This is a genomic window from Janthinobacterium psychrotolerans, assembly GCF_001677885.1.
In the GTDB taxonomy this organism is placed as follows: domain Bacteria; phylum Pseudomonadota; class Gammaproteobacteria; order Burkholderiales; family Burkholderiaceae_D; genus Janthinobacterium; species Janthinobacterium psychrotolerans.
The window spans coordinates 342,710-399,037 of sequence record NZ_LOCQ01000062.1; the positions used below are offsets into that span (position 1 = coordinate 342,710).

At 64.6% G+C, this 56,328-nt stretch carries 54 protein-coding genes and 1 tRNA gene (2 of these 55 only partly in view); 40 read left to right on the top strand and 15 right to left on the bottom strand.

All coding sequences use genetic code 11. The annotated features are described in order from the left end of the window. From nhaA to ASR47_RS25545, 5 genes are all read left to right on the top strand, one after another. A protein-coding gene (nhaA, locus tag ASR47_RS25525; protein ID WP_065310591.1) for a Na+/H+ antiporter NhaA crosses the window boundary here: on the top strand, positions 1-367 show its final stretch. 845 nt of this gene lie to the left of the window's left edge; 367 of the gene's 1,212 nt are visible here — the last part of the coding sequence; its start codon lies beyond the left edge, outside the window; its stop codon occupies positions 365-367. Between the two features lie 127 nt (positions 368-494). Further along, entirely contained in the window at positions 495-2,483 is a 1,989-nt protein-coding gene (locus ASR47_RS25530; RefSeq protein WP_065310592.1) for a BCCT family transporter, read from the top strand. Between the two features lie 174 nt (positions 2,484-2,657). After that, complete coding sequence (locus ASR47_RS25535) at positions 2,658-3,062, top strand: GtrA family protein (protein ID WP_065310593.1); 405 nt, start codon at positions 2,658-2,660, stop codon at positions 3,060-3,062. Positions 3,063-3,104: 42 nt separating this feature from the next. Then, on the top strand, positions 3,105-4,406 hold the full coding sequence (locus tag ASR47_RS25540) for an NCS2 family permease (protein ID WP_065310594.1): 1,302 nt from the start codon (positions 3,105-3,107) through the stop codon (positions 4,404-4,406). A gap of 73 nt (positions 4,407-4,479) precedes the next feature. Beyond that, positions 4,480-4,555: transfer RNA gene (locus tag ASR47_RS25545), tRNA-Asn, on the top strand. A 51-nt stretch (positions 4,556-4,606) separates the two neighbouring features. Here ASR47_RS25545 and ASR47_RS25550 read toward each other — a convergent pair. Beyond that, positions 4,607-5,545, bottom strand: coding sequence for an alpha/beta fold hydrolase (locus ASR47_RS25550; RefSeq protein WP_245714468.1), 939 nt, complete (start codon positions 5,543-5,545; stop codon positions 4,607-4,609). Between the two features lie 120 nt (positions 5,546-5,665). Continuing rightward, positions 5,666-6,052, bottom strand: coding sequence for a hypothetical protein (locus tag ASR47_RS25555; protein WP_065310596.1), 387 nt, complete (start codon positions 6,050-6,052; stop codon positions 5,666-5,668). A gap of 236 nt (positions 6,053-6,288) precedes the next feature. On the opposite strand from ASR47_RS25555, the gene ASR47_RS25560 reads away from it, so the two are divergent. After that, on the top strand, positions 6,289-7,065 hold the full coding sequence (locus ASR47_RS25560; RefSeq protein ID WP_065310737.1) for an alpha/beta fold hydrolase: 777 nt from the start codon (positions 6,289-6,291) through the stop codon (positions 7,063-7,065). Between the two features lie 7 nt (positions 7,066-7,072). Here the strand turns inward: ASR47_RS25560 and ASR47_RS25565 are convergent, their stop codons facing one another. Further along, the gene (locus tag ASR47_RS25565) at positions 7,073-7,714 is read right to left on the bottom strand and encodes a hypothetical protein (RefSeq protein ID WP_065310597.1); all 642 of its coding nucleotides are present in this window, start codon (positions 7,712-7,714) and stop codon (positions 7,073-7,075) included. A 116-nt stretch (positions 7,715-7,830) separates the two neighbouring features. On the opposite strand from ASR47_RS25565, the gene ASR47_RS25570 reads away from it, so the two are divergent. The 4 genes from ASR47_RS25570 to ASR47_RS25585 all read left to right on the top strand — a co-directional run bounded on the left by ASR47_RS25570 (position 7,831) and on the right by ASR47_RS25585 (position 14,430). Next, positions 7,831-8,670, top strand: coding sequence for a M15 family metallopeptidase (locus tag ASR47_RS25570; protein ID WP_065310598.1), 840 nt, complete (start codon positions 7,831-7,833; stop codon positions 8,668-8,670). A gap of 217 nt (positions 8,671-8,887) precedes the next feature. Continuing rightward, positions 8,888-12,655, top strand: a complete 3,768-nt coding sequence (gene tssM, locus ASR47_RS25575; protein ID WP_171899037.1) for a type VI secretion system membrane subunit TssM — start codon at positions 8,888-8,890, stop codon at positions 12,653-12,655. After that, complete coding sequence (gene tagF / locus ASR47_RS25580) at positions 12,652-13,641, top strand: type VI secretion system-associated protein TagF (protein ID WP_065310599.1); 990 nt, start codon at positions 12,652-12,654, stop codon at positions 13,639-13,641. The genes tssM and tagF overlap by 4 nt, the downstream gene beginning before the upstream one ends. Before the next feature lie 9 nt (positions 13,642-13,650). Continuing rightward, a complete protein-coding gene (locus tag ASR47_RS25585) occupies positions 13,651-14,430 on the top strand; it encodes an OmpA family protein (protein ID WP_065310739.1) in 780 nt (259 codons plus the stop codon). On the opposite strand, the gene icmH is transcribed toward ASR47_RS25585, so the two are convergent. From icmH to tssJ, 3 genes are read right to left on the bottom strand one after another with little or no spacing between them, the layout of a single operon-like run. Then, positions 14,431-15,210, bottom strand: coding sequence for a type IVB secretion system protein IcmH/DotU (gene icmH, locus ASR47_RS25590; protein WP_065310600.1), 780 nt, complete (start codon positions 15,208-15,210; stop codon positions 14,431-14,433). Next, the gene (gene tssK, locus ASR47_RS25595; RefSeq protein ID WP_065310601.1) at positions 15,207-16,571 is read right to left on the bottom strand and encodes a type VI secretion system baseplate subunit TssK; all 1,365 of its coding nucleotides are present in this window, start codon (positions 16,569-16,571) and stop codon (positions 15,207-15,209) included. The genes icmH and tssK overlap by 4 nt, the downstream gene beginning before the upstream one ends. 54 nt (positions 16,572-16,625) lie before the next feature. Further along, positions 16,626-17,204 (bottom strand): type VI secretion system lipoprotein TssJ, encoded by a 579-nt coding sequence (gene tssJ, locus ASR47_RS25600; protein ID WP_065310602.1) that lies wholly within the window; start codon positions 17,202-17,204, stop codon positions 16,626-16,628. Here tssJ and ASR47_RS27260 point away from each other — a divergent pair. The 13 genes from ASR47_RS27260 (at position 17,203) to ASR47_RS25660 (ending at position 30,044) form a co-directional block, all read left to right on the top strand. Further along, complete coding sequence (locus ASR47_RS27260) at positions 17,203-17,448, top strand: hypothetical protein (protein ID WP_150127968.1); 246 nt, start codon at positions 17,203-17,205, stop codon at positions 17,446-17,448. The genes tssJ and ASR47_RS27260 overlap by 2 nt on opposite strands. A gap of 30 nt (positions 17,449-17,478) precedes the next feature. After that, the gene (locus tag ASR47_RS25605; protein WP_065310603.1) at positions 17,479-18,069 is read left to right on the top strand and encodes a tetratricopeptide repeat protein; all 591 of its coding nucleotides are present in this window, start codon (positions 17,479-17,481) and stop codon (positions 18,067-18,069) included. Positions 18,070-18,128: 59 nt separating this feature from the next. Further along, the gene (gene tssB, locus ASR47_RS25610; protein WP_065310604.1) at positions 18,129-18,638 is read left to right on the top strand and encodes a type VI secretion system contractile sheath small subunit; all 510 of its coding nucleotides are present in this window, start codon (positions 18,129-18,131) and stop codon (positions 18,636-18,638) included. Between the two features lies 1 nt (position 18,639). Continuing rightward, positions 18,640-20,130, top strand: a complete 1,491-nt coding sequence (tssC, locus tag ASR47_RS25615) for a type VI secretion system contractile sheath large subunit (protein ID WP_065310605.1) — start codon at positions 18,640-18,642, stop codon at positions 20,128-20,130. 36 nt (positions 20,131-20,166) lie between these two features. Beyond that, positions 20,167-20,658, top strand: coding sequence for an Hcp family type VI secretion system effector (locus tag ASR47_RS25620; protein WP_065310606.1), 492 nt, complete (start codon positions 20,167-20,169; stop codon positions 20,656-20,658). A gap of 72 nt (positions 20,659-20,730) precedes the next feature. Further along, the gene (gene tssE / locus ASR47_RS25625; protein WP_065310740.1) at positions 20,731-21,222 is read left to right on the top strand and encodes a type VI secretion system baseplate subunit TssE; all 492 of its coding nucleotides are present in this window, start codon (positions 20,731-20,733) and stop codon (positions 21,220-21,222) included. Beyond that, entirely contained in the window at positions 21,219-23,858 is a 2,640-nt protein-coding gene (gene tssH / locus ASR47_RS25630) for a type VI secretion system ATPase TssH (RefSeq protein ID WP_065310607.1), read from the top strand. The genes tssE and tssH overlap by 4 nt, the downstream gene beginning before the upstream one ends. Before the next feature lie 20 nt (positions 23,859-23,878). After that, positions 23,879-24,907, top strand: a complete 1,029-nt coding sequence (gene tssA / locus ASR47_RS25635; protein WP_065310608.1) for a type VI secretion system protein TssA — start codon at positions 23,879-23,881, stop codon at positions 24,905-24,907. 21 nt (positions 24,908-24,928) lie between these two features. Next, the gene (locus tag ASR47_RS25640; RefSeq protein WP_065310609.1) at positions 24,929-25,732 is read left to right on the top strand and encodes a substrate-binding periplasmic protein; all 804 of its coding nucleotides are present in this window, start codon (positions 24,929-24,931) and stop codon (positions 25,730-25,732) included. Between the two features lie 40 nt (positions 25,733-25,772). After that, positions 25,773-26,291 (top strand): lipocalin family protein, encoded by a 519-nt coding sequence (locus tag ASR47_RS25645; RefSeq protein ID WP_065310610.1) that lies wholly within the window; start codon positions 25,773-25,775, stop codon positions 26,289-26,291. Positions 26,292-26,416: 125 nt separating this feature from the next. After that, entirely contained in the window at positions 26,417-28,084 is a 1,668-nt protein-coding gene (locus ASR47_RS25650) for a methyl-accepting chemotaxis protein (protein WP_065310611.1), read from the top strand. A 55-nt stretch (positions 28,085-28,139) separates the two neighbouring features. Further along, entirely contained in the window at positions 28,140-28,787 is a 648-nt protein-coding gene (locus tag ASR47_RS25655; protein ID WP_065310612.1) for a tRNA-uridine aminocarboxypropyltransferase, read from the top strand. A 123-nt stretch (positions 28,788-28,910) separates the two neighbouring features. Further along, positions 28,911-30,044, top strand: a complete 1,134-nt coding sequence (locus tag ASR47_RS25660) for a PA0069 family radical SAM protein (protein WP_065310741.1) — start codon at positions 28,911-28,913, stop codon at positions 30,042-30,044. Here ASR47_RS25660 and ASR47_RS27650 read toward each other — a convergent pair. Then, positions 30,041-30,271, bottom strand: coding sequence for a hypothetical protein (locus tag ASR47_RS27650; RefSeq protein ID WP_065310613.1), 231 nt, complete (start codon positions 30,269-30,271; stop codon positions 30,041-30,043). The genes ASR47_RS25660 and ASR47_RS27650 overlap by 4 nt on opposite strands. Positions 30,272-30,440: 169 nt before the next feature. Here ASR47_RS27650 and ASR47_RS25670 point away from each other — a divergent pair, with 169 nt between their 5' ends. Beyond that, positions 30,441-35,435: a diguanylate cyclase domain-containing protein gene (locus tag ASR47_RS25670; protein WP_065310614.1), complete on the top strand. Its 4,995-nt coding sequence runs from the start codon at positions 30,441-30,443 to the stop codon at positions 35,433-35,435. 6 nt (positions 35,436-35,441) lie between these two features. Here ASR47_RS25670 and ASR47_RS25675 read toward each other — a convergent pair whose 3' ends face one another. Next, entirely contained in the window at positions 35,442-36,332 is an 891-nt protein-coding gene (locus ASR47_RS25675) for a LysR family transcriptional regulator (protein WP_065310615.1), read from the bottom strand. A gap of 143 nt (positions 36,333-36,475) precedes the next feature. Between ASR47_RS25675 and ASR47_RS25680 the strand changes: the two genes are divergently transcribed. Next, positions 36,476-37,360, top strand: coding sequence for an MBL fold metallo-hydrolase (locus ASR47_RS25680; protein ID WP_065310616.1), 885 nt, complete (start codon positions 36,476-36,478; stop codon positions 37,358-37,360). Continuing rightward, on the top strand, positions 37,348-38,064 hold the full coding sequence (locus tag ASR47_RS25685; RefSeq protein WP_082989171.1) for a DsbA family protein: 717 nt from the start codon (positions 37,348-37,350) through the stop codon (positions 38,062-38,064). Before ASR47_RS25680 ends, ASR47_RS25685 begins: the two co-directional genes overlap by 13 nt. An 18-nt stretch (positions 38,065-38,082) precedes the next feature. On the opposite strand, the gene ASR47_RS25690 is transcribed toward ASR47_RS25685, so the two are convergent. Together ASR47_RS25690 and ASR47_RS25695 are read right to left on the bottom strand one after the other, a co-directional pair. Continuing rightward, entirely contained in the window at positions 38,083-38,667 is a 585-nt protein-coding gene (locus ASR47_RS25690; protein ID WP_150127973.1) for a gamma-glutamylcyclotransferase, read from the bottom strand. A gap of 68 nt (positions 38,668-38,735) precedes the next feature. Then, complete coding sequence (locus ASR47_RS25695) at positions 38,736-39,668, bottom strand: LysR family transcriptional regulator (protein ID WP_065310618.1); 933 nt, start codon at positions 39,666-39,668, stop codon at positions 38,736-38,738. 93 nt (positions 39,669-39,761) lie between these two features. On the opposite strand from ASR47_RS25695, the gene ASR47_RS25700 reads away from it, so the two are divergent. Together ASR47_RS25700 and maiA are read left to right on the top strand one after the other, a co-directional pair. After that, complete coding sequence (locus ASR47_RS25700) at positions 39,762-40,784, top strand: fumarylacetoacetate hydrolase family protein (RefSeq protein ID WP_065310619.1); 1,023 nt, start codon at positions 39,762-39,764, stop codon at positions 40,782-40,784. Further along, complete coding sequence (gene maiA, locus ASR47_RS25705) at positions 40,784-41,431, top strand: maleylacetoacetate isomerase (protein ID WP_065310620.1); 648 nt, start codon at positions 40,784-40,786, stop codon at positions 41,429-41,431. The genes ASR47_RS25700 and maiA overlap by 1 nt, the downstream gene beginning before the upstream one ends. Before the next feature lies 1 nt (position 41,432). Here maiA and ASR47_RS25710 read toward each other — a convergent pair whose 3' ends face one another. Beyond that, positions 41,433-43,493 (bottom strand): TonB-dependent receptor, encoded by a 2,061-nt coding sequence (locus ASR47_RS25710; protein WP_065310621.1) that lies wholly within the window; start codon positions 43,491-43,493, stop codon positions 41,433-41,435. A gap of 249 nt (positions 43,494-43,742) precedes the next feature. Continuing rightward, a complete protein-coding gene (locus tag ASR47_RS25715) occupies positions 43,743-43,997 on the bottom strand; it encodes a hypothetical protein (protein WP_171899038.1) in 255 nt (84 codons plus the stop codon). A 126-nt stretch (positions 43,998-44,123) separates the two neighbouring features. Between ASR47_RS25715 and ASR47_RS25720 the strand changes: the two genes are divergently transcribed. The 12 genes from ASR47_RS25720 to ASR47_RS25780 all read left to right on the top strand — a co-directional run bounded on the left by ASR47_RS25720 (position 44,124) and on the right by ASR47_RS25780 (position 55,160). Then, on the top strand, positions 44,124-44,678 hold the full coding sequence (locus ASR47_RS25720; RefSeq protein ID WP_065310623.1) for a riboflavin biosynthesis intermediates N-glycosidase: 555 nt from the start codon (positions 44,124-44,126) through the stop codon (positions 44,676-44,678). 243 nt (positions 44,679-44,921) lie between these two features. Beyond that, a complete protein-coding gene (locus tag ASR47_RS27605) occupies positions 44,922-46,652 on the top strand; it encodes a hypothetical protein (protein ID WP_171899039.1) in 1,731 nt (576 codons plus the stop codon). A gap of 749 nt (positions 46,653-47,401) precedes the next feature. Further along, entirely contained in the window at positions 47,402-47,878 is a 477-nt protein-coding gene (gene iscR, locus ASR47_RS25735) for a Fe-S cluster assembly transcriptional regulator IscR (protein ID WP_065310626.1), read from the top strand. A 39-nt stretch (positions 47,879-47,917) separates the two neighbouring features. After that, positions 47,918-49,174, top strand: a complete 1,257-nt coding sequence (locus tag ASR47_RS25740) for an IscS subfamily cysteine desulfurase (protein WP_065310627.1) — start codon at positions 47,918-47,920, stop codon at positions 49,172-49,174. A 173-nt stretch (positions 49,175-49,347) separates the two neighbouring features. Continuing rightward, the gene (iscU, locus tag ASR47_RS25745) at positions 49,348-49,737 is read left to right on the top strand and encodes a Fe-S cluster assembly scaffold IscU (RefSeq protein ID WP_038493869.1); all 390 of its coding nucleotides are present in this window, start codon (positions 49,348-49,350) and stop codon (positions 49,735-49,737) included. Between the two features lie 55 nt (positions 49,738-49,792). After that, positions 49,793-50,113 carry an iron-sulfur cluster assembly protein IscA gene (iscA, locus tag ASR47_RS25750; RefSeq protein ID WP_010399774.1) on the top strand — a complete coding sequence of 107 codons (321 nt, stop codon included), beginning with the start codon at positions 49,793-49,795 and terminating at the stop codon, positions 50,111-50,113. A 67-nt stretch (positions 50,114-50,180) separates the two neighbouring features. Further along, a complete protein-coding gene (gene hscB, locus ASR47_RS25755) occupies positions 50,181-50,696 on the top strand; it encodes a Fe-S protein assembly co-chaperone HscB (protein WP_065310628.1) in 516 nt (171 codons plus the stop codon). Between the two features lie 83 nt (positions 50,697-50,779). Next, entirely contained in the window at positions 50,780-52,660 is a 1,881-nt protein-coding gene (gene hscA, locus ASR47_RS25760) for a Fe-S protein assembly chaperone HscA (protein ID WP_065310629.1), read from the top strand. 63 nt (positions 52,661-52,723) lie between these two features. Next, the gene (gene fdx, locus ASR47_RS25765) at positions 52,724-53,065 is read left to right on the top strand and encodes an ISC system 2Fe-2S type ferredoxin (RefSeq protein ID WP_034750070.1); all 342 of its coding nucleotides are present in this window, start codon (positions 52,724-52,726) and stop codon (positions 53,063-53,065) included. Then, a complete protein-coding gene (iscX, locus tag ASR47_RS25770; protein ID WP_065310630.1) occupies positions 53,066-53,260 on the top strand; it encodes a Fe-S cluster assembly protein IscX in 195 nt (64 codons plus the stop codon). It abuts the gene before it with no gap. Next, positions 53,247-54,176: a class I SAM-dependent methyltransferase gene (locus tag ASR47_RS25775; protein WP_065310631.1), complete on the top strand. Its 930-nt coding sequence runs from the start codon at positions 53,247-53,249 to the stop codon at positions 54,174-54,176. Before iscX ends, ASR47_RS25775 begins: the two co-directional genes overlap by 14 nt. 216 nt (positions 54,177-54,392) lie before the next feature. Continuing rightward, positions 54,393-55,160 carry an rRNA pseudouridine synthase gene (locus ASR47_RS25780; RefSeq protein WP_065310632.1) on the top strand — a complete coding sequence of 256 codons (768 nt, stop codon included), beginning with the start codon at positions 54,393-54,395 and terminating at the stop codon, positions 55,158-55,160. Here the strand turns inward: ASR47_RS25780 and ASR47_RS25785 are convergent. The 3 genes from ASR47_RS25785 to ASR47_RS25795 form a co-directional block, all read right to left on the bottom strand. Then, positions 55,157-55,579 (bottom strand): group III truncated hemoglobin, encoded by a 423-nt coding sequence (locus ASR47_RS25785; RefSeq protein ID WP_065310633.1) that lies wholly within the window; start codon positions 55,577-55,579, stop codon positions 55,157-55,159. The two genes, ASR47_RS25780 and ASR47_RS25785, sit on opposite strands and share 4 nt — an antisense overlap. A gap of 69 nt (positions 55,580-55,648) precedes the next feature. Further along, a complete protein-coding gene (locus ASR47_RS25790; protein WP_065310634.1) occupies positions 55,649-56,179 on the bottom strand; it encodes an RDD family protein in 531 nt (176 codons plus the stop codon). Beyond that, positions 56,169-56,328 carry the 3' portion of a DUF3106 domain-containing protein gene (locus ASR47_RS25795; protein WP_065310635.1) on the bottom strand. The gene runs 512 nt beyond the window's last position, so 160 of the gene's 672 nt are visible here — the last part of the coding sequence; its start codon lies off the right edge, out of view; its stop codon occupies positions 56,169-56,171. The genes ASR47_RS25790 and ASR47_RS25795 overlap by 11 nt, the downstream gene beginning before the upstream one ends.

Consider the following 56,328-nt stretch of genomic DNA (forward strand, 5'->3'; position numbering starts at 1 on the left):
GGAGCTGCTGACCAGCAACAGTCTGGGCATCCTGCTGGGCCTGGGCATCGGCAAGCCGGTGGGCATCTTGGTGTTCACGTTCGCCGCGGTGGCGCTCGGCGCCTGCCGCCTGCCGCTGGACCTGGCCTGGCGCCATGTGCTGGGCGCGGGCCTGCTCGGAGGCATCGGCTTCACCATGTCGATCTTTATCACCAATCTTGCCTTCGTGGGCCAGGCCGAGGTGATCAATGCGGCCAAGATGGCGATCCTGCTCGCTTCGCTAGTCGCCGGCCTGGCCGGGTTTTTCTGGCTCAAGTTCCTCGGCGCGCCGCTGGCCTCCGATCCCGATCCGGAGACCATGGATTTCGACGACGACAAGGTGCATTGAGCGGGTGTTGCCAGGCCGTCCCTACAGTGCAGTGGCTGCGGGCCGGGCAATGATAATATCGCTTCGGCAACAAACAGCAGGCAGCGACCTGACTCCACCCGCCACATCTTGAAGGAAGGCCGAACCGATGACTGATCAACAGCCCACGCCAGGCGAGGGCGGCAAGCCGCGCGCCAGGATGCAAGTCAATCCGCCGGTATTTTTTATCTCGGCCGCCCTGATCCTGGCCTTCGTGCTGTTCGGCGCCGTGTTTCCGCAGCAGGCCGGCAGCGTGTTCGATGCGCTGCAGGCCAGGATCGTGCACGATTTCGGCTGGTTCTATATCCTGGCCGTCGCCCTGTTCCTGATCTTCGTGCTGTTCCTGATGTTCAGCCGTTACGGCGACGTCAGGCTCGGTCCCGACGACAGCGAGCCCGAATACAGCTATCTGTCCTGGTTCTCCATGCTGTTCAGCGCGGGCATGGGCATCGGCCTGCTGTTCTTTGGCGTGGCCGAGCCGATCCAGCATTATGCGAAGCCGCCGGTGGGCGAGGGCAGCACCATCGAAGCGGCGCGCCAGGCCATGATCCTCACCTTTTTCCACTGGGGCGTGCATGCCTGGGCCATCTATATCGTGGTCGGCCTGGCGCTGGCCTATTTCGCTTTCCGGCGCGGCCTGCCGCTGACCTTGCGATCAAGCCTGTTTCCGCTGATCGGCAACCGCATCTATGGTCCCATCGGCCACGCCATCGATATCTTCGCGGTGCTGGGCACCATGTTCGGTGTCGCCACCTCGCTGGGCTTTGGCGTGCTGCAAGTCAATGCCGGCTTTTCCCACCTGTTCGGCCTGCCCGTCAACACCACGGTGCAGGTGATCCTGATCGCCATCATTACCGGCATGGCCACGCTGTCGGCCGGCACCGGGCTCGACAAAGGCGTGAAACGCCTGTCCGAACTGAACATCATCCTGGCGATCGCGCTGCTGATCTTCGTGCTGTGTGCGGGCTCGACCGTCTTCCTGCTGCAGGCCTATGTGCAAAATATCGGCGCCTACCTGGGCGCGGTGGTGCAGCGTACCTTCCGCATGTACGCCTATGAACCGAATGCGTGGCTGGGCGAGTGGACCTTGTTCTACTGGGGCTGGTGGATCTCGTGGTCGCCTTTCGTCGGCATGTTTATCGCGCGCATTTCGCGCGGGCGCACCATCCGCGAATTCATTACCGGCGTGCTGCTGGTGCCGGTGCTGTTTACCTTCCTGTGGATGACCGTGTTCGGCAATACGGCCATTTCGCTCGATCTGAGCGGTGCCGCGCCCATCGTGCAAAGCGTGGCCAACAATATGCCGGTGGCCTTGTTCGAGGTACTTGAACAACTGCCCTTGTCGGTGGTCGCCTCGGGCCTCGCCACCTTGCTGGTGATTACGTTTTTCGTCACCTCGGCCGATTCCGGCGCCCTCGTGATCGACATGATCACCTCCGGCGCGGTGCCCAATCCACCGGTCTGGCAGCGTATCTTCTGGGCCATCTGCGCCGGTGTGGTGGCGGCCGTGCTGCTGCTGGCGGGCGGGCTGAAGGCGCTGCAGACCGCCGCGCTGGCCAGCGCGCTGCCGTTTGCCGTGGTGATGCTGTTTATCTGTTACGGCCTGCTGCGCGCCTTGCAGACGGAAAACAAGGGACAGGCGATGGATCTGTCGCTGACGGCCGGTATGCCATCCCTGGAGGAGGGGCTGAGCTGGCAGCAGCGCCTGGCCAGCATTACCGGCTTCTACGACAGGCAGGAGATTACGGCCTTCCTCGGCGGCACGGTACAGCCCGCGCTGGAAGCGATCGCCGCGCAAATGCGCGAAAACGGCCTGGTGCCGGAATTGACGCAAGGCGAAGAGCGCCTCGAACTACAGGTACCGCACGGCGACCGTGGCACTTTCCGTTATACGGTGCGCGCGCGCAGCTACCGCTCGCCCAGTTTTGCCTGGGCCGAATCGCGCAATGCGTCGCCTGAAAACCGCCACTACCGCGCCATGGCCTCCAGCTCCGAAGGCGAGCAGCAGCAGGATGTAACGGGCTACACGAACGAGCAGCTGATCAACGACCTGTTGAACCAGTACGCCCGCTTTCGCCACATGCGCAGGCTTGCCTGATCGCAAACCCTTTTGCGCAGGCGGGAAGCCAGTGCGGGAAGAATTGAGCACTTGATTTTGAATCTTTACCGCAACTTGCAGTAAAATGCGGGATGAAAAATGGTTACGAGCAATCGTAGCCATTTTTTGTTCTTGCCTGCCCGGCCGCTCATCTTGCTCCAAGTGAAATCAACCATGCCGCATTCCCTGCATCACCAGTTCCTGCGCTTTGCCGCCGTCGGCGCTTCCGGCACCGTTGTCCAGTATGTCGTGCTGTGGGCCGGCGTCAGCTGTTTCGGCACCGGCGCCGCCGCCGCCGCGTCGGGACTCGGTTATATCCTCGGCTCGGTGGTCAACTATGTGCTCAATTACTTTTTCACCTTCAAGAGCGTCAAGGCGCATGGCGAAGCGGCCACCAAATACTTTACGTTGCTGGCCGTGGGCTGGTGCATCAACACCAGCCTGATGTGGTTTCTGGTGCAACACCAGGGCTGGCATGTCTGGCTGGCGCAGCTGCTGGCCACCGGCCTGGGCTTGCTGTGGAATTTTGCAGGCAGCCGCTGGTGGGCCTTCAAGCCGGCCGATGCGGCGGCCAAATAAACGATCGTCTTTGCGCGACAAAAACAAGACAAGGGGTTACTCATGCAGTTCCTGGAACGCTATTTCAAACTGAAGGACAACGGCACCAATGTGCGCACCGAGCTGCTGGCCGGCCTGACCACATTCTTGACGATGGCCTATATTATCTTCGTCAACCCCAGCATCCTCGGCGACGCCGGCATGCCCAAGGACGCTGTCTTCGTCGCCACCTGCCTGGCCGCCGCCATCGGCACCCTGGTCATGGGCCTGTACGCCAACTACCCGATCGCGCTGGCGCCGGGCATGGGCCTGAATGCGTACTTCTCGTACACGGTGGTCAAGGGCATGGGCATGAGCTGGGAAGTGGCGCTGGGCGCCGTCTTCATTTCGGGCTGCCTGTTCATCCTGGTGAGCCTGTTCAAGATACGCGAGCTGATCATCAACAGCATTCCGCCGGCGCTGCGCACGGCCATCACGGTCGGCATCGGCCTGTTCCTGGCGATCATTTCCCTGAAAAGCGCCGGCGTGGTGGTATCGAATCCCGCCACCATCATCGCGCTGGGCGATTTGCACCAGCCGGCGCCTATCCTGGCCATCATCGGCTTTTTCATTATCGTCGCGCTGGACCGGCTGAAAGTGCCGGGCGCCATCCTGGTCGGCATCCTGGTGATCACGGTGTCGAGCTTTTTCTTTGGCGGCAACCAGTTCAACGGCATCGTGTCGGCGCCGCCGGCGCTGGAACCGACGCTGTTCAAGCTCGACATCATGGGCGCCTTGTCGGTCGGCATCGTCAACGTGGTGCTGGTGTTTTTCCTGGTTGAACTGTTCGACGCGACCGGCACCCTGATGGGCGTGGCCAACCGCGCCGGCCTGCTGAAAGACGGCAAGATGGCGCGCATGAACAAGGCCTTGCTGGCCGACAGCACGGCAATCGCCGCCGGCGCCTGCCTCGGTACATCGAGCACCACCGCCTTTGTCGAAAGCGCGGCCGGCGTGCAGGCCGGCGGCCGCACGGGCCTGACGGCCGTCGCCGTGGCGCTGCTGTTCCTGGGCAGCCTGTTCTTTGCGCCACTGGCCCACACCGTGCCGCCCTACGCCACCGCGCCCGCGCTGCTGTATGTGGCCTGCCTGATGCTGCGCGAACTGACCTATATCGACTGGGACGACAGCACCGAAAGCATCCCGGCGGCGATCACCGCGCTGATGATGCCATTCACCTATTCGGTCGCCAGCGGCGTGGCCTTCGGTTTTATCACCTATGCGGTATTGAAACTGCTGACCGGCAGGGGCAGGCAGGTATCGGTGGTGGCCTACATCATCGCCGCCATCTTCCTGTTCAAGTTCATTTACCTGGGCGCGGAATAAGGACGTGATTTTCGAGGCCGTGCAGATTGCTTCTGGACACAGGAAAAATCGGCGTATATAATACGGCCTCACTTCCCTGATAGCTCAGTTGGTAGAGCGACGGACTGTTAATCCGCAGGTCCCTGGTTCGAGTCCAGGTCGGGGAGCCAGAACAAGCAGCAAAACAAAAAGCCCAAGCTTCACAGCTTGGGCTTTTTGCTTTACAGGGTGCTGATGATGTCCTGCTGTAGTTTTTCGGGTTCGTCTTTATGAATCTGATGGCCGGAGCGCTCGAACAGGAACAGGTTTTTCTTCGGCGCCTGCAGTTCATGGAAATAGGCTCCGGTAATGCTGGCCGAGGTCTGGATATCGTTTTTGCCGACGAAAAAGTAGACCGGGCAATCCGCTTGCCGCAAGCTGTCGCGCAGGTCGATCGTCATCACCCTGGTCCACACCGGTGACCAGGTTTTTGTCCATTCAAAAAACATCTTCCTGAAATCGTCGCTGGTCGCGTATTCCATGCCGTCCTTGTAGAACAGCCATTTTCTGATGTAAAACAGGTCCTCGTCGCTGCCGAACGTTGTATCGACCCTGGCCAGTTCGCCGCTGGCGACCGGGTTGTCCTTAAAATGGTTTTTCAAGGTGGCGAGCAATTCGCGTTCGCTGGCCAGCTGGCTGACGACCGGGTTGACGGCGAAATAGGCGTGCAGCAGTTCCGGGTGCTGTTTGACCACGTGAAACCCCAGCACATTGCCCCAGGAACTGCCCAGCAAATAGATTTTCTGCTGCTTGAATTCTTTTCGCAGCAGGTTGACCACTTGCAGCGTGTCGTCCTGCATCTGCTCCACCGATGGCGGCACCGGCGAAGGATTGAGCTGCAAGGTCTTTCCGGCGTCCCGTTGATCCCATTGCACGATCGTAAACCTGGTTTTCAGCAGTCCGGTAAATGCATCCGCATTTTTGATCATCGAGCTGCCTGGCCCGCCTGATAAAAACAGCAGCACGGGTTTGCTGGTGTCGTCGGTTTTGATGTCGATGAACTGTTTGATGCCGCCGATCTCGGGTGTGAGCGATTTTTCCATGGGAGCGGCTTGCGCCTGGCAGGCGGCAAACGGCATCAGGGCCGACACGAACAATGCGGTGAGGTATTTTCTTGTCATGAGGTCGAGTCTAGCACCTGGCCTATTGGAAATATACGCGGATTGTTTCACGCATCAACAGCGGATAAAAAAGGCCACGTGCTGCCACGTGGCCCTGTCGCTGCTGCGCCTGTCCTGGCATCAAGGATCGATCAGCACGTCGAAGCGGATATTGAGCGGACTGTTCCAGGAAATGTCGACCCAGGCGCGGAAGCCGCCGTCATACGGAGCGATGTTGTAGACCGCCATGCGGGCCGCGCCGATAAAGCGCTCCTGGGCGTTGGCGCCGTATTCGCTGATGTTCATGAAAACACGCGAATTGGCGCGCACGCTGGGCTGGGTGAAATTGACGTTCTGGTGCACGCCGTTGGCGCGCCAGATGTAGTAGGTGGTGAACGATGCGGCGTTCAGTTCGGCGGATGCATCGTCGGCGCGCGCTTGCTGGCCGGTCGGTTGCCCTTCCTGCGGCATGTCCGTGATGTCCGGCTGCAGATTGCTGCCGGTAATTGCTTGGTCCTGGACTTCCATGATTGTCTCCTGGTGGTTGAAATGGACTCCGAGCCAGTCTGTGTGCGATTGGCGAGTTCATTCTAGGCGTGCGCCGCCAGGGCGGGGCGGGGTGGCGGCGGTAAAGCATGAGCACGTTTGCGTTGAGACAAACCTGTCGCAGATGCATTTTCCTGCCCGCTATTGTTGCGCCGATGGCGGGCGTGGCGCGCGCCGTGGCACAATGCGTTCATTCCGTTTCGCCCAAGCGCCTGCCCATGCCGATATTGACACTCAGTCCCCGCCGCGAACTGTATTACGAACTGATAGCGGGCGACCCGGCGCGGCCGGTGCTGGTCTTCCTGCATGAGGGCCTGGGCTCCTGCGCCATGTGGAAGGATTTCCCCGCGCAGCTATGCCAGGCCACCGGCTGCCGCGGCCTGCTGTACGACCGGCTCGGCTATGGCCTGTCGTCGCCATTGACGGCGCCGCGCCGCCTGCATTATGTGCACGATTACGCGCTGTACGAGTTGCCGCAGGTGCTGGCGCGGCTGATACCGCAGCAGGACCATATCGTGATCGGCCACTCCGATGGCGGCAGCATCGCGCTGATTTACGCCTCGCAGCAACCGGCGCGCCTGCGCGGCATCATCACCGAGGCGGCCCATGTCTTTGTCGAAGCGGTGACCCTGGCCGGCATCCGCACCGCCGATGCGGCCTTTGATGCGGGCAAATTGCGGGCGCTGGAGAAATACCATGGCGACAAGACGCAGACGATCTTCAAGGCCTGGGCCGACACCTGGCTCAGTCAGGGATTCCAGTTCTGGAATATCGAATACCTGCTGCCGTCGATCGCCTGCCCGGCGCTGGTGATGCAGGGTAGCGCCGATCAGTACGGCACGCAGGCCCAGGTCGACGCCATCGTCGCGCAGACGCTGCGCGCTGTGCCGGCGATGATCGAGCAATGCGGCCATACGCCGCACCAGGAGCAGCCGCAGGCGGTGCTCGAGCTGATGCGGGTCTTTCTCGAAGGCCGCATCGCCGAGTCAGGCTGAAGCCGGCTCAATGGCAGGCCGGGTCGCTGTCCCAGCGGCCGGCGCAGATGCGCGCGCGGCACAGCATGCCCTCGATCAATCCCAGCTGCCGGCAGCGCTGCAGCAGGGTTGATGTTTGCGCTGCCTCGCTGCGCAGCACCACGTCGCGCGCTGGCTCCGCACGCTGTCCATGGGCGACGATGGCCGCCAGCAAGGTCACGTCGCTGTCGCCGGCCGGTGTGCCTTGCCTGGGCCTGGCGGCCGCGGCACGTGCCGGCGCCGGCCGGCCTGAGGCTTGTGCTTGCGGCCTGGCCGGCAGCGGTGCCGCGGCCCGGGGCGTGGGTGCGGCGGCATGCGGCTCGTTGATGATGGTGGCGGCCGCCGGCGCCGGGGCTGCGGCAGGGACGGGCAGTGTGCTGGGCCGCAAGGGCGCCGGCGCGGCCAGCATGGCGGCATATGCCACCCATGTCAGCAGCAGCACCGTCATTGCCAGCAGCGCGCCGACGATGGCCAGCCAGCCGGGGCGCCAGCGCGGCGCCGGCAGCGGGGCGGACCACGGTGTGGCGCCATGTTCCAGCTGCGACAGGATGCGGTTGCCGTCGGCCATGCCGGCCCGGGCCAGCAGATCGGGGCCGCCCTTGCGGCCGCCCTGGTTGGTGCTTGTCGCCAAAATAGTACCTCCGGATTCGATTTCATTTCATCTGGTTTGATCTATGCCGCACCCGGCCGGCGCGCCCGCGCCTACGATTTGGCGATACCTGCTGGCAACCCCTGACGGAGTGTCCGATGCTGATCGCCCTGATCCTGATGTATTTTCTGCTCGCTTCGTTTGCCTGCTGGCTGCTGCTGTTTCCCTCGGGCCGCGCCATGCTGGTGCAGGCCGTGGTCAACCTGGGCTGGCGCATGCATGGCCGCGCCCGCAGGCTGAACCACGGTGGCGGCGCGCGGTGGCGGCAGTTGCAAAACCGCAGCGGTTACGGCCTGGCGCAGGGCTGGCAACGGCTGCTGCGCCATCGCTGGCTCTCGCTCGGTGGCGCGCTGCTGATCGCCGTGCCGCCGCTGCTGGCCTGGCTGGCCAGCGACCGCATCGCCTTGCGCGGCTATGCCGACCGGCAATATGTGATCAACGACCAGGTCAGCGACTTGCTCAAGGGAGAACAGCTGGCGCCGCCGCCGGCCTTGCCGCCGCTGGTATTTACCACCGCCGAGGTGACGCAGCTGCGGCCGCTGCTGGGCGGCGCCAGCCGCAACTGGCGGTTGCTGGACCAGGATTTTGCGCAGCGGTTGCTGCTGGTGTTCAAGATCATGAGGGACATGCACGGCTACGACATGGTGCTGCTGGAAGGCTACCGCAGTCCGGCGCGGCAAGACCAGCTGGCCGCCGCCGGGCCGGGCGTGAGCAACGCCAAGGCGTTTCAAAGCTATCACCAGTACGGCCTGGCCGCCGATTGCGCTTTCATGCATGAGGGCAGACTCATCATTTCGGAAAAAAATGCCTGGGCCATGCGCGGCTACCGTTTGTATGGCGTGACGGCCGAATCGGTGGGCCTGCATTGGGGCGGGCGCTGGACCATGATGGACTTCGGCCATGCGGAACTGCGCCAGCGCGGCGTACTGGGGAACTGATTGCCAGGGCCTGCGCGCCAGCCATTCTAGACCGGCGCCACGGGCGATTTTTCTCAGGCGAACTCTTGCTTGCGCGGCGTCAAGCATGGCGGCACACGGTTTGGCCCGGGTTGTGATAGTTGTCGAATGTCAACAAAGCACGGCTTTTTTACTGTCAGCATGGCTCGGTTCGCCCTTGCGGCGGCATCCGTCTAGTCGGACTCAACCAGGACCCATCATGCTGCGACGAATCTGGAATTTCCTCACCGATAGCCACCACCTGACCATTGTCGGCTTCGTGGCGCTGGCGGCCTTGCTGTACCTGGGCGCCGAAGTGCTGGAGCTGGCGCTGGTCTGGGCGCTGGCCGTGCTGCTGCTGGCCTTTGTGCTCTGGCTCACGCTGTGGCTGCTGCGCAGGCGCCGTGCGCGGCGCGATGCGCAGGCGCTGGGCCAGGCCATCCTCAACCAGGCCGAAATCGCCGCCGCCAATGCGGCGCAAACTTCTGCGCCCCGCGATGGCGAACTCGATGCCGTGCGCACGGGTTTGCTGGCCGCCATCGAGACTATCAAGACCTCCAGACTGGGCCGCAAGTCGGGCGCCGCTGCCCTGTATGAACTGCCGTGGTACATGATTATCGGCAACCCCGCCGCCGGCAAGAGCAGCGCAATTTTACATTCCGGCCTGCAGTTTCCCTTTGCCGACGGCAAGGTGGTGCAGGGCGTGGGCGGCACCCGCAATTGCGACTGGTTCTTTACCACCGACGGCATCGTGCTCGATACGGCCGGGCGCTATTCTGTGCTCGACGAGCATCGCGGCGAGTGGTTCGGCTTTCTCGACCTGCTGAAAAAATACCGGCGCAAGGCGCCCATCAACGGCATCATCATCGCGGTCAGCATTGCCGAACTGGGCGGCGACCCCGATGCCGGCATGCAGCTGGCGCGCAGCCTGCGCAAACGCGTGCAGGATGTGATCGAGCGCCTGGAAGTATTCGCGCCGCTGTATATCGTGTTTACCAAGGCCGACCTGATCGCCGGCTTTGCCGAGTTCTTTATGGATGCCGAACGCAGCGAACGCGAACGGGCCTGGGGCGCCACCATGCCCTACCAGCGCAAGCTGCCGACGGCGCAGCTGCTGGCGTTTTTTGACCAGAGTTTCGACGAATTGCAGGCCGGCCTGACGGAACTGAGCCTGGCCAATATGGCGCACCGCCAGCGCAAGACCATGCCACCCGGAGTGTTCACGTTTCCGCTCGAATTTGCCGCCATCAAGCCGTCCTTGCGCGCCTTTATCGCCACCCTGTTCGAGGAAAACCCGTTCCAGTTCCAGCCCGTGTTTCGCGGTTTTTACCTGACCAGCGCGCTGCAGGAAGGCGTGCCTGTCAGCGCTTCGTCGCAGCAGGTGGCGCGCCGTTTTGATCTCACCTATACGCCGGCGCCGGCGGCCGCCGGCATGCGCCAGCATGGCTACTTTTTGCTCGACCTGTTTCGCAAGGTGATCTTTGCCGACAAATACCTGGTCTCCAACTACGCCAGCCGGCACCGGCTGCGTTTCAAGTACGCGGTGTTTTTCAGCGCCACGGTACTGCTGGGCGCCTGCCTGGGCGGCTGGAGCTGGTCCTACCTGGGCAACCGCCAACTGGTGGCCAATGTCGAGGCGGACATGAACAAGGTGCTGCGCCTGCAGGATCAGCGGCTCGATCTGCAATCGCGCCTGGAAGCGCTGGAGATCCTGCAGGATCGCATCGAGCAGTTTGAAGCCTACCGCACGCAACGCCCATGGTCTTTGCGCATGGGCTTGTACCAGGGCGGGCTGCTGGAGAGAAAACTGCGCGAAGAGTATTTCGCCGGCGCCCGCCACGTCATGCTCGAGCCCGTGACGGCCGGCCTGGAAGGCCTGCTGGCCGAGATGAACGCCAACGCCGCGCAGCTGCAGCCGGCTTCGCGCACGCCGCCGGCACCGCTGGCCGCGCCTGGCGGCCAGCCCTACCAGGCGGCCAGCGCCATCAATGTGGAAGACGCGTACAACGCGCTGAAAACCTATCTGATGCTGGCCGATAAAAGCCATGCCGAGAGCAGCCACCTGAACGACCAGATGGCGCGCTACTGGCGCGGCTGGCTGGAGCACAACCGTGGCGCCATGCCGCGCGAGCAGATGATACGCAGCGCCGAGCGCCTGCTGACGTTTTACCTGGCGCAGGCGGACGACCCGTCGTGGCCGCGCATCGAACAGAAGCTGGCGCTGGTCGACCAGTCACGTGAAAACTTGCGCCGCGTGGTGCGCGGCATGCCGGCGCGCGAACGCGTGTATGCCGATGTCAAGGCGCGCGCCGCGACCCGTTTTCCCGGCGTGACAGTGGCGCGCATCGCCGGCGAACAGGACCAGGGCCTGCTGCTGGGCAGCCATGCCGTTTCCGGTGCCTACACGCGCCAGGCCTGGGAACAATTCGTCGCAGGCGCTTTTCGCGAGGCCGCCAACCGCGAGTTGCAAAGTGCCGACTGGGTGCTGAAAAGCGGCTCTACCGACGACCTGACGCTGGAGGGCAGCCCCGAGCAGATCGAGAAAAACCTGGTCGAACTGTACAAGGCCGATTACGCGCGCGAATGGCAAAAATTCGTGCAGGGCGTGGCGGTGGCCGACCTGAAAGGGTTTGACGGCGCCGTGCAGGCGATGAACCGGCTGGGCGACCCGCAATCGTCGCCGCTCGCCAGGCTCCTGACCACGATCTACGAGCAAACCTCATGGGACAATCCGGCCCTGCGGAACGCCCAGCTGCGCCAGGCCGAGCGCGGCATCGTCGCCTGGTTGAAGGACACCTTCCTGCGCCGCGCGCCGTCGCAGATACCGTCCAATCCGGGCCTGAACGCGCAGATCGATCCGGCCCGGCTCGATAAACCCATGGGGCAGATCGGGCGCGAGTTCGCCGGCGTCGGCAAGCTGGTGGCGGCCAGAGAAAAGGACGCCTCGCTGATGCGCAATTATTTGGAAGCGCTGTCGAAATTGCGCAGCCGCCTGAACCAGTTGAAGAACCAGGGCGACGCCGGCCCCGGCGCCAGGCAGTTCATGCAGCAGACACTGGAAGGCAGCGGCTCGGAACTGGCCGACACCCTGAAACTGGTCGACGAGCAAATGCTGACCGGCATGAGCGACACGCAAAAGCAGGCGATCCGGCCGATCCTGGTGCGCCCGTTGATGCAGACCTTTGCCGTGATCGTGGCGCCGGCCGAACGGGAAGTGAACAAGACCTGGTCGGCGCAGGTGTACGAACCGTTCCAGCGCTCGCTGGCGAACAAATACCCGTTTGCGCCGACCGCCCGCATCGAGGCCAGCCATCTGGAAATCGGCCAGTTTTTCGGCCCCGAAGGCCTGGTGGCCAAGTTTGTCACGACCGCCATGGGGCCGCTGGTGGTGCGGCGCGGCGACGTGCTGGCGCCGCGCACCTGGGCCGGCATGGGCATCAGCCTGTCGCCGCAGATGGTGGCGCGTTTTCCCGGCTGGATCGCGCCGCTGGGCGCCGGCGGCGCGGCGGCCACGTCGAGCGCGGCGCAGACCATCTTCCAGGTCCTGCCCTCGCCGGCGCCCGGCACCCTGGAATACACGCTGGAGATCGACGGCCAGCAGCTACGCTACCGCAATACGCCGGCCCAGTGGACCAATATGGTCCATCCTGGCCAAGGCACGCCGGGCGCGCGGATCACGGCCCTTACCTTTGACGGGCGCACGGTGGAACTGTTCAACGAGCCGGGCCAGTACGGTCTGAAACGCCTGATCGACTCTGCCGCCAAGAAGCGCAAGGATGGCGGCGTGTTCGAGTTGCGCTGGGCGCGCGGCGAGGTGGCCGTGGCGGTCGACCTGAAAATCACCAGCAGCCCCGAAACCTCGGGCGCCGCGGCGGGAGCCACGGCGGCGGTGCAGGAGCAGGGCTTTCGCGGCATGCAGCTGCCCGAGACGATCGTCGGTGCAGGGACCGCCGCACCGCCGGTGGCCGTGGCGGGAGCGGCGCCATGACGGCCACGCCGCAGGCCGTGCGCCTGGGCTACTTTGGCAAGCTGCCGGCGCGCGGCGACTTCGTCAAGGCCAGCGACAACCACGCCTTGGTGCAGTTGCTCGACGACTGGCTGGCGCAGGTGATGAGCGCGCTGACGATGGCGCCGCGCTGGAAGCTCAATTACGATGCGCTCGCGCCGCTGCGCTTTGCCTTTGTCGGCACGCGCAGCCGGCGCGCCATCGCCGGGCGCCTGGAGGCCAGCTGCGACGTATCGCAGCGCCGCTTTCCCTTCATGGCCATGAGCGCGATCGAGGTGCCGGACGCCGGCGCCTTTGTCGGCTGCAGCCCTTTGGTGCTGTCTGCCTTGTGGCAGCGCCTCGACGCGCTGTGCGCGGGCCTGCTGTCGCCGGCCGATCCGGCGCCGGCGCTGCTGGCGCTGGCCGGCGAGGTGGTGCGCGTCGACCCGGGCGATCCTGGCCACGCGGCGCGGTTTTCCGCCTTCCTGCAGGCGCGCACGCTGCGGTCGCTGCAGGCGCTGCTCGCGTCGCCGACCTTTCCCGTCACCGTGCGCGAATTGCTGCTGGGACTGGGCATGCTGCTGCAGCCGCTGCGCCACAGCGGCCAGGGCCAGAGCCTGCGGCTGGAAAAAAACCTGGTGCTGCCGCTGCCGCTCGATGCCGGCCAGCGCGAGCTGGTGGCCTGTTTCTGGCTGCAGCTGATCCTGCCTTTCCTGCAGCCGCTGGACGTCGAACTGGCGCTGTTCTTTGCCTGTCTGGGCGAGGCGCCGGTGCTGCTGGTCGGCTTTTGCGGCGCCGATCCGCATGCGCTGCGCGCGCTGATCGACCCGCAGGCGGCGTGCGAACGGCTGATCGTGCTCGACCAGCTGGACTGGGTCGACGATGGCCTGGCGCAGCAGCCGGCGCTGCGCCATTTGTCCGCCTGCCTGCAGCAGGACCAGCTGTCGCTGCGCACGGCCTGCGCGATGTTTAACGATACCTTTGCTTGAAGGATGGTGATGAAACCATTGACCTTGTTCCTGCTGCTGGCGGCACTGTTCAACGTTCAGGCGCAAACCCAGGCGCCGGCGCCAGCGTCGCCGCAACCGGGCCAGATCCTGGTGACCGGCACCGTTGCCGACGAAGCATCGAAGGCGGCCGTGCTGGCGCGCCTGCGCGAACTGTATGGCTTTGACCGCGTGGTCGACCAGATGGCGGTGGGCGCGGTGGCGGTGCCGGCCAACTGGAACGCCCATGTGCAAAAACTGCTGGCGCCCAATCTGAAACTGATCACGCGCGGCCAGCTGACCATTGATGGCAGCAGCGTCAATCTGCGCGGCGAAGTGGCCAACGAAGCGCAGCGCCAGCAGATCGCCAGCGAGATCGCCACCAGTCTCAATCCCACCTACACCGTCCACAACGGCTTGCGCGTGGCCGCCGCCGAGCAGAACGTGCTGGACGCGGCGCTCGACAAGCGCACCATCGAATTTGACAGCGGCCAGGCCAGCATTACAGCGCACGGCCTGGCCATCCTCGACGAGATGGCGGCCGCCATGCACCAGCTCAAGGGCCGCAAGGTGGAGGTGATCGGGCATACGGACAATACCGGCCTGCGCGCCAGCAATGTGTCGCTGAGCCAGGCGCGCGCCGACGCCGTGCGCAATTACCTGGCCGGCAAGGGCATCGCGCCCGACACCGTGCTGACCTCGGGCCAGGGCCCGGACCGCCCGGTGGCCAGCAATGCGACGGTCGATGGCCGGGCCAGGAACCGGCGCATCGAGTTTCGCATCGCGCAGTAACTACGGTAGCGTGATGGTCAGGTGCGCGGGGCGTGGCGCCAGCTTGACCAGGTCGGCGTAGGCGGCCAGCGTGGCGTGCGTATTGCGCGTCAGGTGGGCGCGCAAGCCCAGGTAGGCGCACAGCGCCAGCAGCGCGAAAATGCTGCTCAAGGCCCACAGCGGCACGTCGCTGCGGCGCTTGTTGACCACCTGGTCGGGGCGCTCGGCGCGCGGCGCGAAGCCACGGCTCTTGCCCTTGATATGGGCGATCTCTTCGCCGAGGCGGGCCGTCAGGTAGCTGAGCTTTTCGCCGCCGTCGATCGCATATTTGCCCTGGAAACCCATCAGCAAACACATATGAAACACCTGCAGCGCCTGCACCCGCATGGCGCCCTTGCCGCGCAGCGCGTCGAGGCGGTCAAAAAAGTGCTCGCCGGCCAGCTGGTCGCCAAAGATCAGCAGCTGCAGCGGCCGGCGTTCCCAGGGCTTGCGGATCTCGAACGGCGAAGCGAGGATGATCTCGTCGACGGCGGCGCAGAACGCGTACTTGGCCGCGTCGATATCGCCGTCATCGGCGCGCATCTTTTTCGCTTCGCGCGTGTAATCGGCCAAAAAGGTGTTGATGCGCTCCATGAAGCCGTCCTCGTCGCCGGGGCAGCCGCCGTTTTTGATCAAAAACAGCATGTAGAAGCCTTCATGCATCAGGTCGAGCAGGGCGCTGCCGGCGTTGGCGGCGGAGTCGGAGCCGGAGCCGCGTCCCAGCAACGAGGGCGCCGAGCGGCGTTCGATGAGCTGGCTCATGCCGTCACCGCGATCAGTTCGAGCTGCAGTTCGCGTATGCCGGCCGGCACATAGACGCAAATCGATTGCGCCTTGAGCATGTGTTGGTACAGCGCGCCACGGTTATCGAGCGCAAAGTAGTACGTGTCGGGCCGCACGGGGATCGCCGCCGGCACTTGCGGCGCATGCGACAGTTTCACGCCCGGCATGGCCGACAGCACGCATTTTTCCACATCGTCGGGCGCGCCCACTTTCACGCGCAGCGGCACGATGTCGACCAGCTCGATGGCCGGCATGGCGGCGCGGATCGCCAGGTACAAGGTGGTGTGCTGGTCGACCTTGCCCGAATCGAGCTTGCCCAGATAGTAGGACGGCTTGTCTTCCGCCAGGGCGATGGAGAAATACTTCGACGAGATGACGGTGTCGAGCAGTTCGCGGATGATGGCGTCGATGGCGGCAAAGCAGGCGGCCGGCCGCGCATGGTCGTAGGCGGGCAGGCTGGCCAGGGTGTGCTGGCGCGCGTAGCTGAGCAGGCCGCCGGCCAGCGACAGCAGCGCTTCGTACAAGCGTTCCGGGTGCAGCGCCGGGTGGCGCACATAGTGCATCAGGGCGGCGGCGGCCGTGCTGGCCGTATGCAGCAGCCAGAACGAGGACACGTCGCCCGAGCGGAACTCGATCACGTTGCGGCTCGGTTCGCGGTGGTGGCCATGCAGCGCCGCCACCTTGGCCTGCAAGGCGTCGAGCAGGTGTTCGAGCAGCTCCTGCAGGCGCGGCGCGCCGGCGATCGACAGGCTGGGCGCCATGAACGAGGGCAGCGGCTCGAAGCCGCCCGTCACGGTGCGGCGCAGCGCGATCAGCGGCAGGCAGTCATACGAGCCGCGCGCTTCGCTGTCGGGGATCAGGCGCACGCTCGTTTTCAGGTAGGCTACGTCGGCCACGCTGGCGCCTGTGTACAGGTCGGGCGTGGCGCGCATCGCGTGCGCAAAGCGCGTGGCGGGCGGCGTGCCGGCGCTGGCCTGCGCCGTATAGTTCAGGCCATCGAGGTCCAGCACCGGCAGCGCGGCGTAATACGTCACTTCCTGCAGCGCGGCCGGCAAGGCGGCCAGGTCGATCGGCGGCGGCAGGCTGTCGGCGCTGCTGCCGTCGCCGCTTGCATCGAACACTAAGCCGTCGCGGAAAATCGCCGACAGCGCCTGCAGGCGCAGGGTGCCGGTTTTCAGCGCATCGAGATCCCATGCCATGTACGCCACGCCCCAGGCATACGGGTGCAGTGCGCTGGCGGTCTGGTGCAGCCGGCTTTCATGATATTGATCCTGGCGCTGGAAGTGCTGCGGCCGCAAGAACAGGCCCTCTCCCCACAGGACTTTCGCTGCCATGGCCATGCCGTTCTCCTTGTGTCGGTGGTGTGGTTTTGATGCGCTTGTTGTCATTGCCTGTCATTGCTGGCAGCGCGCGCCGGCGATGCCGGCCTGCGCGCCGACGCTCAATGCGCAGGCATGCAGGCCGACGGTGATGCCTTCGCGCTCGGCCTCAACGGCCGCAAAGGTGGCGCGCCAGCGCTGCGCGGCGGGTGCGCGAAACAGCGCCACCACGCCGATAAAGGCCGCGTCGCGGCCGACCTTTTCCTCGATCTCGTAGCGCTGGCCCGGCACCAGCAGCACTTCCTGCACTTCCAGCAGGTCGGCGCCCAGCAGCGCTTTTTCCCGGGCCGCATCGAGAAAACTGTCGTATGGCGCCTGCTCGAAGGCGGCGCTCTGGCGCAGCTTGTAGATGCGCGCCACCAGCGCCAGTGGCCGGCCCTCGGCATCGGTATTGAGGCGCTGGCCCGCGTGCAGGCGGATGCGGACATTGCGCGGCGGCTTCTGCGCTTCCGGCACCTCGGGTGCCGGCTTGGCAAGGCCGGCCATCTGCAGCGCCGCATTGGCCAGGCCGCCGATGGCACCACCGGCGCAGCCGGCCAGCGACAGCAGCAACAGCGTGCAGGCGGCGCGGCGCAGCGGCAGGGAAGGGCACATGGCTGGCCTCTCAAAAAGTAAACGTACGGAAATAGAGTGCTGCCGCTATTTAAACGCATGGTGCAACTGGCCGTTTGCGCTGGCACAAACCCCATACCTGAGCGTTCAATTGCCTGCGCCAGATCAGGGTTTGGTGACGCTGATCGCACGGCTGAGCGGAACTTATTCTTTGCTGATCAAGCTCAAGCTGGCAAAAAATAGCGCGATCAATATGGCCTCCATTGGCGTCGCCCATCTTTCCTAGCGGCAGCGTCATTTACGTGAAGGAAACAAGATGACGTCACGCACGTATCTGCCCCGCCCGGCCTGCCTGGCCGGCGCCCTCCTGCTGGCCGCCTGCACCACCGCGCCGCCTCCCGCACCGACGCCGGCGCCTAAGCCGACCCTGACCCAGGTGCTGTCCGACGCCGATGCGGCCGCGCGCGCCGGCCAGTACGACCAGGCCTATGCCTTGCTGGAAAAAGGCGGCAGCGCCTACCCGGCCGACAAGGCGCCATGGCTGCAGATGGCGCAGATGAAATTCGATCGCGGCCAATATGGCGACGCCATCGGCCATGCGCTCGAAGCGCTCGAACGCGACCCCGATGACAAGGTCGCCAACAGCATCGTCGCCGTCAGCGGCCTGCGCCTGTCGGGCAAGGCGCTGGCCGATTTGTCGCGGCAAAACAATCTGAATGGCTCGCTGCGCTCGGAAGCGCAGGAACTGGCCAAGCTGCTGCGCGCCAGCATCGGCGAGGAGGTGCTGGTGCCGCCAGCCAGGCGTCCGGCCGCCGGTGGCAGGCGCGCGGCGGCATCGTCCGCACCGGCGCCGGCAGCCGCACCGGCTGTAAAAGGCGGTGCTGATCCGTTCAGCGGCTTGAAGTAGGCAGCATCCCTATCGGGCGCCATGGCGGCGCCCGCCATCGACTTTGCGAAGGAAATCCCATGGCCAAGCCTGACAGTGTCCAGAAGCGCCTGCAGCAGGTGCGCGCGCCGCGCGTGCAGATGACGTATGACGTGGAGATCGGCGACACGATAGAAAACAAGGAGCTGCCCTTCGTGGTCGGCGTGCTGGGCGACTTCGGCGGCGACTCCGAAGTCGAGAAGCGGCGCCTGAAGGACCGCAAGTTCGTCGGCATCGACATGGACAACTTCGACGAGGTGCTGGGCAGCGTCGAGCCGGTGGCGCGCTTCCAGGTGCCCAACCGCCTGAGCGACGAAGGCGGCACCTTTCAGGTCGACCTGCGCTTTCGCGCCATGAGCGATTTTCGCCCCGAGTCGGTGGTGCGGCAGGTCGAGCCGCTGCGCCGCCTGCTTGAAGCGCGCACCAAGCTGGCCGACCTGCGCAACAAACTGGCCGGCAACGACAAGCTGGAAGATCTGCTGACGGAAGTGCTGAACAACACCGACAGCCTGGCCGCTCTGCAACCGCAACGCGCGATCAAGGAGGATTGAGATGAATGCACAGGCAGAAATCCAGGCCTCGCCCGCTTTTGCGGCGGCGGCATCGACCGACCTGCTCGACCAGATCGTCGAACAGAGCCGGGTCGCCAAGTCCGACGCCGAACATGCGCGCGCGCGCGACCTGATCGCCGAACTGGTGGGCCAGGTGCTCGATGGCACGGTGCTGATGTCCTCCAGCCTGTCGGCCACCCTGGACGCGCGCGTGGCGCAGATCGATCAGTTGATCTCGGCCCAGCTGAGCGAAGTGATGCACACGCCGGCCTTCCAGCAGCTCGAGCAGAGCTGGACCGGCCTGCACTACCTGGTCGGCAATTCCGAGACCGGCACGCGGCTGCAGATCCGCATGTTCAACGCCACCAAGCGCGAACTGGTCAAGGACTTCCAGTCGGCGCTGGAGTTCGATCAGAGCAGCATGTTCAAGAAGATCTACGAAGAGGAATTCGGCACCTTCGGCGGCGCGCCGTTCGCCGCGCTGCTGGGCGACTACGCCATTTCGCGCCAGCCCGAAGACATGTATTTCATCGAGCAGATGTCGCATATCGCCGCCGCCGCGCACGCACCGTTCATCGCCTCGGCCGCGCCGGAACTGTTTGGCCTGGAAACCTATGGCGACCTGGGCAAGCCGCGCGACCTGGCCAAGGTGTTCGACACCATCGAATACGCCAAATGGAAGGCCTTTCGCGAGTCCGAAGATGCGCGTTACGTGGGCCTGACCCTGCCGCGCTTCCTGGGCCGGCTGCCGTTCAATCCGGTCGACGGTACCACCGTCGAAGGCTTCAACTTTGTCGAGGAAGTCGACGGCAGCGACCATCAAAAATACCTGTGGTGCAACGCCGCCTATGCGTTTGGCAGCAAGCTCACGCGCGCCTTTTCCGACTACGGCTGGTGCGCCGCGATCCGTGGCGTGGAAGGCGGCGGCCTGGTCGACGATTTGCCGACCCACACCTTCAAGACGGACGAAGGCGATGTGGCGCTGAAATGCCCGGCCGAAGTGGCCATTACCGACCGGCGCGAAAAGGAATTGTCGGACCTTGGTTTCATCTCGCTGGTGCACTGCAAGAATACGGCCTATGCGGCCTTCTTCGGCGCCCAGTCGACGCAGAAGAGCCGCAAGTACAACAGCGAGGCGGCCAACGCCAACGCGCTGCTGTCGTCGCAGCTGCAGTACATCTTTGCCGTCTCGCGCATCGCCCACTACATGAAGGCCATGATGCGCGACAAGATCGGCAGCTTTTCGGCCGCCTCGAATGTCGAGGATTTCCTGAACCGCTGGCTGATGACCTATGTGCTGCTCGACGATAACGCCAGCCAGGAACAGAAGGCTCAGTTTCCGCTGCGCGAAGCGTCGGTGCAGGTGCACGAAGTGCCGGGACGGCCCGGCGTGTACCGCGCCGTGTCGTTTTTGCGGCCTCATTTCCAGCTCGACGAGCTGTCCGTTTCGCTCCGACTGGTCGCGGAGTTGCCGAAGTCGACCAATTCCTGATTCATCCGATTTTTTGTTCAACCAGAGGAGCACACCATGGCAATCGATGTATATCTGCAGATAGACGGTATCAAGGGCGAATCGACCGATGACAAGCACAAGGACTGGATCGAGTGCAAATCGGTCAGCTGGAGCGTGGAGCAGCCCAAGTCAGCCACCGCCTCGACCGGCGGCGGCCACACGGCAGAACGCTGCGAGCACAAGGACATCGTCATCTCCAAGCTGGCCGACCTGTCCTCGCCGGTGCTGCTGCAGACCTGCTCGGCCGGCAAGACGATCCCGAAAGCGCGCTTCGAATTCATGCGCGCCGATGGCCAGGGCGAGCGCGTCAAGTATTTTGAAATCGAGATCGAGAACGTGCTGATCGGCGCCGTCACGCCCAACGTGGAAGAAGGCGACATCCTCGGCGAACACGTGGGCTTCAAGTTCTCGAAAGTGAAGTGGAAATACACGCAGCAAAAGGTGACGGGCGGCGCCGGCGGCAATACCTCGGGCGGCTGGGACCTGGCGGCCAACCGCGTGGTGTGATGGCGCGGCGTTAGCTTCCGGCAGCAGCGCGGCAGGCAGATGTCTGCCGCGTTCTTTTTCAACGAGGTTGTGATGCCATCTCCATTGAATCCAGCAGCCGGCTTCGTGCCGGGCCTGTTCGACCGCCTGATGGGCGAGGGCGCCGCCGGCGGCAATCTGGCGCGATTGTCGATCGAGCAGTTGAAGGATGCGGTGGCGCGCGACCTCGAAGAGCTGCTCAACACGCGCGTGGCCCTGCCGGCCGGTGCGCTCGACGGCTTTCCCGAATGCGCCGCCTCCATCGTCAACTATGGCCTGATCGACTTTGCCGGCATGTGTTTGTCCAGCAGCGACGACCGCGCCCGCATCTGCGCCGCATTGAAAGCGGCCATCGAGCGCCACGAACCGCGCCTGCGCCATGTGCGCGCGCGCCTGGAGCGCGAAGCTGGCGCCATCAACCGCGTCAGCTTTGTCATCAGCGCCACCCTGGCCGTGGCGCACGCCAGTGAACCCGTCAATTTCGACGCCGTGCTGCAGCCGTCATCGCTGCGCTATTCGATCAACCGCAAGGGAGCCGCCGCATGAGCAACAACCTCAAGACCCTGATCGCCAAACTCAACGACACGGCGCGCACGGCCGCCACGCGCGCCGCCAGTATCTGCATGGGGCTGGGCCAGTACGAAGTCGATATCGAACACCTGTTTCTGGCGCTGCTGGAGCAGGAACGCAGCGATGTCGCGGTGGCCGCGCGCCGCAGCGATATCAGCCTCACGGCGCTGGAAGCGGACCTGCGCCGCGAGATCGGCAACTTCAGGACCGGCAGCGCGCGCACGCCCGTGTTCTCGCGCCACTTGCCGCTGCTGTTCGAGCATGCCTGGCTGATCGCGTCCCTTGGCACGGCGCAGCCGGCGGCCATCCGCAGCCGGCACCTGCTGCTGGCATTGCTGACGGAGCCGGAACTGTCGCAGCTGGCCTATCGCGGCTCGACCCTGTTTGCACGCTTCAGCGTCGAGCAGCTGAAACACCATCCCGACAAACTGACGGCCGGCTCGCAGGAAGAGGCCGCCACGATAGCGCAAGCCGACGCGGCGCCAGGCGACGCCGTCGCCAGCCTGGCCAGCCAGACGCCGGCGCTGGACCAGTTCACCACCGACCTGACGCAGCTGGCGCGCGATGGCAAGCTCGATCCGGTGATCGGGCGCGAAAACGAGATCCGCCAGGCGGTCGATATTTTGCTGCGCCGGCGCCAGAACAACCCCATCCTCACCGGCGAAGCGGGTGTCGGCAAGACCGCCGTGGTCGAAGGCCTGGCCTTGCGCATCGCCGCCGGCGACGTGCCCGAGGTGTTGCAGGGCGCGCGCATCCACGCGCTCGACATGGGCCTGCTGCAGGCCGGTGCCAGCGTCAAGGGCGAGTTCGAAAGCCGGCTCAAAAACGTCATCGACGAAGTGGGCAAGAGCGTCCATCCCGTGATCCTGTTCATCGACGAAGCGCACACCATGATCGGCGCCGGCGGCCAGGCCGGCCAGAACGATGCGGCCAATCTGCTGAAACCGGCCCTGGCGCGCGGCGCCCTGCGCACCATCGCCGCCACCACCTGGAGTGAATACAAAAAGTATTTTGAAAAGGATGCGGCGCTGGCGCGGCGTTTTCAGGTCGTCAAAGTGGAGGAGCCGAGCGAAGAAATCGCCTGCGCCATGCTGCGCGCGATGGCGCCGCTGATGGAGCGCCATTTCCATATCCGCGTGCGCGACGAAGCGATTGTCGACGCGGTGCGCCTGTCGCACCGCTATATCAGCGGGCGGCAGCTGCCCGACAAGGCCGTCAGCGTGCTCGATACGGCCTGCGCCCAGGTGGCGCTGGGGCAAAGCGCGACGCCGGCGCAGCTGGACAACGCCAGCCGGCAGCTCGAGCGCATCGGCGCTGAAATCGCCGCGCTGCAGCGCGAAGAGATCGGCGGCGAGCCGCCGGACCGGGCATCGACTGCGCGATTGCGCCAGCTGCGGGGCGAAGCCGAGCACGGCCAGCAAACCATCGCCGCGCTGGCGCAGCGCTGGCAGGCGGAAAAGTCGCTGGTGGCACAGATTGGCGAACTGCGCGCCGGCCTGCACAGGGAGCGGGCCGGCGCGGCGGGTGCGGCGGCTTTGCTGGCGTTGAAAACAGAACTGGCGGCGCTGCAGGGCGAAGCGCCATTGGCGCCACTGGAAGTCGATGCGCAGGTGGTGGCCGGCATTGTCGCCGGCTGGACCGGCATCCCGCTGGGCAAAATGGTCAAGGACGAGATCCGCACCGTCCTGACCCTGGACGCGGCCCTTGGCGGGCGTGTGCTGGGCCAGCCGCATGTGGTCCAGGCGGTGGCGCAGCGGGTGCGCACGGCGCGCGCCAGCCTGGACGACCCGGACAAGCCGCAGGCCGTGTTTTTGTTTACCGGCCCGTCCGGCACCGGCAAGACCGAAACGGCGCTGGCGCTGGCCGACCTGCTGTACGGCGGCGAGCGCAAACTCATTACCATCAACATGAGCGAATACCAGGAAGCGCACAGCGTGGCCGGCCTGAAAGGCTCGCCCCCGGGCTATGTCGGCTATGGCGAGGGCGGCGTGCTGACCGAGGCCGTGCGGCGCCAGCCGTACAGCGTGGTGCTGCTCGACGAGGCCGAAAAAGCCCATCCCGACGTGCTCGAACTGTTTTTCCAGGTGTTCGACAAGGGCGTGCTCGACGATGCGGAAGGGCGCGAAATCGATTTTCGCAACACCATCATCATCGCCACCTCGAATATGGCTTCCGGCGCCATGATGGCGGCTTGCCTGAACCAGCCGCCGGACAGCCTGCCCACTCCCGAGGCTTTGGCAGAGCTGGTGCGCCCGCAACTGATGAAGCACTTCAAACCGGCCTTCCTGGGGCGCCTGAAGGTGCTGCCGTTCTACCCCCTGAGTGACGACGTGCTGGCCGAGATCGTCAAGCTGAAACTGGCGCGCATCGGCGAGCGCATCGCGCGCAACCACCAGGCCCGTTTCAGCCATGACGATGCGCTGGTCGAGGCGGTACTGGCGCGCTGCACCGAAGTCGATTCGGGCGCACGCAATGTCGACCAGATCCTCAATGGCAGCGTGCTGCCCGAGATCGCCGTGGCGGTGCTGGCGCGCATGGCCGGGGCGCTGCCGCTGTCGAGCATTCACGTGGGCGCCAACGCCCAGGGCCAGTTCAGCTACACCATCCATTAACGCTTTCAAGGGAGCGCACCATGTTCAACCTCGACCAACTGCTGCAGCCGGTCAGCCAGATCAGGCCCTGCGGCGAGGACATCACTTTCAGCCAGGAGCTCGATGCCGTCGCCCGCGCGCGCCAGCACGACGACCCCAGCCTCGACCAGGGCGAATGGGTGGTGGCCTTGAAAGAAGCCGACTGGCCGTTTGTCGCCACCCGCTGCGAGCAGTTGATCACCTCGCACAGCAAGGACTTGCGGGTGGCCGTCTGGCTGGCCGAGGCGCACGCCAGGACGCGCCATTTTCGTGGCCTTGGCGACGGCTTTGCGCTGCTGGCGGGCCTGTGCGAACGCTACTGGGATGGCCTGTATCCGCCGATCGAAGACGGCGACCCGGAGCAGCGCATCGGCAACCTGTTCTGGCTGCTCACGCGCACGCCGCAACTGGTGCGCGAAGTGCCGCTGACCGATGGCGCCGACGGCAGGTTCTCCTTGCAGGACTTCGATGCGGCGCGCCAGCGCGCGGCGGCCAGTGCGCAGGCGCCGGACCAGGGCTGGGGCGAGGTGCGCCAGGAAGAGGGCGCGACCCTGGCGCAGATGGAAGCGGCGCGGCAGAAAAACCCGCGCCCGTTCAGCGACGCGCTGCTGGCCGATGCGCAGTATTGCATGCAGTCGCTGCTGGCGCTGGAGCGCTGCGTCGACGCGCGCTTCGGCCTCGATGGCCCGAGCTTTCGCGCCGCCCGCGAAGCGCTGGAAAACGCCATCCACTTCATTGCCCCGATGCCGCTGGGCGCGGAACTGGTGGCGGCGCTGCCCGGTGCGCCGCCCGCCAGCGGCGCAGGCAATGTCGGCGCCATTGTGCAGCGCCAGCAGGCGCTGGCACAGCTGCGCCAGGTGGCCGATTTTTTCCGCCGCACCGAGCCGCACAGCCCGGTGGCGTATCTGGCCGACAAGGCCGCCAGCTGGGGCGAGATGCCGCTGCACCTGTGGCTGCGCGCCGTCGTCAAGGACCAGGGCACGCTGGCCCGGCTCGACGAGATGCTCGGTAGCGACGCGGCGCAGGGCTGAGCTCCGTGCTACCCTTGCCGCATGATAAAAACGATCTTGCCGCCTGCGGCGCTTTGCCTGTTCCTTGCCAGCGTTGCGGTGCGGGCCGCGCCGCCGCAGCCATTGACCATCTATGGCGATGATGGCTATCCGCCGTATTCCTATGTCGAAGACGGCCAGATGAAGGGCATTTATACGGACATCCTGCGCGAAGCGCTGCGCGCCATGCCGCAGTACCAGGTGCGCCTGCTGCCGGTGCCGTGGAAGCGCGGCGTGCTGATGATGCAGGCCGGCGACGCCTTCGCGCTGTATCCGCCCTATAAACTGGCCGGCGAACGGCCGACGGTCACCTACTCGATACCGCTGCTGACCGAGCATGTGGTGGTGTTCTGCAACCAGGACGTGGCGGCGCGGCGCCCGCTTGCCAGCTGGCCGCTGGACTATCGCGGCCTGCGCATTGGCCTCAATGCCGGTTTCCTGGTGGGCGACGAGGCCTATCATGCGGCCGTCAAGTCGGGCGCGCTGGTGGTCGATGCGGTCAAGGGCACGCGCAGCAATCTGCTCAAGCTGATGCGTGGGCGGATCGATTGCTATATCAATGACCGGCTGTCGGTGCAATCGGAACTGCAGCGCCTGCACGGCGAGGGGCAGCTGGTGCCGTCGATGCTGGCCGTGCGTGAAACGGCGCAGCTGGCCAGCCAGCAGGGCTACCTCGGTTACGGCCCGGCGCTGCCAGCGACAGCACCTTACCGCGCCGACTTTATCGCCCGCTTCAATGCGGTGATCGCGCAGATGCAGCGCAGCGGCGCCATCGCCCGCATTGTCGAACGCGCCGTGCCGCACTGACACGCTACAATCGCCACCAACTATTTCCCTGGAGCTCACCATGAAAAATCTGCTGTTGCCGCTGATGCTGGCCGCGCTGCTGACCGGCTGCGTCGGCCGTCCCGACAATATCGTGCCCGTGACCAATTTCAACACCACCAAATACCTGGGCAAATGGTATGAAATCGCCCGTCTCGACCACTCCTTCGAACGCGGCCTGAGCCATGTGACGGCCGACTACAGCCTGCGCCAGGATGGCGGCCTGAAGGTCGTCAACCGTGGCTACAAGGATGCGGACGCCGTCTGGAAAGAATCCGAAGGCAAGGCCTACTTTGTCGACAAGCCGGACGAGGGCTTTCTGAAGGTGTCGTTTTTCGGCCCTTTCTATGGTTCCTACATCGTTTTCGACCTCGATCAGCAGGACTACAGCTATTCGATGATCAGTGGTCCCGACAAGTCGTATTTCTGGCTGCTGTCGCGCACGCCCACCATGGATCCGGCCCTGCAGAAGCGTTTGATCGACAAGGCGCAAGGACTCGGTTTCGATACCTCGAAGCTGATTGTCGTCAACCAGAACTGACGTTATTTCACGTTGTTGCTTTTTTGAATGTTGTTCCTTGCAATGCCTATCTGATTCGCTCACAATCGGGATCAGCGCGCGACGCGCCTGCGACTGCGCGGCAACTTTTCAGATAGGACTGCATCATGAAAAACCTCAAGATCGGCGTACGTCTCGGTGGAGGTTTTGCCGCGGTACTGGTACTGCTCACCACGCTTACCGTGGTGGGCATCGTGCAGATGCAAAATGCCAGCCGCGAAACCGAGGACCTGGTTCACGTCAAGGTGCGCAACGAGCGCCTGATCGCCGAATGGGCCAAGGTGATCGAAGTCAATGCGGCGCGCACGGCGGCCGCCTGGAAGGTCAGCGACCCCGAACACCAAAAACAATTCGAAAAAGAAATGGCGGTCTCGTCCGCGCGCGCCACGGAAATCCAGGACGCCATCGGCAAAAGCCAGCTGAGTGACCAGGAAAAAGCGCTGTACCAGGACGTACTGGCCACGCGCAAGGCGTATACGGAAGTGCGCAGGAATGTGTTCAAGGCCAAGAATGCGGGCGACCTGGAACTGGGCAAGCGTCTGTACGAAGGCGACATGGCCGCCAGGCGCGATATCTACCTGGCCTCGCTCGACAAGCTGGCCAAGCTGGAAGCGCAGCTGCTCGACGTGACCGCAGGCGAGCTGCGCGCCGGCTACGAAAACGGCCGCCTGCTGCTCATTTCGCTGGGCCTGGCCGCCATCGCGCTGGGCATTGCCTGCGCCTACTGGATCACGCGCTCGATCACGCGGCCCATCACGCGCGCCGTGGCAGTGGCGCAAGCGGTCTCGACTGGTGACCTGACCAGCCGGATCGTGGTCGACAGTACGGATGAAACGGGGCAGCTGATGCAGGCCCTGAAAGAAATGAACGACAAACTGGTCAGCATCGTCGGCCAGGTGCGCACCAGCACCGATGCCATCGGCACCGCGTCGAGCGAAATTGCGGCGGGCAACCTCGACCTGTCTTCGCGCACCGAGCAGCAGGCCAGCTCGCTCGAAGAGACGGCCTCGTCAATGGAAGAGCTGACCTCGACCGTCAAACGCAATGCCGACAATGCGCGCAGCGCCAACCAGCTGGCCATCGACGCCTCGCAGATCGCCAGCCGTGGCGGCGTGGTGGTGTCGGAAGTGGTCAGCACCATGGGTTCGATCAACGAGTCCTCGCGCAAGATTGTCGACATTATCAGCGTGATCGATGCGATCGCTTTCCAGACCAATATCCTGGCCCTGAATGCGGCCGTCGAAGCGGCGCGCGCGGGCGAGCAGGGCAGGGGCTTTGCCGTGGTCGCCAGCGAGGTGCGCGGCCTGGCCCAGCGCTCCAGCCAGGCCGCAAAAGAAATCAAGGGCCTGATCGACGACTCCGTGCAAAAGGTCGAAGCCGGCTCGCAGCTGGTGGACAAGGCCGGCCGCACCATGGACGAGATCGTGCAGAGCATCAGCCATGTGACACAGATCATGAACCAGATTACCGACGCCAGCGAACAGCAGCGTTCCGGCATCGAACAGGTCAACCAGGCCATCGGCCAGATGGATCAAGTCACCCAGCAAAACGCGGCGCTGGTCGAAGAAGCGGCGGCCGCCGCCGAATCGATGCAGGAGCAGGCCACGCGCCTGACCGACGTGGTGGGCCTGTTCAAGCTCGACGCCAGCCAGGTGACGCGCGCGGTTGCCGCCGCGCCCGTGACGACGCGCCGTCCGCAGGCTGTGGCCGTGGCCGCAGCAGGCAAGCCACGCAAGGCGGTGGCGGCAACTGGCAGCGACTGGGAAGAGTTTTAGGCGTAAGCGCGGTGGGGCGCTACAATCGCGTTCCTGATGCACAGATGCCCCGTCCATGACTTCCCAGCCTGATCTTGTTTCTGCCCGCCGCGATCGCTGCGCCGATTGCCTGCGGGCGCAGTCCGCCTGTATCTGCCAGTGGGTGCGGCCGCTACCCCACAGCGTGGAGATATTGCTGCTCCAGCATCCGCTGGAAGTGTACAACGCCAAGGGCAGTGCGCGCTTGCTGCACCTGAGCCTGCCAAACAGCCGGCTGGTCACGGGCGAAGCGTTTGCCGTTGCAGAGCTCGACGCGCTGCTGGCCGGCAAACACAACCTGCTGCTGTATCCGGACACGCCCGGCGACCGCTCGCTGGGCATCGCGCCGCCGCCATCGCTTGATGAGACCATGCTGCCGGACGTGGGCGGCTTGCGGCTGGTGGTGCTGGACGCCACCTGGCGCAAGAGCCGCAAGATGCTGTACCTCAATCCCGCCCTGCAGCGCCTGCCGCGCTTGCCGCTGCGCGACACGCCGCCGTCGCACTACCTGATTCGCAAGGCGCATGCGCCCGACCAGCTGTCGACCCTGGAAGCGACCTGCTACGCGCTGATGCAGCTTGAAGATGAGGCCGCCCGTTTTGCACCCATGATCACCGCATTTGACGGCTTTGTCGCTCAGCAGTTGAGCTATATCACCGCATTTGATGCAAAAAACCTGAAATAAGCGCGGCATCCCCCTTGATCTTGCTGTGACAGCGGCATAGTATACTGTACGTATATACAGTTGATGGGGCCGTTCATGAAAGCAATCTTCCCGGAGCATGACGACAGTTTTGCCGGCCAGGTGATGCTGCCGCCGCAATCGCTCAAGGCACGCAAGGGCCGTGGCGCCGTCTCCAACCTGCAGGGCCGCTACGAAATACAAGGGCGCGCAGGCTTCGATGACGGCTGGAGCTTGCCCCCGGACGATGCCGACGAGGCCGCCGCGCCGTGGAAAACCCAGGTCAGCGACGAGCAGGCGCGCACCATCCTGTCGCGCAACACCTCGCCCGACCTGCCGTTCGGTGTCTCGCTCAACCCGTATCGCGGTTGCGAGCACGGCTGCATCTACTGCTTTGCGCGCCCCACCCACAGCTACCTGGGCCTGTCGCCGGGATTCGATTTTGAAAGCCGCATCTTCGCCAAGGTCAACGCGCCCGAACTGCTGCGCCGCGAGCTGGCCAAGGCCTCGTACGTGCCCGAGCCGATCGCGCTGGGCGTCAACACCGATGCCTACCAGCCCTGCGAGCGCGAGCGCCAGCTGACGCGCCGCGTGCTCGAAGTGCTGCACGAATGCGACCATCCGGTGGGGCTGATCACCAAGTCCTCGCTGATCGAGCGCGATATCGACCTGCTCGCGCCGATGGCGGCGCGCCGTCTGGCGTCGGTGGCGATCACTCTCACCACCCTCGACCCGGCCATTTCGCGCACCCTGGAGCCGCGCGCGGCCGCCCCGGCGCGGCGCTTGCGCACCATCCGCACCTTGACCGACGCCGGCATTCCGGTCGGCGTCAGCATCGCGCCCATCATCCCGTTCGTGACGGAACCGGAGATCGAACAGTTATTGGAAGCGGTGCGCGACGCCGGCGCCATCAACGCCCATTACGTGGTGCTGCGCCTGCCGTGGGAAGTCAACCCCCTGTTCCAGCAGTGGCTCGAAGCCCATTTCCCGGAACGCGCCCAGCGCGTGATGAACCGCGTGCGCGAAATGCGCGGCGGCAAGGACTACGACAGCAGTTTTGGCGCGCGCATGCATGGCGAAGGCGTGTGGGCCGACCTGATACGCCAGCGTTTTGAAAAAGCCGTGCACCGCCTGGGCCTGCACGGCAAGGGCGGGCGCTTCAAGCAGCTCGACGGCAGCCAGTTCCGCCGCCCGCTGGTAGTGCCGGCTACGGGGTTCAAGGGCAAGGCTGGCAATGCGGGGCAGCTCGATCTGTTTTAGCTGGCATCAATGGCCGGGCGCCTGCCCTGGCCGCACAGCCCGGTCGCCAAAGGTTTTTCGCCAGTCCCTGGGGCTGACCTGGAAACGCTACTTGCAGTGCGGGCGCAGCAAGGCGGAGTCTGGAAGCCGGCCAGGCCGGGGATGCGCTCGATCGACAAGGAGGTTGTTTCCAGCAGCTCGCGCGTGCGCTGCTGCCGTTCGTTGACGAGCCAGTGGACCAGGGTCATGCCGCGCCGCCAGGCCGGCGTGCATCGCGGAGCTGCTTATACATGAGCACCAACACTTACTGCTGATATAATACCTACAATGACGTAATATAACGATACTATAACGATACTTAGCGACACTCAGCTCTGCTGGTGCTTCCGCCATCATTCCGCACCGCAAGCCCAGCCCATGCGCTCCCTTTTCGACTACGAGATCATCGAACAGCTCCATAGCGGACCCCGTTCACTGGTCTGCCGCGCCAGCACGCCTGATGGCACGGCGCTGATCGTCAAGATTCCCAACCAGCCATTTCCCTCGTTCCAGCAACTGGCCAGCTTCAAGCGCGGGTATGCCTGCGCGCGCCTGTGCCGCCACCCCGGCGTCGTGCATCCGCTGGCGCTGGAACTGCATGGCGGGCGCTGGACCATGCTCCAGGAAGACAGCGGCGCCCTGTCGCTGGACCGGGTGCTGCGCGCACGGCTGGCAGACCGCCAGGCATGGTCGCAACCGGCGCTGGCGCTGGACGATTTGTTCGACATCGCGCTGCAATTGTGCGCGGCGCTCGAGGCGGTCCATCTGCAGGGCCTGATCCACAAGGATATCAATCCCTCGAACTTGTTGTGGCATGGCGAACGGCGGCAGCTGCAGCTGATTGATTTCGGCATCGCCAGCGAACTGGCGTCGCCAGACCCTGGCGGCGCCGGCGCTCAGCAGCTGGAAGGCACGCTGCGCTACATGGCGCCGGAACAGACCGGGCGCATGAACCGCCGCGTCGATCACCGCGCCGATTTCTACGCGCTGGGCGCCACCTTGTACGAGCTATTAACCGGCCAGGCGCCGTTCGAGGCGCGCGACGAGATGGAACTCGTGCACTGCCATATTGCGCGCAGCCCGGACTGGTCGCATCCGGCGCTGGCCAGGCTGCCCGGCCAGCTGCTGCCCATCATCCAGCGCCTGCTGGAAAAAAATCCGGAGCAGCGCTACCAGAGCCTGCAGGGCCTGCGCAACGACCTGGCGGCGTGCCGCGCGCCGCTGGCGGCGCAGCCGCATCAGTTGTCGTTTCACGACAGCCGCTTCCTGGTGCCGGCCACCTTGCTTGGACGCGACGCTGCCGTCGCCAGCCTGCTGGCGGCGCTCGGGCGCAGTGACGCGGGCGCGTGCGAGCTGCTGCTGGTGGCGGGCAGCTCGGGGATCGGCAAGTCGGCGCTGGTCAATGAAGTGCGTACGCCCGTGATGGCCCGACGCGGCTTTTTTGTGTCCGGCAAGCTGGACCTGCTGCAGCGCGAGGTACCGTATGCGGCGCTGGTGCGGGCTTTCCAGGCGCTGGTGCACCACTTGCTGGGGCAGCCTGACGACACGCTGCGGCAGTGGGCCGGCAAGCTGCGCGATGCGCTCGGCGGCGGCATGGGGGCGATGGTCGAACTGATCCCCGAATTGTCCCTGATCGTAGGCGCCACCGAGGCGCTGCCGGCGGCCACGCCGTCACAGGCGCAGTTGCGCCTGGACCGCCTGTTTCCCGGCTTTGTCGACGTCTTCGCCTCCGCAGGGCGGCCGCTGGTGCTGTTTCTCGACGACCTGCAATGGGCCGATGCGGCCACCTTGAGGATGATCGAGCTGCTGCTGGTGGCCTGCGACAAAAGCCGCCTGCTGATCATCGGCGCCTACCGCGACAATGAGGTGGGCGCGGCGCACCCCTTGATCGCGCTGCGCGACAAGCTGCTGGGGCGTGGCGCGCGCGTGTCGACGCTGGCCCTGTGCGCCCTGAGCGAGCCGCAGGTGGCGCAGCTGGTGGCGGCCACCGTGCGCGTGGCGGCGCCGGGCTGCGCCGCGCTGGCCCGCATGTGCTACCAGAAGACGGCCGGCAATCCGTTTTTCCTCAGGCAGTTCCTCGCCACCCTCAACGATGACGGCCATTTGCGCTACCGGGCGGACGGCGACTGCTGGGACTGGGACCTGCCGGCGATCAAGCAGGCCAGGTATACCGACAACGTGGTCGACGCCCTGCTCGATAAGATCCGCCGCCTGCCCGGGCAGACGCAGCAGCTGCTGCCGCTGGCCGCGTCCAGCGGCAACCGCTTCACGCTCGGCACGCTGGCGCTGGCCGTCGATCGCGCGCCCGGCCAAGTGCGGCAAGACCTGGCGCCGGCGCTCGTTGCCGGCCTGGTGCTGCCTTCGGCCGGTGCTGGCGAGGGCGTCGACCGCTACCGGTTTCTGCACGACCGGGTGCAGCAGGCCGCGTATCTGGCCGTCGATGCCGGCGCGCGCGCGGCCAACCACCTGCTGCTGGGCCGCTTGCTGCTGGCGCACACCAGCGACGAGCAGCGCGACGGCAAATTGTTCGACATCGTCGAGCAGCTCAACGCGGGCCGCGCACTGATCGGCGACGCACGGGAAAGAGTGCAACTGGCCGCACTGAACCTGCAGGCGGGCGAGAAGGCCCGGCGCTGCGCCGCCTTCCAGGCCACGCTGGAGCATATGCGCACGGGACTCGAACTGCTGCCGGCGCAGGCCGGGCACGGCGAGTCTGGCCTGTGGCTCGAACTGCAGCTGGGGGCGGCCGAAGCGAGCTACCTGTGTGGCCAGTTCGATGCCGCCGAAGCGATCTACGCCCTGGTGCGCGAACGCGCCCTGGCGCCGTTGCAGCAGGTGCGCTGCTTCGCCATCCAGGCGCACCAGTATCAATTGCAGGGCCGCCTGCTCGAAGCCATCGCCGTGCAGCGCGAAGCACTGGCGCTGCTGGGCATGGCCATTCCGCACGAGGTGGCGCACATGAAGGCGCGCTTCGACGAGATACACTGTGATATCGGGCAGCTGCCTGGCGCCCGTGCGCCCGAGGCCTTGCTGGCGGCCGGCGACATGCCGGACCCGGTTGACGTGGCCGCGATGCAGATGATGCATGGCCTGTGGATGGCCAGCTACTACGCCGGGCAACAGGATCTCAGCGCGCTGATGGTGGTGTCGATGACGCGGCTGTCGATGCGGCGGGGCAGCAGCGATTTCAGCGCCGTTGCCTACGTCGGCTACGCCATGATGATTGCGCTGTACCAGGGCGATGCGGTGCGCGGCCACGATTTTGGCGCCATGGCGCTGCTGCTGGCCAGGCGCCGCGCCAATCTGCAGGCGCGCACGCAAACCGGCCTGATATTCGCCGCGATGGCCAGCCACTGGACGCAGCCGCTGCGCCATTCCGACGCCCTGTATGAGGAAGCGCTGGGCTGGGCGCTGGAAATCGGCGACTTCGTCCAGGTCGGCGTGGTGGCGGCCGTGCGCGCCACCGAGCGGCTGATCCTGGGCGACTACCTGCCGCACTTGCTGCTCGATATCGAGCAGCACCTGGCGCTGATGCGCGCCAACGGCCAGCAGGCGATGGCCGATTGCTGCGTCGCCGGTGCCTTGGCGCCGATCAGGTGTTTGATGGGGCTGACAGCGCGCAGCGACAGTTACGACGATGCACTCTTCAGCGAGGCCGGTTTTCTCGAGCAATACGGTCACTCCCGGCTGTATCGTGCCTATTTTTTGCAAGGGAAAATCCGCAACGCCTACCTGTTCGACAGCGCCGACGCCGAGCCGCTGGCGGCGCAGCTCACGCGCGTTACCGGCATCATGCGCGGCCAGGCCAAGGTGGTCGAGTCCAGCTTCTACGCCGCGCTGATCTGGCTGCGCGCCTTGCGGCGCGATCGCGCACGCCCTGACGCGGCCGATCTGCTCGCACGGGTCGAAGCGCTGCAAGACAGCCTCGCCGCCTGGGCCAGCCAGGGTTCCGACACCAGCGCGGCCAGGCATCTGCTGGTGCAGGCCGAGATGGCGCGCTACCGCAACGAGCTGCAGATCGCCACGCGCAGCTATCAGCAGGCGATCGCCGCCGCCGGCCTGGCCGGCCAGGTGAACATGCAGGCGCTGGGCAATGAGCTGTGCGGCGAATGCTGGATCGAGCACGAGCATCCGCGCGTGGCCGCCGTGTTCATGATCGACGCCATCGCCCATTACGAACAGTGGGGTGCGCACGGCAAGGTAGCGCAGCTGCGCGCGATCCATGCCGTGCCCATGTCCAGGATACGGGCGCATGCCGGCGCCAGCGTGCATGCCGGCGCCGCGCTCGACATGGTGTCGCTGCTGAAAGCGGCCACCACTTTGTCAAACGAAGTCGGCCTGGGCAATGTGCTGACACGCCTGATCGCCATCGTCTGCGAAAACGCCGGCGCCCAGGTGGCGCGCCTGCTGCTGCTGTCCGATGGCGCTTACCGTGTCGAGGCCGAGATCGACGGCGACGCCATCACCGTGCTGCAATCGCGCCAGCTGGACCTCGATGCCGCCAGCGACCCGCAGTTCCCGCTGTCGCTGCTGCGCTACGTGATGCGCACCGGCGTCGAAGTGATCGAAGACGGCGTCACGGGCGCGTCGCGCTTTGCCGCCGACCCGTATGTGCGGCAGCGCGCACGCGCCATCATGTGCCTGCCGATCCGGCATGGCGGCCAGATCGACGGCATTTTGTACTTCGAGAACCGGCTGGCCGATGCTTCGTTTACGCACGAACGCGTGACGTTCCTGCGCATGCTGGGCGCGCAGGCGATGATCTCGATCGCCAGCGCCCGGCTGCATGACAGCCTCGAACGGCGCGTTGCCGAACGTACCGAACAGCTGGAGGCCGCCAACCGCCAGCTGGCGACCCTGTCGATCACCGATGGCCTGACAGGCCTGGCGAACCGTCGCCATTTCGACGATGTGCTGCGCAGCGAACATGCGCGGTCGACGCGCGCCGGCCAGCCGCTGTCGGTGATCATGCTCGATGTCGATTACTTCAAGCGCTACAACGACCGCTACGGCCACCAGGCCGGCGACACTTGCCTGGTCAAGGTGGCGCAGGCGCTGTTGAAATGCATGCGGCGCGCCAGCGACCTGACTGCCCGTTACGGTGGCGAAGAGTTTTCGATCGTGCTGCCCGATACCGGCGTGGCGGAGGCGCGCCAGATCGGCGACGCATTGCGCGCCACGATCGAAGCGCTCGGCATGGTCCATGCCGGTGCGGACGCCGGACAGGTCACGATCAGCGTCGGCATCGCCGTGCAGCCGGCGCTTGGCGCCTTTGATGCCGACGCGCTGCTGCGCCTGGCCGATGCCGCGCTGTACCGCGCCAAGGATGCCGGACGCAACTGCGTGGTGGTGGAGACACTGGCGCCGGGCTGAGCGCCGTCAGGTCTCGTGCGCCGCAAACCACTCGGCCAGGAAAGCGAGCATGGTGCAGCTGATTGCCCTCGGGTGGGCGCGCGACATATAGATGGCGTGGATGCCCATCGCGTGGGGCCGGTAGCCGGGCAGCAGGGCCACCAGCTGGCCGCTGGCGATCAGCGGCGCGGCGGAAAACACCGGCTGCAGCGCAATGCCGGCGCCTTCGACCGCCGCCTGCAGCAGCACCACCGATTCGTTGGCGCTCAGGCTGCCGCTGACCGGTACGCTGACGCTCTCGCCCGCGTGCTCGAAGTGCCACAGGCTCTTGCCGAAATACGTATAAGTGAGGCAATCGTGCGTGGCCAGGTCGGTGGCCTGGCGCGGCGTGCCGTGCTGCTCCAGGTAAGCAGGCGAGGCGCACACCACCGAATGGCAGGTGCCCAGCGGACGCGCAATCACGCCGGGGTCGAGCTGGTTGGTGATGCGGATCGCCAGGTCGATTCTTTCTTCGACCAGGTTGACGGCGCGGTTGTCGATGCGCAGGTCGACCGCCGCCTGCCGGTGGCGTTTCAGGTAGGCGGCAATCGCCGCCGCCAGGGTCGCCTGGGCCAGCGACTGCGAGCAGGCGATGCGCAGCATGCCGCTCGGCTCCTCGTCGCCGGTGTCGCCCACGCTGGGCATCTGGTCGGCCAGCGACAGCAGTTCCTGGCAGCGCAGCAGGGTGATGTCGCCGGCGGCCGTCAGGTTGATGCGGCGCGTGGTGCGGTGAAACAGGCGCGCGCCGGACCAGGTTTCCATCTCGGCCAGGTAGCGCGTGACCATGGCGCGCGACATGTCGAGCAGTTCGGCGGCGCCACTCAGGCTGCCACATTCGGCAATGGTCACGAAGACCTTGGCGGCAACGATGCGGTCCATGCGGGCGCGTCCTTTCAAGATATTACTTGCGCGATTGGCGCAACAATCCATTGCATTCTAAGCGATTTATCGAACAGGCTGCAGCGTCTACCATGCAGTTGTCGCCCGCTGTCCGGGCATCGATCTCAACCAAGGAAACCACCATGCACCGCCGCCACCTGATCGCCACCCTGTTCGCCGTTGGCCTGTCCACCTTGCTGCCGGCCGCGCACGCCGCCGCGCCACTGCAGCTGCAAGTCTACAATCCTGGCGAGAAAGCCATTTTCCCTGTCAGCTCGGTGATCGTCAGCGGCGAACGCGACGCCATCCTGGTCGACGCCCAGTTCCAGCACCACGATGCGCTGGCGCTGGTCAGGCAGATCAAGGACAGCGGCAAGACCCTGCGCACCGTGTACATCAGCCACAGCGACCCCGATTACTACTTCGGCCTCGACGTGATCCACGCCGCTTTTCCATCGGCAAAAATCGTCGCCACGCCGCAGACGGTGGCGGCCATCAAGGCCAACATGAACGGCAAGCTGGCCTACTGGGCGCCGCTCATGAAAGACAATGCGCCGCGCGCGCTGGTGCTGCCGCAGGTGCTGCACGCCGACCACCTGAGCCTCGAAGGCAAGCGCATCGAGATCAAGGGCCTGAAAGGCGCCAGCCCCGAGCGCAGCTATCTGTGGATACCCTCGCTGAAAACCGTGGCCGGCGGCGTGGTCGTCAGCAGTGGCCTGCATGTCTGGGTGGCCGACACGCAAACGCCGCAGTCGCGCGCCAACTGGCTCGCTACGCTCGACGAGATCGCCGCACTGCGTCCGCAAGCCATCGTGCCGGGCCATTTTCTCGGCGCGGCGCCGGCCGGCATGGCGGCGCTCGACTACACGCGCAACTACCTGCAGGCGTTCGAGAAGGCGGCGGCTGCCGCCAAGGACTCGGCCGCCCTGATCAAGGCCATGCAGGAGAAATTTCCGCAGGCGCGCGAAAACGCGTCGCTGGAGCTGAGTGCGAAAGTGATCAAGGGAGAAATGACGTGGCCACAGTAAGCACGCCCGTGCTGCATTATGTGCATGACCCGCTGTGCGGCTGGTGCTACGGCGCCGCGCCCTTGCTGGGCGCCGCGCAGGCGGTCGAGGGCCTGGCCATCGTGCTGCACGGTGGCGGCATGATGAGCGGCGCCAACCGCCAGAGTGTCAACGACAAGCTGCGCCGCCACGTGATGGCGCATGACCTGCGCATCGCCCAGGCCACCGGCCAGCCGTTCGGCCAGGCGTATGTCGACGGCTTGCTGCGCGATGCCGGCGCCGTGTTCGATTCGACGCCGCCGACCACCGCCATCCTGGCGGCGCAGGAAATCGCCGGCCTGGGCCTGGACATGCTGCATCTGATCCAGCAGGCCCATTATGTGCTGGGCCAGCGCGTGGCCGATGCGGGCGTGCTGGCGGCGCTGGCGCAGCAGCTGGGACTCGATGCCGGCCGGTTTGCCGAGTCATTCGGCAGCCTGGCCGGTGCCGCCACCGAACAGCACATCGCACACAGCCGCGCCCTGCTGGCACGTGTGGGTGGACAAGGCTTCCCCACGCTGGCCATCGAGCACGCCGACGGCCGCATGGTGCCGGTCGAGCTGGGCAACTGGCTGGGCCGTACCGAAGAGTGGCGCGACTACCTGCGCCGGCAGCTGTCGACGCAAGCGCAGGTGAACGCGGCGCACGGCGCGCCGGTTTGCGGCCTGGATGGCTGCATAGTGTAAGCGGCGCCCACGCTGATCTCAGGCCGTGGCTTCACCAGCCCGGGCGATGCGCGCCAGGTGCTGTTCGATGGCGAAGACGTGCGTATCGACCTTGCCCAGCTCACGCAGCGCGTGGGCCAGGTGCAGCAGATAGTCGCTGTTCGGTCCACTGGGGCCGCTGGCGCGCGCGATCTGGCGCGCGATGTCCAGCTCCGACGCGGCGCCGAGAAAAGCCGCGTTTTCTTCGTTGGCGATGTAGACCAGGCCTTCGATGCCGCTGCCGTCGTCGAAGGTGATGGCGGTGGCCAGGCGCAGGTAGCCGTTCTTTTCGCGGTGGTCGAGATGGGCGAATACCTCGGGCGTGATCAGGTAGGCCATGCCGTCGCAGACGGCGCCGGCCTGCGGCACGATGGTCGCCACGCGGCCCGGCGCCAGCGGCGTGCCGCGGTGGTCGTGCGAGCCTTGCCAGAAGCGCCGCATCCAGCCGGTGATGCTGGCCGGACGGCGTTCGATAAAGGGAAAATCGGCCTTGTAGATCAGCGAGCCATAGCCGAACAGCCATACTTCGCTGTGACCGTCGAAGCGGTTCATGCGCCGGTTGATGGCGATGGTGGCGGCGTCGATGCCGGACAGGTCTGGCGGGGTGCTCAAAGGTTCGGTCATGGCGGCGGAGACGATGGAATGATCGACGATTATACGGGCGCCGCCGGCGCGCCGCTGCCGAGGTTCCATTCGTGCGTTTCCACAAACTTCACCAGGAAGGCCCTGAAGCTTTCGGCCGCCGGCGACAGCGAGCGGCCGGTCTTGGTGTAGACGAAAAAGCGCCGCGTCAGTTCCGGTTCGTGCAGGGTGCGCATCTGCAGCCGGTACAGTTTCACCATCGGTTCCGCATACGGCAGGCAGGCGGTCACGCCCAGGTTGGCGCTGACCATGGCCAGCGCGGTGGTCATGAAGGTGACCTCGTTATATGGATTGCGCGACAGTGCGCGAAACGCGCCGTCCATGTCGCGCAGCAGCCGCTCGGTAAACTGGCCCTGCAGCGAAATGAAGGGGTAATCGCCGACGTCGGCCCAGGTGATTTTTTCCTTGTGGCGCAGTGGATGCTGTTCGGGAAACACCAGCACGAACGGCATTTCGAACAGCACTTGCGCGGCGATTTCGGCGGTCGTATCGCGTTCGGGGCCGATGCCGAAATCGACTTCGCCGCTGAACACGCGGCCGGACACATTTTCGACCGGGCAGTCGACCAGGCGCAGCTGCACCTCGGGGTGCGCCTGGCGGTAGGCGGATATCACTTCGGGCAGCAGGGTGCACGACATCATCTGCGGCGCGGCGATGCGCACCATGCCGGTTTTCAAGGCCTTGCGCTGGGCGATGCCGGCCATGGCGCCATCGAGGTCCTCGATCATCTTTTCAAACAGCGGATACAGTTCGCGGCCGATCTCGGACAGCTGCGTCTTGCGCGTGCTGCGCTCGACCACGCGCACGCCGAGGATGTTTTCCAGTTCCTTGATCAGGCCGCTCAGGGCCGACTGCGTGACGTGCAGGTATTCGGCCGCCAGGGTAAAGCTGCCGGTCTTGGCCAGGGCGACCAGGGCGCGCATCTGGCGCAGGCTGGGACTCATGAGATAATCCGATAAATGAAGAGATAAATATTGTTTGCATGATAGAACGAACAGGCTTCTAATGGTGAAAAACCTCGCACAAAGGACGCCACCATGAAACTTGCCACCCTCAAGAATGCCAGCCGTGACGGCGCGCTGGTCCTCGTCAGCCGCGACCTGCGCCAGTACCTGCCGGTGCCCGCGATCGCCGCCACCCTGCAGGCGGCGCTCGACAACTGGGATGCCATCGCGCCACAGCTGGAACTGGCCTACGCTAGCCTGAACGTCGGCCAGGCGCCAGGCGCCCAGCCGTTCGACCAGGCGCTGTGCCACTCGCCGCTGCCGCGCGCCTACCAGTGGGCCGATGGCTCGGCCTATATCAACCATGTGGAACTGGTGCGCAAGGCGCGCAATGCGGAAGTGCCGGCCTCGTTCTATACCGACCCGCTGATGTACCAGGGCGGCTCGGACAGTTTTATCGGCCCGCGCGACCCGGTCTTTGCCTTGTCGGAAGAGTGGGGCATCGACCTGGAAGCGGAGGTGGCGGTGATCATTGGCGACGTGGCCATGGGCGCCAGCGTGGCCGACGCGGCGCAGGCAATTCGCCTGGTGATGCTGGTCAACGACGTCTCGCTGCGCAACCTGATTCCGGGAGAGCTGGCCAAAGGCTTCGGCTTCTTCCAGTCGAAAGCGGCCAGCGCGTTTTCGCCGGTGGCCGTCACGCCCGACGAACTCGGTGGCGACTGGCGTGACACCAAGCTGCACCTGCCGCTGCTGGTGCAACTGAACGGCCAGCCCTTCGGCAAGCCCAATGCGGGCGAGGACATGACCTTCAATTTCGCGCAGCTGGTCGCCCATGCCGCCAAAACGCGCGAACTGGCCGCCGGCACCATTATCGGCTCCGGCACGGTGTCGAACAAGCAGGGCAACTTGTTCGGATCGAGTATCGGGAACGGCGGCGTCGGCTACTGCTGCCTGGCCGAAGTGCGCATGTACGAAACCATCGAGAGCGGTGCGCCGCAAACGGCCTATCTGAAGTTCGGCGACCGCGTGCGCATCGAGATGGTCGACGCCGGCGGCGCCAGCATCTTCGGCGCCATCGACCAGGCCGTGACCCGTTACCGCGAAAAAGCCTGATGAAGCTCTATACCTATTTCCGCAGCTCGGCCGCCTACCGGGTGCGCATCGCCCTGAATCTGAAGGGCCTGGAGTACCAGGCGGTGCCCGTGCATCTGCTGCGCGGCGGCGGCGAGCAACTGGCCGACGCCTACCGCCAGGTCAACCCGTCGGCGCTGGTGCCCACGCTGGTCGACGACAATGGTGTCGCGATCGGCCAGTCGCTGGCGATCCTCGAATACCTGGAAGAGACGCGTCCCGATGCGCCACTGCTGCCCGGCGACGCGGCCGGCCGCGCCCATGTGCGCGCGCTGGCCCTGGCTCTGGTGGCCGACACCCACCCGCTGGGCAACCTGCGCGTGCTCAAATATATCAAAGGAGAACTGGGGCAGAGCGAAGAAGCCAAGCTGGCCTGGCAGCGGCACTGGCTGCGCGAAGGGCTGGTCACGTTCGACGCGATGCTGAGCCGCGCTGGCAACCGGGGCCGATACTGCCATGGCGCTACGCCGACCCTGGCCGACTGCTGCCTGGTGCCGCACCTGTTCAGCGCGCGGCGCTTCGAGGTCGACCTGGCGCCGTTTCCGGCGCTGGTGCGCATCGATGCGGCGTGCGCGCAGCTGCCCGCCTTTCAGCTGGCGCATCCGGCGCGCCAGCCGGACTGCGAGTAGCTCAGAAGCGGGCGGTCAGCGTCACGCTGGCGCTGCGTGGCGCGCCGGGCTGGATCTGCACATTGTTGATGGCCGATTCAAAAAAGCGCGCGTCGCCGAGGTTGTTGACCTTGAAGCGCACGTCGTAGCCCGGTTGACGATAGGCGAGGGCGGCGTCGACGCGGCCATAGCCGGGCAGGCGCACGGTATTGTCGGACAGTGCGAACTGGTCGCTGTTGAGCAGTAAGCCCAGGCCCGCGCTCCACGAAGGGGCGATCTGCTGGTCGAGCCAGAAGCTGGCGCGGTGGCGCGCCGTCATCTCGGCCCGGTTGCCGCTGGCGATATCGTTGGAGGCGACGATGCGCGCGTCGTTATAGGTATATGCCGCGCTCACGCGCCCGCCCTGCCACAGCCGCCCCTGCAGTTCGAGTTCCATGCCTTGGTTGCGCTGCTTGCCCACCTGCAGCTGGCGCAGGCCGGCCGGATCGGCCGGGTCTAGCGTCAGCTGGTTGCGCTGTTCGATGCGAAACAGCGAGGCGGTGGTGAAGAAGCGTCCGTCCAGCCAGTCCTGCTTGTAGCCCACTTCCTGCAAGTCCGTCTGCAAAGGCCGGACCTGCGACAGCGCCGTATTGCCCGTGTAAAGCAGGTCGCCGCCGCCCGGCTGGTAGGAGCGCCCGACGTTCAGGTACCACGACTGGCCGTCCACCGGCTGGTACACCAGCCCCACGCGCGGCGAGGCCTTGTTGTCGGTGCGCTCGCTTGTCACCTTGCTCAGGCGGTTGGTCTGCTGCTGCCCGAAGCGGTCGAAACGCAGGCCCGCCAGCGCTTTCCAGCGTGGCGCCAGGTCGATCTGGTCCTGCAGGTAGAGGGCCCGGGTTTTGGCGACAAAGGCGTTGTCCAGCGACACCGGCAGGCTGCCCAGCTGGGGCATCGCCAGCACATGTTGTGGCGCGACCAGGCTGACCGGCAAGCCGATGCCGGTTTGCGCCGTCACCATGTCGCGTTTTTGTTCCGACAGTTCCATCCCGAGGAGCACCGCGTGGCCGTTGCCGGTGTAGCCGAGTTCGGTCTGGTTGATCAGGTTGCGCTGCTGTTGCGGAAAGAACGTCACCTGGCGCGAGACCGTGCCGTTGGCGTTGACGCGGCGGTTGCGGGTGTTGACGCCATCGAGGTCCGTGCGGCTGTATTGCAGCGTGTTGACCAGTTTGAGGCGGTCGTTCAAACGGTGCTCCAGCCGGGCCTTGCCCATGTCGCTGTCGGTGGCAGTGTAGTCGTAGCGTTCGCCGTAAAACGTGGAAGGATCGACATCGACCGGGCGGCCATTGAGCGACGGCACGCCGCGATCGGGTGTACGGTCTTCGCGCTGCACCTCGGCCTGCAGCAGCAGCGACGTGTCTGGCGTCAGCGTCCATTTTACGGACGGCGCCAGCAGCTTGCGGGTATGCTCGACCACGTCGCGATAGCTGTCGCCGCTGTCGTGGACGGCGATCAGGCGCGCGTCGACCTGATCGTTCAGTGCGCCGCCGGTGTCGATGCTCACGCGCCGTTCCTGGTGCGCGCCCAGGGTCGCGCTGACCTCGGTCTGCTGTCTGGCGCGCGGCTGCTTGCTGACGCGGTTGATGATGCCGCCGGCCGAGCCGCGCCCGTACAAGGCCGCCGCGGCGCCCTTGATCACTTCGATCTGCTCGACCGTGGCCAGGTCGCGCGAATACAGCGTGTCGTCGCGCACGCCGTCGAGCGTGGTGTCGCGCAGCGAATAGAAGCCGCGTATGTAGAATTCGTCGCGCCGGCCTTCGCCCTGGCCGGCCACCACGCTGCTGGTGTAGTCGAGCGCATCCTTGCTGGTCAGCGCCGAGCGGCTGCGCAGGCTTTCCTGCGTCACCACGCTGACCGCTTGCGGCGTATCGAGCGCGCCGCCCTGGGTCTTGGCGCCGCTTGCCACGAGCGCGGCGCCGCCGGCGCTGCCGGTGACGGTGATTTGTTGCAGGGTTTGCGTGTCCTGTGCACGGGCATGGCCCGGCAGGATCAGCAGGCCGGCCAGCAGCAGCGGCAGGGGCTTGAGACGGGGGAGGGCAGTTTTCATGGTGTCGTATGCAGGTGGAAGGGTGCTGTATGGCGCAATGGCAAGCGATGGACATGGCCTGATTGCTGCGCAGCTACAATAGCGATTCAGACAATAATTGTCAATGCAAATGATAATTATTCGTATTTAATTTTTGATCAAATTGAGCGTACCAGGTGCGCAAATACGTTTCCAGGCCGCTTATCAGGACGTGCTGTTCCAGTTCCGGTTGGCCAGCTCTGCGTTCATGCCGCGCCGCATCAGGGTTAGCTACAGCGACGAAGCGTCGCTGCCCAGCGAATACAGCACCAGCACCTGGCGCGGCACCGGGTGCGCAAGCTGGCTTTGGGTGTCCGTGGCCAGATCCTGCGCCTGTGTGCAAGGCGACAGCGCCCAGCACCGCCACAACTGCGTGGCCAGGCAGCGCCAGCGGGCGGTGCCGGCCGGCAGATAGAGAGTCAGGCGGTACATGGATGTCGGGGACGCCAGGCGGCTGCTGAGGAAAATCGATGGTGTTATTTGCATGGCGACGATCGCTGGCAAGCTTGGGGATGATGCAAGCTTTGAGCCGTCTTCAGTTACAATTTCGCTTTTATCTTGTGCGATCACAAGCGCGCCAGCCAGGACTTGCCTGGCGGAAGTTCGAGGAATATGCAAATCAATAATGTAGAACAATTGAAGGCCTGGATCGCCGCCGGTGGCGTGCCCGATTACCTGCACTTCTGGGGCCATACGCCGGCGCAGCCGCAACTGGCCGACAAGAGCTGTCTGAGCCAGTGGTTTCCTTCGCCATTCAGCCTGGCCGGCGTGCGCTATGCCACGGCCGAGCACTACATGATGGCGCAAAAAGCGGCGCTGTTCGGCGATACAAAGGTGCAGGCGCGCATCGTGGCGGCCGAGCGGCCGTCGGAAGTGAAAAAGCTGGGCCGCGAGGTGGCCAATTTCGACGCGAAAACGTGGGAAGCGGCGCGCGCGGCCATCGTCTACGATGGCAATTACGCCAAATTCTCGCAAAAGCCCGCGCTGCGCAAGTTCCTGCTTGCTACCGGCGAGCGCATCATCGTCGAGGCCAGTCCGGTCGACCGGATCTGGGGCGTGGGCCTGGCGTCGGACAATGCGCGCATCCTCGATCCGGCCACCTGGGACGGCTTGAACCTGCTGGGGTTTGAACTGATGAAGGTGCGTGCCGCATTGCGCGGCAGTTGAAGCGAACGCCTCGGCGATCTGGTGGAAATAACAGGGTGATTGCATGAAGCATCAAGTGGGCAAGCCCAATACCTTGGCAAGATAGTCGGCGCTCCAGCCCGCTTTTAGGCAGGCAGCGCCGAGTTTCGATCCTGCCGTGGTCCTGTCTCATGGTCCCGGAGCGGCGTGGTGCTGGCCAATAAAGCTGGCCGCCGGGGAGGGCGAGGATTTCTCTGTCGTTCTTTCCGAATTTCAAGTAATCTGATGGCAAACTTCTATCACTTGATCTTGTCAAAGGAAACATCGCATGGCGCGCAAAACACTGGCGATCTTCACGGGCCGGCCCTGAGCCACTTCAGCAATCTGTTCCGGTGTCAAAAAGAATTACTGGCGATTACTCCCGCGATCTGGAAAACCCGTACCGAGTTGTTCGGCAAGACGCGCAGCAACACGCTGCAAGGGCTGGACCGCGAATTGAAGAAGTATCACGCGCGCGCCGCCATTTCCGGCCTGGTCACGGTAGATGCGGTGGAAGACCTCGCGGTGCACGCCGTGCTCATGTATTACGCGCTCAATTCATGGAAGAGTGATCGCAGCGAAAGAGATCAGGTAGGCGGCTGGAAAGCCTCGAAGCGCAATGCCAGCCATATCTTCGAGACGCTCGACGACATTCTGACGCGTTCGATGCGCCTGACATCGGCCTACAGCAGCGCTTCCATTCCCGCCTCGGAAGCGCAATGGTTCGAGGAACAGCAAACCAGCTATTCGACCCAGTTCTGCGACATGTTCAAGGGCGCGAGGATGATCGCCAAAGGCTCGTTCGTGCGCGCCAGCGTGGGCGAGCTGGCCGGCATGGTGGCCGAGCAGACGGGGCTGCAAAAAACCATCGACGACGGACTCGCCATAAGCGCCGAGGCGACGCTCGGGGTGGCGCAGCGCGGCGCGGCCGCGGCCGGTGGCCTGGCCGTGTCGGCCGGGCGCTCGATGGATAAGGCCGCCCTGGCCGTCAGCAAATCGAAGGAAGCGCAATTCATGCGCCTGGTGGCCAGGGCCGTCGGCGCCAAACTGGGCAATCCGGGCGGCAACGAGATGGCCAATGCCATCAAGCAAGCCATCAAGGGTCTCGGCATTGCCGAAGAATTCATGAAGAACTGCATGGAAACGGTCGCGCGCACGGTGGGCAAGGCCGCCTATGAATTGATCAGCGTGATTCCGGGGGTGAACCTCTTGTCGACCGCGGCAGACGCCGGCGCCGCATTTTACAAGGCCCTGAAGGCGCATCTGGCCGGCAATGAGGCAAAACGCAATCGGTATGCGGTGCGCACCGGCGCCACCGGCGATGCTTACGGGGCCATCGTCAATCTGTGGGACGAGGAGCGCAACGCCAGCCTGAAGGAGGCGGGCACCGCGCTGGCGACGGCGCTCGTCAAGGGCGTGTGCGCGGCCGCCGGTCCGATCGGCGCGGCCATCACGGTCGGGCTTGAAATCGCCAAAAAAGTCTATGACGCCTGCAGCAAGGTATGGGACTTTGTCACCAAGATCCTCAATGCCGTCGACCAGATGACGACAATCAATGTCGAACTGGCCAAGCTGACGCCGCAATCGAATACCAATGCGAAAGCGCTGTTTGACGTGAGCCCCTTGCTGGCGACCTATTACTTCCTGTCGCTCGAGACCTCGGCCATGGTGGCGCTTGAATGTAAGTTGCTGACCATGAATGGCTTCATGAGCGTGGTCGAGCGCCTCAAGGCGCAAATCGACCCGGTGATCGACAAGGCTGCCGAATTTCTCGGCGCCGGCGGTTTCATGTTCGTCACCAGCACGGGCGCGCCATTCCCCGTGCGCGCAAAGCTCAACAACCCGAGCCTGGAGGAAGAGATCAAGGCACTGGCCAAGGAAAAAGTCGCGGGCTTCAAGGATTCGGTGGTCGAAGCGGCCCAGGCCCCTTACGTGGAAAGCCTGAGCGCCCTGGCCGGCATTCCTTCGGACAGCTGAGGGGACGTTCATGCCACCTGCCCTGGACAGTCTGTGGCGCCATTGTGGCCGCGTGACAGTCCACGAGTCGGTCGGCCAGGCCGGCGCTGCCTTGTGGCAAGAGAGTGGCTACGGTGATCAGTTCGCCGCAGTCTTCCACGTGGCGGTGGCGGCATGGCTTTCACGCTTGGGGCCTGTGTGCCCCGCCGCTGGCCGGGCCACGATATGCTCGGTGCCTGGTCCCGGGTGATTGCATGAAGCATCAAATGGACAAGCCCGAGACCTTGGCAAGATAGTCAGCGCTGCAGCCAGATTTCAAGCGTTTGGTCGCGATGCCAACCTTGGTCGACTTTTCATTTGTCAGCAAGTTGAGCGCAATTTGGCGCAGGAACTGCGTGGCATCGAGCCGGGAACACACGTGTCCGAAGGTGTCATGCGAGGCAATGCCATTGGCAAAGGGCAACTACTGGCGTGGTCTGTCGAGCTGAGTCTCGCTCCACCTCGCTCCACTCGACAATCGCCGTCCAACTCTGCGCAACGCAGATGGCTGCGCAGATCGCCGCCGGCAGCAACTCATCAAGTCGATTCTTACGTTATGAACAATCTGATCACGTGGCCTTCATGCAATCGCACTGGCGTAAATAAGGGCGCTCTGACAAACCCTCGCGGATTTGCTATACTTGACTAAATCATTCAACTACTCAGGGATGCAGCAGTTGAAAAAGTAGTTAAAAAGCCGCAATATTTTAACCCAGTTGAGCCGAGGATGTATGCGTCTGACCACAAAAGGCCGTTTTGCCGTGACTGCGATGATCGATCTTGCCCTGCGCCAGGGCAAGGGGCCGGTCACGCTGTCGGGCATCAGCCAGCGCCAGTCGATTTCCCTGTCCTACCTGGAACAGCTGTTCGGCAAGCTGCGCCGCCATGAGATCGTCGAGTCGATCCGTGGTCCGGGCGGTGGTTACAGCCTGGCGCGCCGCGCCGACAAGGTGACGGTGGCCGACATCATCATCGCCGTCGACGAACCGCTCGACGCCACCCAGTGCGGCGGCAAGGAGCATTGCCACGGCGCCGACGCGGCCACCGGCGCGCGTTGCATGACGCACGAGCTGTGGTCCACCCTGAATGAAAAAATGGTCGATTATCTGGATTCTGTGTCGCTGCAGGACCTGGTCGACCAGCAGAGACAAAAGAACGCCGAGCAAAGCGTGATGGTGATGCACCGTAACCACGCCGCCCTCGGATAAGAAGACCAAAATACCAGTTGCTGATCGCAGGAGTTATTGATGAACGCCCCAGAAAAAAACGCAGGCCAGGTGCACTTTGAAACGGCACCGCATTTCCCGATCTACATGGACTATTCGGCCACCACGCCGATCGATCCACGCGTCGCCGACAAGATGATTCCCTACCTGCGCGAGCAGTTCGGCAATCCGGCGTCGCGCAGCCACATGTATGGCTGGACCGCGGAAAAAGCCGTGGAAGAAGCGCGCGGCCACGTGGCCGCGCTGGTCAACGCCGACCCGCGCGAAATCATCTGGACCTCGGGCGCCACCGAAAGCAACAATCTGGCGATCAAGGGCGCGGCGCAGTTCTACAAGACCAAAGGCAAGCACATCATCACGGTGAAGACCGAGCACAAGGCCGTGCTCGACACCGTGCGCGAACTGGAACGCCAGGGTTTCGAAGCGACCTATCTGGAGCCGCAGGATAACGGCCTGATCACCATCGAGCAGCTGACCGCCGCCATCCGTCCGGACACCATCCTGATCTCGGTCATGCTGGTCAATAACGAAATCGGCGTGATCCAGCCGATCGACGACATCGGCGCCCTGTGCCGCTCGAAAGGCATCATCTTCCATTGCGACGCCGCGCAAGCGACTGGCAAGGTGGTGATCGACCTGCAGAAAACCAAGGTCGACCTGATGACCTTCACGGCGCACAAAACCTACGGCCCGAAAGGCGTGGGCGCGCTGTATGTCTGCCGCAAGCCGCGCGTGCGCCTCGAAGCGCAGATGCACGGTGGCGGCCACGAGCGCGGCCTGCGTTCGGGCACCTTGCCGACCCACCAGATCGTCGGCATGGGCGAAGCGTTTCGCCTGGCCAAGGAAGAAATGGATGTCGAACTGGGCCGCATCAAGGCCCTGCGCGACCGCCTGGCCAAGGGCCTGCAGGAAATCGAGGAAGTCTATATCAACGGCGACATGGATCACCGCGTGCCGCACAACCTGAACGTCAGCTTCAACTACGTCGAAGGCGAGTCGCTGATCATGGCGATCAAGGATATCGCCGTGTCGTCCGGTTCGGCCTGCACCTCGGCCAGCCTGGAACCATCGTACGTGCTGCGCGCCCTGGGCCGCAGCGACGAACTGGCGCACAGCTCGATCCGTTTCACCATCGGCCGTTTCTCGACCGAAGCCGACATCGACTTCGCCGTCGACCTGCTGAAATCGAAAGTCCACAAGCTGCGCGAACTGTCGCCGCTGTGGGACATGTTCAAGGATGGCATCGATATTAACTCGATCCAATGGGCAGCCCACTAAAAGTACCTGTTAAACCTGCTGCGCGTCGCGATTTGCGGCCTGCGATGCTCACTGTGCTCAAGCACAGTTCCGCTTCTCGGCCACAACTCACTTCCGCTCGCTACGGTTTTCCAGGCACTTTGTAACAATTTGACCCCAATCGGGGCTGGCAAGCATATTTAAGGAGCATCACAATGGCTTACTCGGACAAAGTACTCGATCATTACGAAAATCCACGCAACGTGGGCGCCTTTGACAAGGGTGATGAAACCATCGGCACCGGCATGGTGGGCGCGCCCGCCTGCGGCGACGTGATGAAACTGCAGATCAAGGTCGGCGCCGATGGCCTGATCGAAGATGCGAAATTCAAGACCTATGGCTGCGGTTCGGCCATCGCCTCGAGCTCGCTGGTGACCGAATGGGTCAAGGGCAAGACGCTGGACCAGGCGCTGTCGATCAAGAACACCCAGATCGCCGAAGAGCTGGCGCTGCCACCGGTAAAAATCCACTGCTCGATCCTGGCGGAAGACGCCATCAAGGCGGCGGTACTCGATTACAAGACCCGTCACCCAGCAGCAGCTTAAATTCGTTGGCATCCCGTCCCGCGCCGCAAGGCAGGGGACGGTTGCGGAGAGATACATGATTACACTGACCGAAAAAGCGGCAAAGCACATCAACCGTTATATCGAACGCCGCGGCAAGGGCATGGGGCTGCGCTTTGGCGTACGCACCACCGGCTGCTCGGGCCTGGCCTACAAGCTCGAATATGTCGATGAAGTGGCTGCCGAAGACAGCGTGTTCGAATCGCACGGCGTGAAAGTGTTCGTCGATCCGAAAAGCCTGCCGTATATCGACGGCACGGAACTCGATTTCGCGCGCGAAGGCCTGAACGAAGGCTTCAAGTTCCACAATCCGAACGAAAAAGACGCCTGCGGCTGCGGCGAGAGTTTCCGCATCTGAGAAGCAGGCATGATCCCCGGTCGGTGCGCTGTACTCATCGATTGAGGTACAGCGACCACGACATACTATGCAAAACCACTTCGAATTATTCCAGTTGCCGCCGCAGTTCGCACTCGACCAGGCAGCGCTCGACAGCGCCTACCGCGACGTGCAGGGCCAGGTTCACCCGGACCGCTACATCAACGCCAGCAGCGCCGAAAAGCGGGTGGCGATGCAATGGGCCACGCGCGCCAACGAAGCCTACCAGACCCTGAAAAGCCCGCAGAAGCGCGCCCAGTACCTGTGCGAACTCCATGGCGTCGACCTGCAGACGGAATCGAACACGGCCATGCCGGTCAGCTTCCTGATGCAGCAGATGGAGTGGCGCGAAGCACTGGGCGAGGCGCGTGCCGCCAGGGACGCCGATGCGCTCGATGTGCTCGACCGCCAGCTGCGCGGCGAACGCAAGACACTGCTGGCCCAGGTCCAGGCGCAGCTCGACGCCGCCGACTATGTAAACGCCGCGCAAAGCGTGCGCGCGCTGATGTTCCTCGACAAATTCGGCGAAGAAGTGCGTTTTGCCTTCGAAGCCATCGAGGCCTGAGCGGCAAACGCTTCCTCAGCGCTTTATAATGCGCGCTACAGTATCTGCGGCACCACGCAATCCATCATCGAGGCACGAATACCATGGCACTTCTGCAAATTTCCGAACCAGGCATGTCGACCGCGCCGCACCAGCACCGGCTGGCCGTCGGCATCGACCTGGGCACCACCAATTCCCTGGTCGCCACCGTGCGCAACAGCATTCCTGAAGTGCTCAGCGACGAAGACGGCCACGCGCTGCTGCCGTCCGTGGTGCGCTACCTGCCGAACGGCCACGCCAATATCGGCTACAAGGCGCTGGACGCGCAGACCACCGATCCGAAGAACACCATCGTTTCCGTCAAGCGCTTCATGGGCCGCGGCCTGGCCGACATCGCCTATGCGGAAAACCTGCCCTATGATTTTCAGGATACGCCCGGCATGGTGCAGCTGAAAACCGTGGCCGGCGTGAAAAGCCCGGTCGAGATCTCGGCGCAGATCCTGGCCACCCTGCGCCAGCGCGCGGAAGACTCGCTCGGCGACGACCTGGTCGGCGCCGTGATCACCGTGCCGGCCTATTTCGACGACGCCCAGCGCCAGGCCACCAAGGACGCGGCCCAGCTGGCCGGCATCAACGTGCTGCGCCTCTTGAGCGAGCCGACCGCCGCCGCGATTGCGTACGGCCTCGACAGCGCCTCCGAAGGCGTGTACGCCGTGTATGACCTCGGTGGCGGCACCTTCGATATCTCGATCCTCAAATTGAGCAAGGGCGTGTTCGAAGTGCTGTCCACCGGCGGCGATTCGGCCCTCGGCGGCGACGACTTCGACCGCCGCCTGTTCTGCTGGATCAGCGAGCAGGCAAAACTGGCCCCGCTGTCCGACGAAGACACGGCCATCCTGATGGTCAAGGCGCGCGAGGTCAAGGAACTGCTGTCGACCAAGCCAGAAACGAGTATCGACGCGGTGCTGAACTCGGGCGAGGAAGTCCACCTGCGCATCAAGGCGGCCGACTTTGCCGCCATGACCCAGCACCTGGTGGTCAAGACCATGAACGCCATCAAGAAGGCCCTGCGCGACGCGAACGTCGATGCGGACGACGTCGACGGCGTGGTGATGGTCGGCGGCGCGACGCGCATGCCGCACGTGCAGCGCGCCGTCAGCGAATTCTTCCACACCATCCCGCACGCCAATATCGACCCCGACAAGGTGGTGGCGCTCGGTGCGGCGATCCAGGCCAATCTGCTGGCCGGCAACCGCGCCGCCGGCGACGACTGGCTGCTGCTCGACGTGATTCCGCTGTCGCTCGGCATCGAGACCATGGGCGGCCTGGTGGAAAAAATCATCCCGCGCAATTCGACCATACCGTGCGCGCGGGCGCAGGAATTCACGACCTTCAAGGACGGCCAGACGGCGCTGGCCGTGCACGTGCTGCAGGGCGAACGCGAACTGGTCACCGACTGCCGTTCGCTGGCGCGCTTTGAACTGCGCGGCATTCCGCCGATGGTGGCCGGCGCCGCGCGCATCCGCATCACCTACCAGGTCGACGCGGACGGCTTGCTGTCGGTGTCGGCGCGCGAACTGCGCTCGGGTGTGGAAGCGTCGATCAGCGTCAAGCCGGCCTACGGCCTGGGCGACGACGAGATCGCGCGCATGCTGCAGGATTCCTACACCTCGGCCGACGTCGACATGGTGGCGCGCGCGCTGCGCGAAGAGCAGGTCGAAGCCGAGCGCATCGTGCTGGCCACCCAGTCGGCGCTTGATGAAGACGGCGGCCTGCTCGACGACGCTGAACGCGCGGCGGTCGATGGCCTGATGGCCCAGGTACGCACAGCGATTGCCGACTCGCAAACCGGCGCCGTCGACCACCAGGCCCTGAAGCGCGTGATCGAGGCGCTGGCGGACGGTACCGAAGACTTCGCCGCGCGCCGCATGGACCGCAGCGTGCGCACGGCGCTGACCGGCAAATCGCTGGACCAGGTCGCGTAACAATTAATATGGCGCGGCCGCAAAGTGCGCCGCGCCCCGAATGACAGACTGAAAGAAGACACCATGCCACAAATCGTTATCCTGCCGCACGCCAAGCTTTGCCCGGACGGCGCCGTAATCGAAGCCCCAGCCGGCAAGTCCATCTGCGACATCCTGCTGGAAAACGATATCGATATCGAGCACGCCTGCGAAAAATCGTGCGCCTGCACCACCTGCCACGTGCTGGTGCGCGAAGGGATCGAGTCGCTCAACGAAGCGACCGAACTGGAAGAAGACATGCTGGACAAGGCCTGGGGCCTGGAGGCCGTGTCGCGCCTGTCGTGCCAGTCTATCGTGGCCGAGGCCGACCTGGTGGTCGAGATCCCGAAATACACGATCAACCAGGTCAGCGAAGGCAGCCACTAAATGAAATGGTCCGACATCACGGCGATCGCCGAAGCGCTGTACGACGCGCATCCCGATATCGATCCCCTGACCGTACGTTTCACTGACCTGCATCACTGGGTGGTGAGCCTGGACGGTTTCGACGACGACCATGCACGCGGCGGCGAAAAAGTGCTCGAAGCGATACAGATGGCGTGGATCGATGAAGCGCGCTAAGGGCGCGGCGCCAAGCGCCGCCAACACCGCCGCGCCGAAAGACGTGATCACGGCCGCCAGCAATATGCCCGAGATCAAGGACGGCCAGTCGATCGCGCTGCTGCAGGAACTGCATATCCTCACGCGCGACGGCAAGATGAACCAGGACAGCCGCCGCAAGCTGAAACAGGTGTATCACCTGACGCAGTTCATCGAGCCGCTGCTGCGCGAATTACAGAAGGATCACCCCGAAGGTGCCAAACCCTTGTCGCTGGTCGACCATGGCGCCGGCAAGTCCTACCTCGGCTTCATTTTGTACGACCTGTTCTTCAAGAACGGCAACGACGGCTCGCATATCTACGGCATCGAAACGCGCGAGGAACTGGTGCAGCGCTCGCAAGAGCTGGCCGCCAAATTCAGGTTCCCCGGCATGTCGTTTTTGCCGCTGTCGGTGGCCGAGTCGACCGAATCGAGCCTGCTGCCCAAGCAGATCGATATCGTTACGGCCCTGCATGCCTGCAATACCGCCACCGATGACGCGATACACTTTGCCCTGAAGAAGAAGGCGAAATTCATGGTGCTGGTGCCGTGCTGCCAGGCCGAAGTGGCGTCCGTGCTGAAGAAGAACAAGGGCAAGACCCTGGGCAAGAACGTGCTGACGGAGCTGTGGCGCCATCCGCTGCACACGCGCGAATTCGGCAGCCAGATCACCAACGTGCTGCGCTGCCTGCAGCTCGAAGCTCACGGCTACCAGGTCAGCGTGACGGAACTGGTGGGCTGGGAGCATTCGATGAAGAACGAGCTGATCATCGCCAGCTACAAGAACCTGCCGCGCCAGCGCCCGACCGAGCGCTTGCAGGAAGTGCTGCAGACGCTGGGCCTGGAAGAGATGGGCCACCGTTTCTTTGCCGAGCAATTGGCCAAGGCCACGGCCTGATTGCCAGATTACGCGTTCCGCTAATCCAACCTGCAAAACCTGCCATCGTCGCGTCGGTCGGGTAGGTCGGGTAGGTCGGATTAGCGCAGCGTAATCCGACAATCGGCGTAATCCGACAATCGGCGTAATCCGACAACACCAGCGCAATCAACAAAAGGGGCGGAGCAGGTCGGTTACAATACCGGCTTCTCCTCCCCTTTGCTTTTTGCGCCTCACATGACCACACCACTCGATATGCCCACCGTCCGCCTGGCCAAGCGCCTGGCCGAAGACTTGCCCTGTTCGCGCCGCGAGGCCGAGCTGTATATCGAGGGTGGCTGGGTCACGGTCGATGGCGAGCTGGTCGAAGAGGCCGGCGCACGGGTGGCCGACAAGCAGGAAGTGGTGCTGCTGCCGAACGCTACCCTGGACGAAATGCCGCCTGTGACCATCCTGCTGCACAAGCCGGCCGGCATTAATGGTGGCGTGGGCGTCGTCGGCAGCGACGGCAAGTCCGCCTTGAGCTGCTTGCGTCCCGACGAGATTTTTACGCCTGACAACGTCGCACCCAGCTCGGTCACGCGCTTTTTGAAACGCCATCTGATCGGCCTGACGGTGACCAATCCGCTGGAAACCATGGCCTCGGGTTTGCTGGTATTTACCCAGGACTTCCGCGTCGCCCGCAAGCTGGTCGATGAAGCGAAGACGGTGGAGCAGGAATTCATCGTCGAAGTGACGGGGAGTATTGCAGAAAATGGCCTGGCGCTGCTCAATCACGGCCTGCCGTTCAATGGCAAGCCGTTGCCACCGATGAAAGTGAGCTGGCAGAACGAAACCAGGCTGCGCTTTGCGCTGAAAAACGTGCAGCCTGGCCAGCTGGCGCACATGTGCCGCATGGTGGGCCTGGAGGTGGTGGGCATCAAGCGGCTGCGCATCGGCCGCATCTCGATGGGCGCCATGCCTGTCGGTCAATGGCGTTATCTCCAGGGATACGAGCGCTTCTAGGCCGGCTGGCCTGGCAGATGGCTTTCGGCAAAGCTCTTCCATAGCCGCTCGGCGATACGCAGGGCGATCGCGTCGGCCTTTTCCTGCAGGGCCGGGTTGCCCAGGCTTTCGGTGGTGGCAAAGAACAGCGTCAGCCAGCGGCGGAACATGCATGGCGTCAGGTGTTCCATCTGCGCATGCTGCGCCAGCGGCTTGCCGTGGTAGCGCATGGTGCCGCGCAAGAGGCCCGACCAGAAGTCGACCAGGGTGGCCAGGTGCTCGTCCCAATCCTGGACTTCACGGCCGAACACGGGGCCGAGCATGGCGTCTTCGCGGGCGGCCGCATAAAAGGTGTGGACCAGTCGCGCGACTTCTGCTTCGGTACAGATTTCCGTGCGCGATTTGAGGATATGAATGTGGGGTGGGGGAGCGGTTTTCATGGCATGCCATGATGGCAGAGCCGTCCCCTGTGCTTCAATGATCCAGGTCAAGTGGCTGCAAATAGCGGCTCAGGCGGCAACCTTTTTACTTTTCTTGACCGGCGCCGGCAGTTGCACGATCTGCGTGCCGAGCAGCTTGTCGTGCAGGAACTGGCCGTTGCCGGTGAACAGCGCCGTGGACGACCAGGCCAGCATGCCGAGGGCGATCGCCGCCAGGGCTTGCCAGTGTTGCAAGTCCAGCACATACGACACCAGGATGCCGGGCATCAGCCACATCCACGCCAGCAGGTAGCGGTATGCGGCCATGCGCAGCGGCACGTGGCCGTGGCCCGGCAGCACCAGCTTCAAACGCCAGGTTTTCATGGCCAGGGTTTGCCCTTCGCGGCTCCATTGATGGATGAAGTAGGCGCCCATCACCAGGAAGGCCAGGCACTGGCGCATGTGTTCGGTCAGCGGCGTATGCGCACCCTGCACGGCCAGTTCAAAGAGCAGGAAAGGCAGGAACAGCACGGCCAGCGCCAGCAAGGACTCGTACACCATCGAGACCAGGCGCCGCTTGATGGTGGGGATGCTGGCCGGGGCGGCGCGGTTATCGGGCATAGTCGGGTACTGGGGTGGGGGCAGGGGCGGGCGTGGCCGGTGGCGCGGCAGGCGGCACCGGAGCCACTGGAAGCACTGGTGCTGGAATGGCCGGTGCTGGCGCCGCATTGACGGCGGGCGGACGGATATCGGGCTTGGCGACCGGGATT

Bases quoted from the DNA above. Each gene is read 5' to 3' on its own strand.
- ASR47_RS25640 (WP_065310609.1), top strand. From the start codon at position 24,929: ATGATAAAAACGATCTTGCCGCCTGCGGCGCTTTGCCTGTTCCTTGCC.
- ASR47_RS25670 (WP_065310614.1), top strand. From the start codon at position 30,441: ATGCGCTCCCTTTTCGACTACGAGATCATCGAACAGCTCCATAGCGGA.
- ASR47_RS25540 (WP_065310594.1), top strand. From the start codon at position 3,105: ATGCAGTTCCTGGAACGCTATTTCAAACTGAAGGACAACGGCACCAAT.
- tssK (WP_065310601.1), bottom strand. From the start codon at position 16,571: ATGGCCATGGCAGCGAAAGTCCTGTGGGGAGAGGGCCTGTTCTTGCGG.
- ASR47_RS25585 (WP_065310739.1), top strand. From the start codon at position 13,651: ATGAAACCATTGACCTTGTTCCTGCTGCTGGCGGCACTGTTCAACGTT.
- tssA (WP_065310608.1), top strand. From the start codon at position 23,879: ATGTTCAACCTCGACCAACTGCTGCAGCCGGTCAGCCAGATCAGGCCC.
- hscB (WP_065310628.1), top strand. From the start codon at position 50,181: ATGCAAAACCACTTCGAATTATTCCAGTTGCCGCCGCAGTTCGCACTC.
- ASR47_RS25535 (WP_065310593.1), top strand. From the start codon at position 2,658: ATGCCGCATTCCCTGCATCACCAGTTCCTGCGCTTTGCCGCCGTCGGC.
- tssJ (WP_065310602.1), bottom strand. From the start codon at position 17,204: ATGTGCCCTTCCCTGCCGCTGCGCCGCGCCGCCTGCACGCTGTTGCTG.
- ASR47_RS25675 (WP_065310615.1), bottom strand. From the start codon at position 36,332: ATGGACCGCATCGTTGCCGCCAAGGTCTTCGTGACCATTGCCGAATGT.
- ASR47_RS25555 (WP_065310596.1), bottom strand. From the start codon at position 6,052: ATGGAAGTCCAGGACCAAGCAATTACCGGCAGCAATCTGCAGCCGGAC.
- ASR47_RS25720 (WP_065310623.1), top strand. From the start codon at position 44,124: ATGCAAATCAATAATGTAGAACAATTGAAGGCCTGGATCGCCGCCGGT.
- hscA (WP_065310629.1), top strand. From the start codon at position 50,780: ATGGCACTTCTGCAAATTTCCGAACCAGGCATGTCGACCGCGCCGCAC.
- ASR47_RS25550 (WP_245714468.1), bottom strand. From the start codon at position 5,545: ATGACAAGAAAATACCTCACCGCATTGTTCGTGTCGGCCCTGATGCCG.
- ASR47_RS25645 (WP_065310610.1), top strand. From the start codon at position 25,773: ATGAAAAATCTGCTGTTGCCGCTGATGCTGGCCGCGCTGCTGACCGGC.
- tagF (WP_065310599.1), top strand. From the start codon at position 12,652: ATGACGGCCACGCCGCAGGCCGTGCGCCTGGGCTACTTTGGCAAGCTG.
- ASR47_RS27650 (WP_065310613.1), bottom strand. From the start codon at position 30,271: ATGACCCTGGTCCACTGGCTCGTCAACGAACGGCAGCAGCGCACGCGC.
- ASR47_RS25790 (WP_065310634.1), bottom strand. From the start codon at position 56,179: ATGCCCGATAACCGCGCCGCCCCGGCCAGCATCCCCACCATCAAGCGG.
- ASR47_RS25660 (WP_065310741.1), top strand. From the start codon at position 28,911: ATGCTGCCGCCGCAATCGCTCAAGGCACGCAAGGGCCGTGGCGCCGTC.
- ASR47_RS27260 (WP_150127968.1), top strand. From the start codon at position 17,203: ATGGCTGGCCTCTCAAAAAGTAAACGTACGGAAATAGAGTGCTGCCGC.
- ASR47_RS25680 (WP_065310616.1), top strand. From the start codon at position 36,476: ATGCACCGCCGCCACCTGATCGCCACCCTGTTCGCCGTTGGCCTGTCC.
- iscU (WP_038493869.1), top strand. From the start codon at position 49,348: ATGGCTTACTCGGACAAAGTACTCGATCATTACGAAAATCCACGCAAC.
- ASR47_RS27605 (WP_171899039.1), top strand. From the start codon at position 44,922: ATGGCAAACTTCTATCACTTGATCTTGTCAAAGGAAACATCGCATGGC.
- ASR47_RS25650 (WP_065310611.1), top strand. From the start codon at position 26,417: ATGAAAAACCTCAAGATCGGCGTACGTCTCGGTGGAGGTTTTGCCGCG.
- ASR47_RS25785 (WP_065310633.1), bottom strand. From the start codon at position 55,579: ATGAAAACCGCTCCCCCACCCCACATTCATATCCTCAAATCGCGCACG.
- ASR47_RS25780 (WP_065310632.1), top strand. From the start codon at position 54,393: ATGACCACACCACTCGATATGCCCACCGTCCGCCTGGCCAAGCGCCTG.
- tssH (WP_065310607.1), top strand. From the start codon at position 21,219: ATGAGCAACAACCTCAAGACCCTGATCGCCAAACTCAACGACACGGCG.
- tssE (WP_065310740.1), top strand. From the start codon at position 20,731: ATGCCATCTCCATTGAATCCAGCAGCCGGCTTCGTGCCGGGCCTGTTC.
- ASR47_RS25695 (WP_065310618.1), bottom strand. From the start codon at position 39,668: ATGAGTCCCAGCCTGCGCCAGATGCGCGCCCTGGTCGCCCTGGCCAAG.
- ASR47_RS25740 (WP_065310627.1), top strand. From the start codon at position 47,918: ATGAACGCCCCAGAAAAAAACGCAGGCCAGGTGCACTTTGAAACGGCA.
- iscR (WP_065310626.1), top strand. From the start codon at position 47,402: ATGCGTCTGACCACAAAAGGCCGTTTTGCCGTGACTGCGATGATCGAT.
- ASR47_RS25560 (WP_065310737.1), top strand. From the start codon at position 6,289: ATGCCGATATTGACACTCAGTCCCCGCCGCGAACTGTATTACGAACTG.
- ASR47_RS25775 (WP_065310631.1), top strand. From the start codon at position 53,247: ATGAAGCGCGCTAAGGGCGCGGCGCCAAGCGCCGCCAACACCGCCGCG.
- ASR47_RS25570 (WP_065310598.1), top strand. From the start codon at position 7,831: ATGCTGATCGCCCTGATCCTGATGTATTTTCTGCTCGCTTCGTTTGCC.
- tssB (WP_065310604.1), top strand. From the start codon at position 18,129: ATGGCCAAGCCTGACAGTGTCCAGAAGCGCCTGCAGCAGGTGCGCGCG.
- icmH (WP_065310600.1), bottom strand. From the start codon at position 15,210: ATGAGCCAGCTCATCGAACGCCGCTCGGCGCCCTCGTTGCTGGGACGC.
- ASR47_RS25700 (WP_065310619.1), top strand. From the start codon at position 39,762: ATGAAACTTGCCACCCTCAAGAATGCCAGCCGTGACGGCGCGCTGGTC.
- tssC (WP_065310605.1), top strand. From the start codon at position 18,640: ATGAATGCACAGGCAGAAATCCAGGCCTCGCCCGCTTTTGCGGCGGCG.
- ASR47_RS25530 (WP_065310592.1), top strand. From the start codon at position 495: ATGACTGATCAACAGCCCACGCCAGGCGAGGGCGGCAAGCCGCGCGCC.
- ASR47_RS25710 (WP_065310621.1), bottom strand. From the start codon at position 43,493: ATGAAAACTGCCCTCCCCCGTCTCAAGCCCCTGCCGCTGCTGCTGGCC.
- maiA (WP_065310620.1), top strand. From the start codon at position 40,784: ATGAAGCTCTATACCTATTTCCGCAGCTCGGCCGCCTACCGGGTGCGC.
- fdx (WP_034750070.1), top strand. From the start codon at position 52,724: ATGCCACAAATCGTTATCCTGCCGCACGCCAAGCTTTGCCCGGACGGC.
- tssM (WP_171899037.1), top strand. From the start codon at position 8,888: ATGCTGCGACGAATCTGGAATTTCCTCACCGATAGCCACCACCTGACC.
- iscX (WP_065310630.1), top strand. From the start codon at position 53,066: ATGAAATGGTCCGACATCACGGCGATCGCCGAAGCGCTGTACGACGCG.
- ASR47_RS25605 (WP_065310603.1), top strand. From the start codon at position 17,479: ATGACGTCACGCACGTATCTGCCCCGCCCGGCCTGCCTGGCCGGCGCC.
- ASR47_RS25620 (WP_065310606.1), top strand. From the start codon at position 20,167: ATGGCAATCGATGTATATCTGCAGATAGACGGTATCAAGGGCGAATCG.
- ASR47_RS25655 (WP_065310612.1), top strand. From the start codon at position 28,140: ATGACTTCCCAGCCTGATCTTGTTTCTGCCCGCCGCGATCGCTGCGCC.
- iscA (WP_010399774.1), top strand. From the start codon at position 49,793: ATGATTACACTGACCGAAAAAGCGGCAAAGCACATCAACCGTTATATC.
- ASR47_RS25715 (WP_171899038.1), bottom strand. From the start codon at position 43,997: ATGCAAATAACACCATCGATTTTCCTCAGCAGCCGCCTGGCGTCCCCG.